This is a genomic window from Ruegeria sp. AL2 (genome assembly GCF_056540845.1).
In genome coordinates this window covers 343,396-395,467 of sequence record NZ_JBQFXM010000002.1, presented here as the reverse complement: position 1 = coordinate 395,467, position 52,072 = coordinate 343,396, and the positions used below count along the sequence as shown (strand labels likewise).

At 57.0% G+C, this 52,072-nt stretch carries 46 protein-coding genes; 29 read left to right on the top strand and 17 right to left on the bottom strand.

The window, feature by feature from the left end; all coding sequences use genetic code 11:
- Nucleotides 1-272: 272 nt before the first annotated feature.
- Genes ACR0ID_RS05815 through ACR0ID_RS05790 form a run of 6 tightly spaced genes read right to left on the bottom strand, consistent with a single transcriptional unit; the run spans nucleotide 273 to nucleotide 6,970 of the window.
- Nucleotides 273-1,286 carry a proline racemase family protein gene (locus ACR0ID_RS05815; RefSeq protein ID WP_480604324.1) on the bottom strand — a complete coding sequence of 338 codons (1,014 nt, stop codon included), beginning with the start codon at nucleotides 1,284-1,286 and terminating at the stop codon, nucleotides 273-275.
- Between the two features lie 5 nt (nucleotides 1,287-1,291).
- Entirely contained in the window at nucleotides 1,292-2,767 is a 1,476-nt protein-coding gene (locus ACR0ID_RS05810) for an aldehyde dehydrogenase family protein (RefSeq protein WP_480604322.1), read from the bottom strand.
- Nucleotides 2,768-2,780: 13 nt separating this feature from the next.
- The gene (locus tag ACR0ID_RS05805) at nucleotides 2,781-4,028 is read right to left on the bottom strand and encodes an NAD(P)/FAD-dependent oxidoreductase (RefSeq protein WP_480604321.1); all 1,248 of its coding nucleotides are present in this window, start codon (nucleotides 4,026-4,028) and stop codon (nucleotides 2,781-2,783) included.
- A gap of 54 nt (nucleotides 4,029-4,082) precedes the next feature.
- Entirely contained in the window at nucleotides 4,083-4,973 is an 891-nt protein-coding gene (dapA, locus tag ACR0ID_RS05800) for a 4-hydroxy-tetrahydrodipicolinate synthase (RefSeq protein WP_480476250.1), read from the bottom strand.
- A gap of 10 nt (nucleotides 4,974-4,983) precedes the next feature.
- Complete coding sequence (locus ACR0ID_RS05795; protein WP_480476252.1) at nucleotides 4,984-6,234, bottom strand: NAD(P)/FAD-dependent oxidoreductase; 1,251 nt, start codon at nucleotides 6,232-6,234, stop codon at nucleotides 4,984-4,986.
- A 28-nt stretch (nucleotides 6,235-6,262) separates the two neighbouring features.
- Nucleotides 6,263-6,970 (bottom strand): SDR family oxidoreductase, encoded by a 708-nt coding sequence (locus ACR0ID_RS05790; RefSeq protein ID WP_480476254.1) that lies wholly within the window; start codon nucleotides 6,968-6,970, stop codon nucleotides 6,263-6,265.
- 122 nt (nucleotides 6,971-7,092) lie between these two features.
- Between ACR0ID_RS05790 and gcvA the strand changes: the two genes are divergently transcribed.
- Nucleotides 7,093-7,965 carry a transcriptional regulator GcvA gene (gcvA, locus tag ACR0ID_RS05785; RefSeq protein ID WP_480604320.1) on the top strand — a complete coding sequence of 291 codons (873 nt, stop codon included), beginning with the start codon at nucleotides 7,093-7,095 and terminating at the stop codon, nucleotides 7,963-7,965.
- 803 nt (nucleotides 7,966-8,768) lie between these two features.
- Entirely contained in the window at nucleotides 8,769-9,839 is a 1,071-nt protein-coding gene (locus ACR0ID_RS05780; RefSeq protein WP_480604318.1) for a site-2 protease family protein, read from the top strand.
- An 8-nt stretch (nucleotides 9,840-9,847) separates the two neighbouring features.
- Here ACR0ID_RS05780 and aroB read toward each other — a convergent pair whose 3' ends face one another.
- A complete protein-coding gene (aroB, locus tag ACR0ID_RS05775) occupies nucleotides 9,848-10,960 on the bottom strand; it encodes a 3-dehydroquinate synthase (protein ID WP_480604317.1) in 1,113 nt (370 codons plus the stop codon).
- Nucleotides 10,960-11,547: a shikimate kinase gene (locus tag ACR0ID_RS05770; protein WP_480604316.1), complete on the bottom strand. Its 588-nt coding sequence runs from the start codon at nucleotides 11,545-11,547 to the stop codon at nucleotides 10,960-10,962. Before ACR0ID_RS05770 ends, aroB begins: the two co-directional genes overlap by 1 nt.
- A 79-nt stretch (nucleotides 11,548-11,626) precedes the next feature.
- Here ACR0ID_RS05770 and ACR0ID_RS05765 point away from each other — a divergent pair, with 79 nt between their 5' ends.
- The 9 genes from ACR0ID_RS05765 to ACR0ID_RS05725 all read left to right on the top strand — a co-directional run bounded on the left by ACR0ID_RS05765 (nucleotide 11,627) and on the right by ACR0ID_RS05725 (nucleotide 23,171).
- Nucleotides 11,627-11,776, top strand: coding sequence for a hypothetical protein (locus ACR0ID_RS05765; RefSeq protein ID WP_480472404.1), 150 nt, complete (start codon nucleotides 11,627-11,629; stop codon nucleotides 11,774-11,776).
- Nucleotides 11,766-13,286 (top strand): hypothetical protein, encoded by a 1,521-nt coding sequence (locus ACR0ID_RS05760; RefSeq protein ID WP_480604314.1) that lies wholly within the window; start codon nucleotides 11,766-11,768, stop codon nucleotides 13,284-13,286. Before ACR0ID_RS05765 ends, ACR0ID_RS05760 begins: the two co-directional genes overlap by 11 nt.
- A 2-nt stretch (nucleotides 13,287-13,288) precedes the next feature.
- Nucleotides 13,289-14,245 (top strand): site-specific tyrosine recombinase XerD, encoded by a 957-nt coding sequence (locus ACR0ID_RS05755; RefSeq protein WP_480604312.1) that lies wholly within the window; start codon nucleotides 13,289-13,291, stop codon nucleotides 14,243-14,245.
- 63 nt (nucleotides 14,246-14,308) lie between these two features.
- Nucleotides 14,309-15,616 (top strand): HlyC/CorC family transporter, encoded by a 1,308-nt coding sequence (locus tag ACR0ID_RS05750; protein ID WP_480604310.1) that lies wholly within the window; start codon nucleotides 14,309-14,311, stop codon nucleotides 15,614-15,616.
- A 96-nt stretch (nucleotides 15,617-15,712) separates the two neighbouring features.
- Nucleotides 15,713-18,130 carry a GcvT family protein gene (locus ACR0ID_RS05745; RefSeq protein WP_480604308.1) on the top strand — a complete coding sequence of 806 codons (2,418 nt, stop codon included), beginning with the start codon at nucleotides 15,713-15,715 and terminating at the stop codon, nucleotides 18,128-18,130.
- 31 nt (nucleotides 18,131-18,161) lie between these two features.
- Complete coding sequence (locus ACR0ID_RS05740) at nucleotides 18,162-18,761, top strand: nucleotidyltransferase family protein (protein ID WP_480472395.1); 600 nt, start codon at nucleotides 18,162-18,164, stop codon at nucleotides 18,759-18,761.
- 749 nt (nucleotides 18,762-19,510) lie between these two features.
- Entirely contained in the window at nucleotides 19,511-20,947 is a 1,437-nt protein-coding gene (locus ACR0ID_RS05735) for a DegQ family serine endoprotease (protein ID WP_480604306.1), read from the top strand.
- A gap of 180 nt (nucleotides 20,948-21,127) precedes the next feature.
- Nucleotides 21,128-21,808: a response regulator transcription factor gene (locus tag ACR0ID_RS05730; protein WP_209504130.1), complete on the top strand. Its 681-nt coding sequence runs from the start codon at nucleotides 21,128-21,130 to the stop codon at nucleotides 21,806-21,808.
- A gap of 49 nt (nucleotides 21,809-21,857) precedes the next feature.
- A complete protein-coding gene (locus tag ACR0ID_RS05725) occupies nucleotides 21,858-23,171 on the top strand; it encodes a sensor histidine kinase (protein WP_480604303.1) in 1,314 nt (437 codons plus the stop codon).
- On the opposite strand, the gene ACR0ID_RS05720 is transcribed toward ACR0ID_RS05725, so the two are convergent.
- Genes ACR0ID_RS05720 through ACR0ID_RS05705 form a run of 4 tightly spaced genes read right to left on the bottom strand, consistent with a single transcriptional unit; the run spans nucleotide 23,168 to nucleotide 25,910 of the window.
- On the bottom strand, nucleotides 23,168-23,635 hold the full coding sequence (locus ACR0ID_RS05720; RefSeq protein WP_480604301.1) for a CYTH domain-containing protein: 468 nt from the start codon (nucleotides 23,633-23,635) through the stop codon (nucleotides 23,168-23,170). The genes ACR0ID_RS05725 and ACR0ID_RS05720 overlap by 4 nt on opposite strands.
- Nucleotides 23,635-24,387, bottom strand: a complete 753-nt coding sequence (locus ACR0ID_RS05715) for a ParA family protein (protein WP_480472387.1) — start codon at nucleotides 24,385-24,387, stop codon at nucleotides 23,635-23,637. The genes ACR0ID_RS05720 and ACR0ID_RS05715 overlap by 1 nt, the downstream gene beginning before the upstream one ends.
- A gap of 3 nt (nucleotides 24,388-24,390) precedes the next feature.
- Nucleotides 24,391-24,624 carry a hypothetical protein gene (locus tag ACR0ID_RS05710; protein ID WP_480604299.1) on the bottom strand — a complete coding sequence of 78 codons (234 nt, stop codon included), beginning with the start codon at nucleotides 24,622-24,624 and terminating at the stop codon, nucleotides 24,391-24,393.
- A 44-nt stretch (nucleotides 24,625-24,668) separates the two neighbouring features.
- Entirely contained in the window at nucleotides 24,669-25,910 is a 1,242-nt protein-coding gene (locus ACR0ID_RS05705; protein WP_480604297.1) for a CHAD domain-containing protein, read from the bottom strand.
- A gap of 211 nt (nucleotides 25,911-26,121) precedes the next feature.
- Between ACR0ID_RS05705 and ACR0ID_RS05700 the strand changes: the two genes are divergently transcribed.
- Nucleotides 26,122-26,469: a TfoX/Sxy family protein gene (locus ACR0ID_RS05700; RefSeq protein WP_480604295.1), complete on the top strand. Its 348-nt coding sequence runs from the start codon at nucleotides 26,122-26,124 to the stop codon at nucleotides 26,467-26,469.
- A gap of 59 nt (nucleotides 26,470-26,528) precedes the next feature.
- Here the strand turns inward: ACR0ID_RS05700 and ndk are convergent, their stop codons facing one another.
- The gene (gene ndk, locus ACR0ID_RS05695; protein WP_008757405.1) at nucleotides 26,529-26,951 is read right to left on the bottom strand and encodes a nucleoside-diphosphate kinase; all 423 of its coding nucleotides are present in this window, start codon (nucleotides 26,949-26,951) and stop codon (nucleotides 26,529-26,531) included.
- Between the two features lie 115 nt (nucleotides 26,952-27,066).
- Nucleotides 27,067-28,269: a Bcr/CflA family efflux MFS transporter gene (locus tag ACR0ID_RS05690; protein WP_480604293.1), complete on the bottom strand. Its 1,203-nt coding sequence runs from the start codon at nucleotides 28,267-28,269 to the stop codon at nucleotides 27,067-27,069.
- A 107-nt stretch (nucleotides 28,270-28,376) separates the two neighbouring features.
- On the opposite strand from ACR0ID_RS05690, the gene ACR0ID_RS05685 reads away from it, so the two are divergent.
- From ACR0ID_RS05685 to ACR0ID_RS05635, 11 genes are all read left to right on the top strand, one after another.
- Nucleotides 28,377-30,227, top strand: a complete 1,851-nt coding sequence (locus tag ACR0ID_RS05685) for an ABC-F family ATP-binding cassette domain-containing protein (protein WP_480604291.1) — start codon at nucleotides 28,377-28,379, stop codon at nucleotides 30,225-30,227.
- On the top strand, nucleotides 30,224-30,616 hold the full coding sequence (locus ACR0ID_RS05680; protein ID WP_480604290.1) for an ACT domain-containing protein: 393 nt from the start codon (nucleotides 30,224-30,226) through the stop codon (nucleotides 30,614-30,616). The genes ACR0ID_RS05685 and ACR0ID_RS05680 overlap by 4 nt, the downstream gene beginning before the upstream one ends.
- Nucleotides 30,613-31,233 (top strand): MarC family protein, encoded by a 621-nt coding sequence (locus ACR0ID_RS05675; protein WP_480472375.1) that lies wholly within the window; start codon nucleotides 30,613-30,615, stop codon nucleotides 31,231-31,233. The genes ACR0ID_RS05680 and ACR0ID_RS05675 overlap by 4 nt, the downstream gene beginning before the upstream one ends.
- A 42-nt stretch (nucleotides 31,234-31,275) precedes the next feature.
- Entirely contained in the window at nucleotides 31,276-31,857 is a 582-nt protein-coding gene (locus ACR0ID_RS05670) for a retropepsin-like aspartic protease family protein (protein ID WP_480516764.1), read from the top strand.
- Between the two features lie 48 nt (nucleotides 31,858-31,905).
- Entirely contained in the window at nucleotides 31,906-32,526 is a 621-nt protein-coding gene (locus ACR0ID_RS05665; protein ID WP_480604288.1) for an ImuA family protein, read from the top strand.
- Between the two features lie 62 nt (nucleotides 32,527-32,588).
- Nucleotides 32,589-33,803 carry an MFS transporter gene (locus ACR0ID_RS05660; RefSeq protein WP_480604286.1) on the top strand — a complete coding sequence of 405 codons (1,215 nt, stop codon included), beginning with the start codon at nucleotides 32,589-32,591 and terminating at the stop codon, nucleotides 33,801-33,803.
- Nucleotides 33,800-34,396, top strand: coding sequence for a YceI family protein (locus ACR0ID_RS05655; RefSeq protein WP_480472367.1), 597 nt, complete (start codon nucleotides 33,800-33,802; stop codon nucleotides 34,394-34,396). The genes ACR0ID_RS05660 and ACR0ID_RS05655 overlap by 4 nt, the downstream gene beginning before the upstream one ends.
- An 80-nt stretch (nucleotides 34,397-34,476) precedes the next feature.
- A complete protein-coding gene (locus ACR0ID_RS05650; protein ID WP_480472365.1) occupies nucleotides 34,477-35,697 on the top strand; it encodes an MFS transporter in 1,221 nt (406 codons plus the stop codon).
- A gap of 206 nt (nucleotides 35,698-35,903) precedes the next feature.
- Nucleotides 35,904-37,622 carry a methionine--tRNA ligase gene (gene metG / locus ACR0ID_RS05645; RefSeq protein ID WP_480516754.1) on the top strand — a complete coding sequence of 573 codons (1,719 nt, stop codon included), beginning with the start codon at nucleotides 35,904-35,906 and terminating at the stop codon, nucleotides 37,620-37,622.
- Nucleotides 37,623-37,871: 249 nt separating this feature from the next.
- Nucleotides 37,872-39,029, top strand: a complete 1,158-nt coding sequence (locus ACR0ID_RS05640; protein ID WP_480516752.1) for an efflux RND transporter periplasmic adaptor subunit — start codon at nucleotides 37,872-37,874, stop codon at nucleotides 39,027-39,029.
- A 3-nt stretch (nucleotides 39,030-39,032) separates the two neighbouring features.
- Complete coding sequence (locus ACR0ID_RS05635) at nucleotides 39,033-42,170, top strand: efflux RND transporter permease subunit (RefSeq protein WP_480604283.1); 3,138 nt, start codon at nucleotides 39,033-39,035, stop codon at nucleotides 42,168-42,170.
- Between the two features lie 41 nt (nucleotides 42,171-42,211).
- Here ACR0ID_RS05635 and ACR0ID_RS05630 read toward each other — a convergent pair whose 3' ends face one another.
- Both ACR0ID_RS05630 and glpD read right to left on the bottom strand, forming a co-directional pair.
- Nucleotides 42,212-42,757 carry a DUF2087 domain-containing protein gene (locus tag ACR0ID_RS05630; RefSeq protein ID WP_480604281.1) on the bottom strand — a complete coding sequence of 182 codons (546 nt, stop codon included), beginning with the start codon at nucleotides 42,755-42,757 and terminating at the stop codon, nucleotides 42,212-42,214.
- 195 nt (nucleotides 42,758-42,952) lie between these two features.
- Nucleotides 42,953-44,539, bottom strand: a complete 1,587-nt coding sequence (gene glpD / locus ACR0ID_RS05625; protein ID WP_480604279.1) for a glycerol-3-phosphate dehydrogenase — start codon at nucleotides 44,537-44,539, stop codon at nucleotides 42,953-42,955.
- A 181-nt stretch (nucleotides 44,540-44,720) separates the two neighbouring features.
- Between glpD and ACR0ID_RS05620 the strand changes: the two genes are divergently transcribed.
- The 6 genes from ACR0ID_RS05620 (at nucleotide 44,721) to ACR0ID_RS05595 (ending at nucleotide 49,452) form a co-directional block, all read left to right on the top strand.
- The gene (locus ACR0ID_RS05620) at nucleotides 44,721-45,482 is read left to right on the top strand and encodes a DeoR/GlpR family DNA-binding transcription regulator (RefSeq protein ID WP_480493353.1); all 762 of its coding nucleotides are present in this window, start codon (nucleotides 44,721-44,723) and stop codon (nucleotides 45,480-45,482) included.
- A 107-nt stretch (nucleotides 45,483-45,589) separates the two neighbouring features.
- On the top strand, nucleotides 45,590-45,745 hold the full coding sequence (locus ACR0ID_RS05615; RefSeq protein ID WP_480493354.1) for a DUF5993 family protein: 156 nt from the start codon (nucleotides 45,590-45,592) through the stop codon (nucleotides 45,743-45,745).
- Nucleotides 45,746-45,755: 10 nt separating this feature from the next.
- Nucleotides 45,756-46,325, top strand: a complete 570-nt coding sequence (locus tag ACR0ID_RS05610; RefSeq protein WP_480516744.1) for a disulfide bond formation protein B — start codon at nucleotides 45,756-45,758, stop codon at nucleotides 46,323-46,325.
- Between the two features lie 35 nt (nucleotides 46,326-46,360).
- Entirely contained in the window at nucleotides 46,361-46,723 is a 363-nt protein-coding gene (locus tag ACR0ID_RS05605) for a DUF3302 domain-containing protein (protein WP_480493356.1), read from the top strand.
- Between the two features lie 21 nt (nucleotides 46,724-46,744).
- Entirely contained in the window at nucleotides 46,745-47,890 is a 1,146-nt protein-coding gene (locus tag ACR0ID_RS05600) for an HlyD family secretion protein (protein WP_480493357.1), read from the top strand.
- A gap of 11 nt (nucleotides 47,891-47,901) precedes the next feature.
- The gene (locus tag ACR0ID_RS05595) at nucleotides 47,902-49,452 is read left to right on the top strand and encodes an efflux transporter outer membrane subunit (protein ID WP_480472349.1); all 1,551 of its coding nucleotides are present in this window, start codon (nucleotides 47,902-47,904) and stop codon (nucleotides 49,450-49,452) included.
- A 3-nt stretch (nucleotides 49,453-49,455) separates the two neighbouring features.
- On the opposite strand, the gene mprF is transcribed toward ACR0ID_RS05595, so the two are convergent.
- On the bottom strand, nucleotides 49,456-52,065 hold the full coding sequence (gene mprF, locus ACR0ID_RS05590) for a bifunctional lysylphosphatidylglycerol flippase/synthetase MprF (protein WP_480604277.1): 2,610 nt from the start codon (nucleotides 52,063-52,065) through the stop codon (nucleotides 49,456-49,458).
- Between the last annotated feature and the right edge of the window lie 7 nt (nucleotides 52,066-52,072).

Below are 52,072 nucleotides of genomic sequence, written 5' to 3'. Positions count from 1 at the left end.
GTCTCGGTCCCATCATGGCTGATCCCTCCCTTTAGGAAGAATTGAATCAGCAACTTACCAACCGATCAAGCCCGAGTTTTTCAACAAAATAGGGGGCCGTACCGCAGAATGGGAGGGTCCAACGAGTGACCGTTTTGGGCCGTCCTCATCCCAGCAAGATTTAACTACGATCTGATCCTGTACCTGCGCCAACGACTGCAAGAAGCCCAATTCGCACAATGCTGCGCGCGGCGAAAGGCGGTATTCGAAAAGTCGCCCTCGGCTGATGTGCGTCAACCGCCCCAAGTGTCTGACAGGATAAATCCGCTTGGGAAGGGATCACAAGGGTCCAACCCGATCTGGGACACGCCATAGATCCAGCACTGCCCGGTCACCCGCACCCGGCTTCCCTGGTAAGGGCCGATTTGTGCCGTTCCAATCAGTTCGGCGCGAAATTCCCCGCCGATTATCGATCTGGTGGTGATCTGATCGCCTTTTGCGATCTCTCCCCTTGCGTGCAGCACCGCCATCGTGGAATTGGTGCCGGTCCCACAGGGCGACCGGTCGGCGCGCGCCGGTTTCAAAGTCGTGCAATGGCGCATCGCCCCGTCCTCTTCTCGCGAGCGGAACATGACATAGGCCAGCCCGTGCACCTCGGCGATCTCAGGATGTACGACATGCGCTACTTCGGCAATCTGGTCGCGCAGGACAACCCCTGCTTCGGCAAGGGCACGCGCGTTTTCCGGGGCAATCGTCATACCAACCAGATCCACATCAACCAAGGCGTAGAACACGCCGCCATAGCACAGGTCAAAAGCCACAGGACCCCAGCGTTCGGTTTCAACCACGTCAGAAGCGGCCACGAACGAGGCTGGCATGTCCAGGCTGACACCTGTGACCTTGCCGTCATGGCAGGTCGCTGTCGCCCGCACCAGCCCGGCGGCGGTATCCAATGTCACCACGGTTTCCGGCTCAACCATCTCCATCATTCCGGTTTCCAGGATGGCGGTCACTGCACACATGGAATTTGAGCCGGACATGGCATGGGCTTGATCTGTCTGAAGCACGATCATCCCGAAATCTGCCTCCGGGTGACAGGCCGGAGGGATCAATACAAAGGAATGATTTGCCGCCGCACGCGGTTCGGAGCAGAGCCAGCGGCGCAGGCTGTCATCGACTTCGTTGATATAGGCCAGCTTGGCCGCCATTGTGTCACCGGGAATGTTCAGAAAGCCCCCGGTGATGACCCGCCCGATTTCCCCTGCACAATGAACATCGACGGTCTGCAGCGTGCGTTTCCAGCGCATGTGCCTTACTCCTTGATGTACCAGCCCCAGGGGGCCGAGCGGTCATATGTGGTGATCTGTTTGGTCTCGAGGTAGTTGTTAAACCCCCATTCCCCCAGTTCCCGGCCTATCCCCGATTGTTTGTAGCCACCCCAGGGCGCCTCGGTGAACGTCGGCTGCGAGCAGTTTATCCAGACGATCCCGGCGCGAAAGGCGCGCGCAACGCGCTCTGCACGGTCCAGATCATTGGACAGAACCGCCGCGCCCAGACCAAAGCGCGAGCCATTGGCCAGGTCCACGGCCTCTTCTTCAGTTGAGAACCGGCGGATGCAGACCACCGGACCAAAGATTTCCTCGTTCCAGATCCAAGCGTCTGTTGGCACATCAGTGAAGATGGTGGGCTCGACATAGCAGCCATATTCCAACCCCTCCGGCACACCGCCTCCGGTGACGAGGGTGGCTTCGGTCTTGCCCTTCGCGATGGCCGCCAACACCTTGTCGTGCTGCGATGGGCTGACCAGAGGTCCAAGCAAAACACCGTCATCCAGCCCATGCCCGATCCTGATCTTGCAGGTCTCGGTGATCAGCCGCTCCATCAGTTCCGGGTAGATTTTTTCGTGGATCAGAACCCGGCTGGTGGCCGAGCAGACTTCGCCCTGATTCCAGAAAATCCCGAACAGGATCCATTCAACCGCCTCGGCGATATCGGCATCCTCGAACACCACCAATGGGGATTTACCGCCCAGCTCCAGCGAGATGGTTTTGATGTCCCGCGCGGCGGTGGCCATGATGCGGGAACCGGTCGGCACCGAGCCCGTAAACGCCAGTTTGTCGACGCCCGGATGTTCGGTGAGGGGTTGGCCTGCGTCAGGGCCAAAGCCGGTCACGATGTTCAACACACCCTCTGGCAGCCCCGCTTTTTGCGCGATCACACCCAGTTCCAGTGCCGTAAGCGGCGTCAATTCCGACGGCTTCAAAACCATCGAACATCCTGCTGCCAATGCCGGTGCCACTTTCCATGCGGCCATGAGCATCGGGAAGTTCCACGGGATTATTGCTCCAGCCACACCTATCGGCTCTCTGACAACTTTGGATTTGAACTCATCCATCGGCAGGATGATTTCTTCTTCGGAATTGTTGTCGAACCGCTCCGCCAAGTCTGCGTAGGAATTGAAGCACCCTGCGGTGTCTTCGATGTCCCAAACAGCCTCGGGTAAAGGTTTGCCGTTGTCACGCACTTCGATGCGCGCAAGTTCATCCGTGCGGACGGTGATCTCGTCGCCCATTTTGCGCAAGATGGCGGCACGTTCTGCGCCGCTCATCCGCGGCCACGGCCCCTTGTCGAAAGCTGTGCGAGCGGCTTTCACTGCAGCATCCACATCGACGGCACTGCCAGCCGCAACCCGATGAAACACAGTGCAGTCAGAGGGGTCGACCACGTCGAACATTTGGCCAGATGCGGGCGCAACCCACTCGCCATTTATGAACAGCTGATTTTGCATGGCTTGAGTTCCTTCAGAAACGGTCAATTCGGTATGGGGACATGTCAATGGCTGGCCGATCTCCGGTGATCAGATCGCCCATCAGATGAGCGCACGTCGCAGCATAGGTAAGCCCCAGATGCCCATGCCCTGTGGCATAGAACACGCCGGGGGTCTTGGCCGAGGCTGACATGACCGGAACAGTGTCGGGAAAGGCCGGTCGGTGGCCCATCCATTCGGTGAAGTCTTCGACTTGTAGGTTCGGCAAGGCCTCACGCGCCCGACGCACTGTGATCTTGGCACGGCGATAGTCCGGAGCGGCAGCCAACCCTGCCATTTCAACTGTACCACCCACTCGAATGCCGCCTGCCGTCGGGCTGACCATGAAGGCTTTTGCAGGCCAGATGATGGAATGCGCCATGTCGATCCCCGGCGCCAGCATCTGGGTGTGGTAGCCACGCTCAGTCTCCAGGGGCATTGGTTCACCCAACAGCTTAGAGAGCCGCGATGTGAAGGCGCCCGCGCAAAGAACCACTTCGTCGGCTTGCAGACGCGCGACGCCCAATTGAACACCGGTTATCCGGGCGCTGCGTTCAAATCCGGTCACATCAGCGCGGCGTACGATACCGCCCAAGCCTTCGAAACGCTCTACAAGCCGCTCCACGAACTTAAAGGGATCCGCCAAAGTTCGATTGTCTGGCAGTAGGATGGCTTTGGTTATCTGATGGGTAATTTCCGGCTCGAGAATACGGATGGCCGCGGCGTCCAACACCTCATAGTCGAAGCCAAACCGTTCCAACATATCGATGCGTTCGCGGTCAGCCTGGAACTCGGCCTCATTGGCGTAAAGGGATAGGCACCCTGTTTGCGACAGCTGCTCCTCCATGCCAATTTCGGCCATCAGGCTCTGCGTGTCCGCCAATGAATGCTGACAAAGCGCCGCGCCCGCCGCTTCCAATCGCCTAACAGTGGACGGGCGGCTTGCAGCCAAAAAGCGGATGAACCAAGGGATCAGACGCGGCATGTAGCGCGGACTGACCCGGATCGGTCCTTCCGGGTCCATCATCCAGCCGGGAATCTGCTTCCATGTCGAGGGGCGCGCCACGGGCATGAATTCACTCACCGCAATCGACGCCATGTTGCCGAAGGATGCACCTGAACCGGGAGCGTCCCGGTCGATCAGCGTCACGTTTCGCCCTCGCTTCTGCAGGTCATAGGCGATGGCGGCGCCGATCACTCCGGCCCCGATGACAATTGTGGTTGTTGCAGTTGATGTGCTCATGGCACGCTACCTAAAATGCTGGACTTGGGGCGGCGGCCACCCCAAGCACAAGAGTCACATGGCCTGGATCGGCTCCAACGCCTCTTTCAAAGCGGCCTTTTCTTCATTGGTCAGCGGACCCAGAGGTGCACGGCATTCGCCCACCGGCAAGCCCTGCAGTTCGCAACCATACTTAATCTTTTGCACAAACTTGCCGCTTTCGAGGATGTTCATCGCACGGTACAGCTTGGCCATGATTTCCTTTGCCTTGGTCAGCTCACCCGCCTTGTAGGCGCGATCCAGATCGCAGCAGGCTTTGGCCAGGAAATTCGACGGGCCGCAAATCCAGCTGTCCGCGCCCCAGAACATAAAGTCCAAAGCGATGTCGTCCGAGCCTGAGATCAGTTGGATCTTGCCTTCATACCGAGTGGCAATATCGATTGCGCGCTGCAACACACCCGAGCTCTCCTTGATTCCGATGACACGCGGGTTGTCTGCGAAGTGATCCATCAGCTCGAAACTGATATCGCTGCCGTCCTTGGCCGGGTAACTGTAAAGCACCAGATTCACATCAACCTCGGCCAGCACAGTTTCATAGTGCCTGATCAGTTCGTCCTGCGTCGGACGGGTGTAGAAAGGCGGCGCCAACAGCACGTTGTCATAGCCGATCTCCTTGGCCATGGCGGTCTGTTCGATCACTTGCCGTGTAGCGGGCGCGTTGGTGCCGGCGATCAGAATCTCGTCATCGTTGGCGAACTCCTTGACGAATTGCAGAACCTGCTGCCGTTCCTCGGTCGACTGGCTGAAATATTCGCCGGTCGAGCCATTTGGCACCCAGCCCGTCACGCCCGCATCCCGGAAATGGGTCAGGAGGGTTTCGAAGGCGTCAAAGTCGATCTTGTTCGCCGCATCAAACGGTGTGACCAAGGCGGGCATGACACCCGAGAGTTTCACATTGTAGCTCATATCAACTTCCTCAGATTACGGCGCGTTCGATGACGCGTTCGCCTTTGGCAAAGCGCTCATAGAGAAACGGTGACAGGTCCATCGAACGAAATTCGCCATAGATGATTTGCTCGGCGACACCCCGACCTACTGCGGGGCCTTGTTGCGATCCATGCCCTGATGATCCGTTGGTAAAATGGAAATTCGACACCTCGTCATGCGGACCTATCACCACGTTGAAATCGAACGTGTTGAAATCGTAGTGCCCAATCCAATAGTCGATGACTTCAACATCCTTGAACTGTGGAATACGGTTGCGGATGATCGGGTGAACCTTGTCTTCCCAGATGGTTTCCTCTGCCGAAAAGTCGTCTGGGTCGACGGTTGCATCCTCGCCCAGAGGCGGACAGCCAACCAGGTAATCATCGCCGAATTGTCGGAAATGCACGCCTGTCGGGTCGATGGTCAGGGGCAGGTCGCGATCCAGCGGTTTTTTGGCGCGGAAAATGAACGTATAGCGCCGCTTGGCTTGAATATCGAGTTTGACACCGGCCATACCGGCGATCGTTCCGGCACGGGTTCCTGCGGCATTGACGATGGCGCCCGCCGCAATGACTTCGCCTGTGGCGAGGGTCACGCCGGTTACCTTGTTGCGGTCGCGCGTGATCGCGGTGACTGTGTTCTGAACATAGTCGACACCGCCTTCGACCGACTTTTTGATAAGCCATTCGATCATCAGAGGGGCGTTGTAATAGCCTTCGTCGACGGTGTTCAGGCTGCCCGCTTCGATGTCATCGAGGTTGTAGAACGGATACGCTGCCGCAATCTCTTCGGGCGCCACCATTTTGGTGCCTGCACCACATTCCTCCTGAACGCTTTGGTCCCGTTGCAGAACCTTGGTCAAATCCGGGGAGTCAGAGAGATAGAGATAACCGAAGTTGCGGATGCTGAGTTCGGGCACCTTCGGGTCACCGCCCAGGTTTTTGCGAAAATCGCGCACGAACTCTGCCGCGTACTGCCCAATCTTCACGTTGATTGGGTTGGCAAACTGCTGGCGCATGCAGTTGTTCGAGGCCCCGGTCTGGGCCTTTGAGAAGGTCGGGTCGGGCTCAACCACAAGAACCTTGCCCTTGAAGTCAGGATTCGAGGCCAGAAACCACGCAGTGCAGGCCCCCATCGTGGCACCGCCGATAATCACGACGTCATAGGCATCATGCTTCGGGGTTGCTGAAAACACAGGGAGATCCATCTCCCAAGAGGAGTCTTTCGAAGTCGGTTTCATGATTTTGTCTTTCGCGCTGGAACTCGGATCAGACCGAGCGTGTAATGCCGCCATCCACGCGGATGTTCTGGCCAGTTATATAGGCGCCGCCTTCCGAGGCCAGGAAAGCCACGGTCGCGGCAACTTCGTCATACGATTTGCCGTACCGCTCCATTGGGATCTTCGCCAGGAAATCCGGGTTTTCCGGCAGGCTGTCGATGAAGCCCGGCAAGACGTTGTTCATACGAACGTTGTCGGCGGCGTATTTGTCCGCAAACAGCTTGGTATAGGCCGCAAGCCCCGCTCGCATCACGCCCGAGGTCGGGAAAACCGCATCGGGTTCAAACGCGGCAAAGGTCGAGATGTTGATGATCGTGCCCGACTTCTGTTCAAGCATAATCGGCGCTACAATCCGCGTGGCACGTACAGAGTTCAGGAAGTAAACCTCCATGCCCTCATGCCAGTCGCCGTCGCTGATTTCCAGCACCGGCGCCCGCGGACCGTGACCGGCCGAGTTGACCAGCACATCGACGCGACCCCATTTCTCCATGGCCGCATCGACGAGCTTCTGCATGTCCGCGCTGGATTTGTTGGTGCCGGTCACGCCGATACCGCCCAATTCCTGTGCCAGAGCCTCGCCCTTGCCCGACGAAGACAGAATGGCGACATTGAAGCCGTCAGCCGCAAGCCGACGGGCGCTGTCTGCTCCCATGCCGCTGCCGCCGCCCATAATGATCGCTACTTTCTTGTCAGCCATTTTCCGTCTCCGTGAACCTCGTTGTATCCGTCTGGGTCCAACATCGGGCCTATCACAGCATTTGACCAATCAGTAATTCTGTCTTAACGCTGTAGAAATTCTACTCCCTTGGAGCAAGTAACATGCGCAAGCTACCACCATTGAACTCTTTGAAGGCTTTCGAGGCTTCGGGGCGTCATCTAAATTTCCGGCTTGCGGCGGAAGAGCTTGGTGTCACCCAGGGTGCCGTTGCGCAACAGGTGCGCGCGCTTGAAGAGTTGTTGAAAATCAAACTGTTTGAACGACAAGCCCGCGGATTGTCATTGACGGATGAAGGCCGGAAATACCTTCCCCCGATCCGCCGCGCCTTCGAGATGATGGCCGAAGCAACAGCCAATCTGTCGCCTCAGGACACCGTGGTGACAATCAGCTCAACCCCCTCTTTTGCAACAAAGTGGCTGGTGCCAAAACTGGGGACACTTGCCCTGGATCACCCCGAGATTCGCGTTCGCATGGACGCATCGAACGCGCTTGCGAATTTCCAGACAGATGGAGTCGACATTGCGATCCGTCAGGGCAAGCCCCCCTTCGGGCCGGGCCTTCTGGCGGAGCTGCTGTTCAATGCAGAGCTGATTGCGGTCTGCCATCCGGACCTTGCCGATGGCTCGAACTCGATCCGTTCCCCACAAGACCTGTTGACCCAGGTACTGCTGGAAGACACTCATGGCCAATGGCCCCTGTTTCTCGAAGCCGCACTTGGCGATCAGCCTGTTTCGGCTCTCAAGACAATGGCGTTCAGCCAAACGTCGCTCGCGATTGATGCTGCAATTGCCCGACAAGGCGTGGCGCTGACGAACCGGGAATTTGTCGAAGCTGATCTTCAATCTGGCCGGCTTTGCCAGCCGTTCGATTTCTCGGTGACGACGGAAGAGGGATATTACGTGGTGGCCCCTCGAGCCCCCAGGAAACCTGAAGTTGTGGCAACAGTCAGGAATTGGTTGAAGGAACAAGCGTAGGTCGCAGGGCGGAAGAGCACTCATGTCCGCCGTTTCGTTCTAAAGCAATTGTGGCGCGCGATGGTTCCCCGACTTTCTCACCTTCTTTGCAATCGACAGCATTGTTCGCTCTTCTGAACTCCGCCTGTCTTCGAGCTTTGCTCGCGCAGCGAATGTCTCCTCTGATGAGCCGCACGGCAGCGATGGTGATCAAGGTCGAACGACGGCTATGTGCGGGATCGCCTCTTTCGGAAGTTTCGATAGGAGGGGCGAACTTCGTCGATCACGAACGCTTGCTACATGCGAAAAACTTCTGAAAATTGAAGCGCTAAGTTATGGTCGAAACGAGTGCAAAGTTTTTGAAAATATAAACGAATTTTCCCCGCATTGTCATGCGCCGCAGTGCAAGGAGTTACTCAAACCTACAGTTGGCGGAGGAATCGACGAGTTCAAAGGGGGTACGCGATGGTCGTTATAGTGCCACCCCATACTTCTGTTGAGCAAAACCGAAGGTTGCTTGATTATGGTCGACTTTAGGGTACATCGAGAAGTCCCAAGACAGGTTGGGTGATTTGGATGCTGTGTGAACCGAAATTGACGCAAAGAGCTTTGGCGTACAAAGCTGAGCTTTTTCAGCTGGTGCCACAGTTGCTTCAAGATTGTAAACTTTCAGTGGCATTTTCGCAGAATTTCCGGTCAAAGTTTACATCGCTGCTCCGAGCGGAGAGAACTGGAGCCGCTATAACCTTTGAAATCATGACCACTGCCACAGTTTACACTTATCATGGTCAACACAACCGTTCTAACCAAAGCGGAGTAACAATATGACATGGTCCTTCTCTCTCGGCCGATTGCTCGGTTCCGAACTGAGGGTCCATGTCACCTTTTTTCTGCTGCTGGCTTGGGTCGGTTTTGCCGCATTCTCGACCGGTGGCCTGCCAGCCGCGATTGAGAACCTTCTCTTTGTTCTGGCCCTGTTTGCCTGCGTTGTCGCGCATGAGTTCGGTCACGCTCTTATGGCGCGGCGCTATGGTATCAAAACCCCCGACATCACCCTTCTGCCCATCGGTGGCCTGGCCCGACTTGAGAGAATGCCGGAAAAACCGATGCAAGAGGTTCTGGTGGCGCTTGCGGGTCCGGCAGTGAATATCGCTATCTTCATAGGCCTTGCCGTGCTTGGTGCAGGGATGCCGCTTGAGACCCTCGCGCAATTGGAATCACCAAATGTGAGGATTTTGGACAAGCTGGCCTATATCAATCTGCTTTTGGCCATCTTCAACTTGATCCCGGCCTTCCCAATGGATGGAGGCCGCGTTTTTCGCGCCCTTCTGTGTTTGCGCATGAATCGCGTCAAAGCCACCCGAATTGCAGCGGTTGGTGGCCAGATTGTCGCTGTCGGGTTTGGATTTCTAGGGCTGAGCTCCGGCAATCCAATTCTGGTATTGATCGCCGTATTCGTGTTCTTTGCAGCGAATGCAGAAAGCCAGGATGTCGCTTTGCGATCCGCGGTCCGCCGTGTTCTGGCTCGTGACGCGATGATCACTGAATTTCATGCCCTGTCCCCCAGCGATACGCTAAGCACAGCTGCGCAAGCCGTCATTCACACCACACAGCACGAGTTTCCGGTACTGGACCCAAATCACACTTTGCTGGGCTTTGTGACACGCGAACGCCTGTTCACCGCTCTGGCAAGCGACCAGCCCAGAACTGCGCCCGCGACCTCGATCATGGATGCTGACGTTCCCACAGTCTTGCTGACAACCGGCCTTGAGGACGTACTGGAACACCTGCACAATGGTGCGCCGGCGATTGCAGTTCTGAGCCATGGCGGTCGTATGATCGGTTACATAACCCGCGAAAACATCGGCGAGCTGATGGTCATTCAGGGTCGTTAACCCCTGCGTCACACCGGGGCGAGAGCGTCCGACAGAACCGATAAGACCGCATCCTTCGGCACATCCGAGGTCACAAAAGCCTGACCAATTCCGCGGGCCAGGATAAACCGCAGCTGGCCGTCCACGACCTTTTTGTCCTGCCCCATCAGATCCACCAGTGACTCGGCACTTGGCAATTCGCCCGGAATATCAGCCAGATCCGTTTTCATACCCATTGCCCGCAGATGCGCGCGTACCCGGCTTGGGTCTTCTTGTGAACACAGCCCAAGGCGGGACGAAAGCTCGAACGCAAGTGCACAGCCGATGGCCACGCCCTCGCCATGCAAAAGACGGTCCGAATAACCAGTGGCAGCCTCCAAGGCATGACAGAAGGTGTGTCCCAGATTCAGCAGGGCGCGGTCACCTTGTTCGGTTTCGTCCCGGGCCACGATATCGGCTTTCATCTGAACCGAGCGGGTTACCGCACGCACCCGCGCGGCCAAGTCACCCGAGGACACGCTTTGCCCGTTCGCCTCAAGCCATTCAAAGAAATCAGCATCCCCAAGCAAGCCGTATTTCACCACCTCGCCATACCCTGAAAGAAAGTCCCTCTGGGTCATGGTCTGCAACACAGATGTATCGGCCAGAACCAGCGATGGCTGATGAAAAGCGCCGATAAGGTTCTTCCCCTGAGGGGCGTTGATCCCTGTTTTCCCTCCGACGGAGCTGTCGACCTGCGCCAGCAAAGACGTGGGGATTTGCACGAACCGAACACCTCGGCGCAGGACGGCTGCGGCAAAGCCGGCAAGATCACCAATTACGCCGCCACCAAGGGCCACAACAACGTCGCTGCGTTCAACCTTTTCAGCCAACAGCCACTCAACCGCGCGTTCGAAATGAGGCCAGCTTTTGGTTGCCTCACCGGCGGGTAAGGCCAGCGCGGACATTTCGATTCCGGCGGCTTTCAGACCCTCACGTAGCGCGTCCAGATGCAGGTCAGCGACGTTCTCATCTGTCAGGACGGCCACCTTGGGGCGCGCCAATAGCGGTGTAATCCAATCGCCTGCGCGCGCCAGAAGATCCGGACCGATCTCAACGTCATACGACCGGTCTCCAAGTTCAACGTTTACTGTTTGATGCATTATCTGATTTCCAAAACATCAGGGCGCGCCAACAAGGCGTCGACAACCCGGTCCACCATATTCTCGATCGAAGTTTCGCCATCCGAATCCACGATCAAATCTGCCTCGGCGTAAACCGGAACACGCGCCTCGTAGAGGGCTTTCAATGTCGCATAAGGATCAGCAGTGCGCAGCAGCGGGCGCGTGTCCTTGTGGCGAACTCGGCTCCACAAAACTTTCAGGTCTGCCCGCAGCCAGACAGACGCCCCGCGCAAGGTGATCATACGCCGGTTGTCGGGCTGAAGAAACGCCCCGCCACCCGTTGAAAGGATGCCTTTTTTCTCGTCCAGCAGGCGGCTGATGATCTGTGTTTCCTTGGTGCGAAAAAACGACTCCCCGTCCCGCTCAAAGATTTCGGGGATGGTCATGTTGGCGGCTGATTCGATTTCGGCATCACTATCCAGAAAGGGAACACCCAGACGCGCGGCCAAAGCGCGGCCCACGGCAGTCTTACCAGCCCCCATCATCCCCACCAGAACCACGGTTTTGTGCAGAGCAAATCGGGTCTGCGCGTCCGCTGAGTGCGTGTTATGCTTAATTTCGCTCATTTCACCGTGAATGACGTGATCTTGGGAAAAATGCCAGTTATAACTTGGTCAAAACCAAAAATTGAGGCAGCGTGACGCCATGAGCCGTCTGATCAAATTCCTGATATATGTTCTGTGCCTGGTATTCATCGGGCTGGTTGCCTATGCCTATGTCGGTCCATTCTTTGGTGTGGATTTCTCTGCGCCTCAAAGTGAAATTCGCGAGCCGGTTGTACTGGATGTCAACTAAGCAACTGCTTTTGGCAATCACACTGGCCGGGTCGGCACATGCGCAGGAACCCTTATCCGCCATCGAATGGCTGACAGACCCGCCGGAAAACCTGCCGGGAACCGTTCTGCTGGAACCACCGGTCACGCAAGATGGCACTTTGCCAGGAATTGAGGTGACTTCGCTTGAAGCGCTGTCGCAGCCGCTGGGCCTTGTTTCGTCCTCTGTCACTGGCCTGCCCGTCGACCTTTGGCAAGGCAGCGATGCGGATCGCTTGGCCGAACTGATCGCCGACGTCCACGTGCGTGACAACCCGGCGATGCAGCGATTGTTGTTCACGTTACTCTTGTCTGAAACACGCGCGCCGTCAGGGCCTCTGGCCGAAGAAACCCTTTTACTGGCGCGGCTGGATCGGTTGATGCAACTGGGTGCCGCTGATCCGGCGCAATCGCTTGTTCAACTGGCCGGACCTACTGACACGCAAGACCGTTTCAAGCGCTGGTTCGATGCGACGCTTTTGACCGGGGATGAGGATCGCAGTTGTACCGCCCTTATTGCCGAACCGCATCTTTCGCGGGACTATGCGGCTCAGATTTTCTGCAAGGCCCGCCGCGGGGATTGGGCTTCAGCCGCGCTGACCCTTGAGGCAGCGCATGCGCTTGAAATCCTTCCACCCGAGGATCTGGCAGTTCTGGACCGTTTCCTTAGCCCGGAACTGTATGAAGGCGCAGCTTACCTGCCGCAGCCGGAGAACCCTGATCCCCTGACGTTCCGTTTGTTTGAGGCAATTGGCGAACGACTTCCCTCCGCTCCGCTGCCACGGGCGTTTGCCAATGCGGATCTGCGCGATGTCGCAGGTTGGAAGGCACAGATCGAAGCAGCGGAACGGCTTACCCGCATTGGCGCATTAACCCCCAATCAGCTGCTGGGCCTTTATACTGAGCGTGACCCGGCGGCCTCAGGTGCTGTCTGGGATCGAGTGGCCGCCGTTCAGCGTTTTGAAAGCGCGTTGGACACCGGGAACGCGGAAGCGATAGGAAAGACCTTGCAGCCGGTCTGGCAACAGATGCGTGGTGTCGGGCTTGAGGTTCCGTTTGCCGAACTGTTCGCCGAGCGCTTGTCGACTGTCACATTACCGGTTGCTGCCACCGAAAACCTGCGCTGGCGTATTCTGATGTTGTCCGGGCTTTACGAACAGGCCGCCTTGTCAACACCTGACACATCGAACGAAACCCGGTTTCTTGCCGCTTTGGCACAAGGCGATCCCGGGCGCGCGGTTTCCCCGTCCCCTTTGGCTGATGCCGTCGCTCAGGGGTTCGAATGGGCAGCGCCTGTGCCAGGCGACATTGATGCGTTGCTGACCAACGGTCAGTTGGGCGAAGCCATAATTGAAGCCATGCAATTGTTTGCACATGGCGCGCGGGGCAATCTGGTGGACCTGACAGCGGCAATTGCAACATTCCGGCGCGTTGGGCTGGAAGACACCGCGCGACGTGCGGCCCTGTCCCTTTTGATCCTGCAAAAGCGTTGATCATGGGCTCTCCAGCATCGGATGCACTGTGGATTTCAACGTTCTTGCAGGCGCAGGCGGCAGAGCTTGGCGCTGCGACCAATACGCTGCTGGCTTATGGGCGCGACCTGAAAGATTTTGCCGAATGGCTGGACCGCAAGAAATCCGGATTTGATCAGGCAGATCGCGACCTGATCGAAGCCTACCTGATCGACTGCGATGCACAGGGCTTGTCACTTTCGACCCGCGCACGGCGTTTGTCTGCTATAAAGCAGCTGTACCGGTTTGCCTTCGAGGAAGGCTGGCGCGCAGCCAATCCTGCCATTCAGATCAAAGGTCCCGGCCGGCAGAAACGGCTGCCCAAGACGCTGGATGTGCCCGAAGTTGATCGTTTATTGGAGGCCGCCCGAAAAACCGGGAGAAACGAAGCTGACAGGCTAAGAAACACCTGCCTGATGGAGGTTTTGTACGCCACCGGAATGCGGGTGACTGAACTTGTCTCCCTGCCAGTCTCCTCGGCCCGTGGCGATCCCCGGATGCTGCTGGTGCTGGGCAAAGGGGGGAAGGAGCGAATGGTCCCCCTGTCGCCCCCGGCCCGGGATGCGCTGGCCGCGTGGCTGACCGCGCGGGACGAGGCCGAGGATCTGGCCGTGGAAAAAGGCGCTCAACGCTCGCGCTTTCTGTTCCCATCACGCGGTAAGTCCGGTCATCTGACACGGCACAGGTTCTTTTTTCTGGTGAAAGAGCTGGCTGTACGCGGCGGTGTTTCTTCTGAAAAAGTCACACCACACACGCTGCGCCATGCATTCGCTACGCATCTGCTGGCCAATGGTGCTGATCTGAGATCGATCCAGACGTTATTGGGTCATGCAGACGTGGCGACGACCGAAATCTATACGCATGTTCTGGATGAACGTCTGGCGGAACTGGTGTTGCAACATCACCCGCTGAGCAAAGACCGCAATGAGGACAAAGGCTAAGACCTTGATCCAGCGGAGCGACGTCCCCATAACGGATGCAGTACACTAACCTATCAAGGACCAATGGAACCCTTACCTTCTATGATCGACGGCGCATTCTGGTTTACGACCGGCGCTATCCTGTTTCTGCTTATCCTGTCCGGATTTTTCTCGGGCTCGGAAACGGCGCTGACCGCCTCATCAAGGGGGAAACTGCGCGCTCAGGCCGACAAGGGATCGCGCGGGGCTAAAAAGGCGCTGGAAATCACCGACGACAACGAACGTCTGATCGGGTCGGTTCTGCTGGGCAACAACCTCGTCAACATTCTGGCTGCGTCACTGGCGACGGCGTTGTTCACACGTCTTTTTGGCGAAAGCGGCGTGGCATTGGCGACACTGGTCATGACCTTTTTGGTGCTGATCTTTGCCGAAGTTCTGCCCAAGACATACGCCATCACCAATTCCGAAAAGGCCGCTGCGGCCGTTGCGCCGATCATCAGCGTGGTCGTGACGGTGTTTTCGCCTGTCGTCGCAACCGTGCGGTTGCTGGTGCGTGGCGTATTGCGTTTGTTCGGAGTTCAGATCGATCCTGACAGCAACATTCTGGCCGTGCGCGAAGAAATCGCAGGCGCCCTGCAACTGGGCCATTCAGAAGGGGTTGTTGAAAAAGAAGATCGCGACCGCATCCTCGGCGCGCTGGATCTGGGCGACCGCACGGTGGAAGAGATCATGCTCCACCGTTCCAACATCGAGATGATCGATGCGAACGCCCCACCCGAAGCTATCCTGAGGCAATGTCTTGAAAGCCCTCACACTCGTCTGCCTGTTTTCAGGGACGAGCAGGAGAACATTGTTGGCGTTGTTCACGCCAAGGATTTGTTCCGCGCGATGTATGCACAGGCTGGCAGCAGCGACGGCGGCACCGACCGTCTGGCCAGCTTTGACATCGGCAAAGTCGCGAATGCCCCTTATTTCGTTCCAGAGACCACAACTCTGGATGACCAGATGCGCGAGTTTCTGCGAATGCACGCTCATTTTGCGCTGGTCGTAGACGAATATGGCTCATTGCGTGGCCTGATCACGCTTGAGGATATTCTCGAAGAAATTGTGGGCGAAATCGCCGATGAATTCGATATCGCCGAAGAGGTGCCGGTCATGCGGACGGATGATGGCCAATTCCTTGTCGAAGGCGCGATGACCATTCGTGACGCCAATCGTGCGCTGGACTGGTCGCTACCGGATGAAGAGGCCAACACTCTTGCTGGTCTGGTCATCCACGAAGCCCAGATGATCCCGGTTGTTGGGCAAGTATTTTCGTTCCATGGCTTCCGGTTCGAGGTCACAGCACGCGAAGGCAATCGTATCACAGCCCTGAAAGTGCGGCCCTTATAGGGTTTGGACGCAAGACAAAAACGACGCGCTCTGTCGCTCGTATGACAGAATGCTTAATCGTTGATCTGCACCGTCCTACCAGAAAAGGAGGAGCGGATGAAAAACACATGCCAGGTGGCCGTCATTGGTGGCGGCGTTGTCGGGTGTTCGGTTCTTTATCACCTGACCAAGCTTGGGTGGTCGGACGTCATGTTGCTGGAACGGTCCGAACTGACCAGCGGCTCGACCTGGCATGCAGCAGGCGGGTTTCACACCCTCAACGGCGACACCAACATGGCGGCGCTACAGGGCTACACGATCAGGCTGTATAAAGAACTGGAACAGATCACCGGCATGTCCTGTGGCCTGCACCACGTGGGCGGTGTGACACTGGCCGACAATCAGGACCGGTTTGATATGCTGCTGGCCGAACGCGCCAAGCATCGGTTCATGGGGCTTGAGACAGAAATCGTCGGCCCGGAAGAAATCAAAAAGATCGCGCCCATTACGAACATCGACGGAATTATCGGCGCTCTTTACGATCCGCTGGATGGTCATTTGGACCCGTCAGGCACCACCCATGCCTATGCCAAGGCCGCGCGAATGGGCGGCGCTACGATTGAAACCCATTGCATGGTGCGTGAAACCAACCAGCGCCCCGATGGAAGCTGGGATGTCGTCACCGACAAAGGCACAATCCATGCCGAACACATTGTTAATGCGGGCGGGCTTTGGGCACGCGAAGTTGGTGCCATGGCGGGTGTCTATTTCCCCCTGCACCCGATGGAGCATCAATACCTTGTCACAGACGCGATCCCCCAGATCGAAGCGATCATTGATGCGGGTGGCGAGCATCCGCATGTCATGGATCCGGCGGGTGAAAGCTATTTAAGGCAGGAAGGGCGTGGTCTGTGCATCGGGTTCTATGAACAACCCTGCAAGCCTTGGGCAGTAGACGGCACCCCGTGGGATTTCGGGCACGAGTTGCTGCCCGATGACTATGACAAGATCACCGACAGTATCGAATTCGCCTATCGCCGCTTTCCCGTGCTGGCTGAGGCCGGGATAAAATCGGTGATCCATGGGCCGTTTACCTTTGCCCCAGATGGAAACCCGCTGGTCGGCCCTGTACCCGGAATGCGCAACTACTGGTCGGCCTGCGGTGTCATGGCCGGGTTCAGTCAGGGTGGCGGCGTTGGCCTGACGCTGGCGCAGTGGATGATCGAAGGCGAGCCAGAGCGCGACGTGTTTGCCATGGATGTTGCCCGCTTCGGCGACTGGATCAGCCCAGGTTATACCCGCCCCAAAGTCATCGAGAATTATCAGAAACGCTTCAGCGTTGCCTATCCGAACGAAGAACTGCCCGCCGCACGCCCCAACCGCACAACACCAATGTATGACATCTTCAGCGATCTTGGCGCGGTTTGGGGGCAGCAATACGGCCTTGAAGTGCCAAACTATTTTGCGCAGGAAGACGAGCCGGGATTTGAAACGCCATCCTTCCGCCGCTCGAACGCGTTCGAGGCGACGGGGCGCGAAGTGCGGGCGGTGCGTGAAGCTGTAGGTATCAACGAGGTCCACAATTTCGGCAAATACCGCATCACCGGACCCAATGCTCGGAACTGGCTGGACCAGATCATGGCTGGTCGCATTCCGAAACCTGGTCGGCTGTCTTTGACCCCGATGCTGTCGCACAAGGGCAAGCTAATCGGCGATTTCACGGTTTCCTGCCTGAGTGACACTGAATTCCAGCTTACGGCGTCCTATGGCAGTCAGGCCTTCCACATGCGGTGGTTCCAGCAAAACGCTCAGGACGGTGTAACAATTAAAAACATCAGCGACCGGTTGAACGGTTTCCAGATTGCCGGCCCAAAGGCAACGCAGGTTCTGGCGACCTGCACACGAGACGACCTGACGGATTTCAACTTCCTGAACGTGCGACGGATGACTGTCGGCATGACCGACTGTATCGTTCAGCGTGTCAGCTATACGGGCGATCTTGGTTATGAAATCTATTGCGACCCCTTAGCGCAGCGTCAGCTTTGGTGGACGCTGTGGGAGGCCGGACAACCCCACGAAATTGTTCCGTTCGGAATGCGCGCAATGATGAGCCTGCGGCTGGACAAGTTTTTTGGCTCATGGATGCGAGAGTATTCGCCGGATTACACCGCCGCTGAAACGGGATTGGATCGGTTCATTGCATTCAGCAAAAACACCCGTTTCATCGGCCGCGATACAGCGGAATTAGAACGGGCCAACGGAACCATCCGCCAGTTGGCAGCCTTCGAGGTTGAAACAGACGATGCGGACGTCAACGCCTATGAACCGATCTGGCTGGATGGTTCGGTTGTTGGGTTCTGTACCTCCGGCGGCTACTCTCATTTTGCGCAGAAATCTGTCGCCATGGGCTTTCTGCCGTCCGGGCGCATAGAAGATGGTCTGGAGGTTGAAATCGAGATTCTGGGGCAGATGCGCAAAGCGAAGGTTATCTCGACACCTTTGTTTGACCCAGATGGCACACGCATGAGGGGATGACAGCACACATGACTGACAGCAGTGTGGCGCAATGACCGAAATCCCCATCATCCTGCTTGCTGCCGGTCATTCCAGCCGTATGGGCGGGCTGGACAAGCTTATGCAGCAAATTGATGGCATTCCACTGCTGACCCGTACGGCGACCCTAGCGCGTGGCGTGGCACCTGTCCTTGTCGCCCTGCCACCGCGCCCGCATCCAAGATACGATGCTCTTGCAGGAATGGACGTACAGACCGTTCCCGTACCGGACGCGGCCGAGGGAATGAATGCCAGTTTGCGCACCGCCATAAAACACCTTCCTGTTGATGCACCCGCGGTCATGGTTTTGCTGGCCGACTTACCCGACCTGACCCAGACCGATCTGAGAACGATCTTGAAAGCACGCCAGTTGCATCCCGACAATGTAATCTGGCGCGGAACAACCACAGATGGAAAGCCCGGGCACCCGGTGATCTTCGATCGGACGCTTTTCAGTAAGCTTTCGGCATTACACGGCGATCACGGCGCGCAGACGGTGGTCCGGTCACAACAAGGTGGCGTATTCCTGCAACCCCTGCCCGGTCAAAACGCGGTTTTGGATCTGGATACGCCGGAAGATTGGGCAGCTTGGTGCAAGAAACGCACCGTTTAAATAAACACGGCCCGGTCGATATCGACCGGGCCGGTGCCCAATACAGGACTACCACTTTCCACAATTCCAAAAGTTTGACCAATAGGTCTTAAAGACACTCTGGTTCCCTAGCCGCTAAACCTAAACAAGACCCCCTCGTTAACACGCCGCTAAAACTTCCGGTAACTGAGTTAGCCGCCAGCGCCCCCTAGCGCTTTTGGCTTCCCCTCACTTGGGCAATTTCATCCTCACTTATCCGATCCTTAGAAACAACGTAAAATTGGAAGAATAGGTTAATTTCGCGTGCCTCGATTTGGCTTTTAGGCAACATAGCACTAAGGCTTGCTCAACCTATAGGCGATCCAAGTCCGGTGCACGTATCATCGATTCGGGATTAAGCGCAAACTTATGCACCCATTCAGCTGCCTATCGGCAAAGTTACAGCGTCAAGCCCGAAGTTTCCCGGACTCGCCCACAACCATTGGAAGAGCAGCATTTTTCCCCACTGTTCTGTGAAAGCATTGTCAACAAAACAATGAAAATTCAACTTTTTTGAAAGTTTGACGTCTGTTTTGGCAACAATCCTCCGATTCGCCTTCGACCTCCTCGGTTAAATCGGCGAATCCTGATCAACGTCCTTCACCACAAAACACCCGCTTTGTGGCAAAATTAAGATTTATTAATTGATCAGTCAGGAAACCCCAATCCTGACAGTGCATCTCATGTCTCAACGCGCAACGGAAATTGCGTGATCAAACCAGGAGACAGAAATGAGCATCCGAAAATCTTCGCTTTTACTTCCCCGCACATCCAACTGGATGGGGGTCAGCGCATTGGGCGCAGCCATGCTGGCCACAACCGCTATACCTTCGATGGCGGATGAAGCGCTTGCCGATCTTGTCGAAACCGTTTCCCCTTCGGTTGTAACCATCATTGCCGAGCAAAAGACCGCCCCAAGCCCCAAACAGGGTCAGAATTTTGACTTTGACGGTCACCCGTTTGGGGAATTCTTCAAACGATTTGGTGGGCCTGAAGGGTTCAACATGCCTCAACGCGGTCCGGCACAAGGGCTCGGGTCAGGGTTTGTACTGGATGAAGCCGGTTATATCGTCACCAATCACCATGTGGTGGACAATGCCGCGACTGTAACCGTTCGCCTAAGTGATGACCGGACATTTGAGGCCGAGGTGGTTGGCACCGACCCGCTGACAGACATTGCAGTCTTGAAGATCGATGCAGTCCCGGGCCTGCAAGCCGTCGAACTGGGTGACAGCGATGCAATCCGTGTTGGCGAAGATGTCGTAGCGATCGGCAACCCGTTTGGTTTGAGCTCCACGGTCACTACCGGCATTGTATCGGCTAAAGGTCGCAATATCTCGGACGGGCCATATGCCGAGTTCATTCAAACGGACGCAGCTATCAACAAGGGCAACTCTGGTGGCCCGCTTTTCAACATGGACGGCGAAGTGATTGGCGTGAATTCGGCCATTTATTCCCCCAGTGGCGGATCTGTCGGGCTGGGATTTGCCGTAACCTCGAACATCGTTGAACATATTGCAGCCGATCTACAGGATGACGGGCAGGTCAGCCGTGGGTGGCTGGGTGTTTCGATCCAGAATATCAGCCCGCAGCTTGCGGCGGCGCTGGGAATTGATGCCTCCTCGGGTGCACTGGTGGCAGATGTTGTCGCCGACAGCCCTGCAGATGGCGTCCTGGAACAAGGCGATGTTATCCTGTCTTTCAATGGCGAAGCCGTAGACTCCAGTGGTGACCTGCCCATTCTGGTGGGAACAACCAAGGTCGGCACCGCCAGTGATTTGACCATTCTGCGCGATGGCAAACAGGAAACGGTCACGTTGACCGTTGGCCAGCATCAGGCAGCGGCGGCTCAGTCCGACACCCCTGTCGATTCTGATGCAGCAGGCACGTCGCTTGGTGTCACCGTGGCCCCGCTGACCGAAACGGTGCGGGCTGAAGCGGGTATTGCTAAAACCGTCGAAGGTGTGGTCGTCACAGACTTGCAACCGGACAGCCCTGCGGCCCGGGCGGGTCTGCAACGCGGTGACGTGATCGTCAAACTGGGCAACCAGGACACGTTCACACCCGAAGCGCTGAAGGCCGCACTGGACAGCGAAAAGACAGACCCGGCACTGGTATTGATCAATCGGGCCGGCAGCCAGATTTTCGTTGCTGTCGAACTGGTCTGACGAACACCATGCGCGCGCCGCTTGATGGGGAGATCCGGCGCGTGCCTCACCCGGCGGACCTGAGTTGTCCGCTGTCCGTCGGGCTTGCCGGGTGCGTGCCCAGCACCCGGCAAGATCGTCAGCAAACCATATGCTTTGTTTGAATTTTGTGTTTAAATCCTTAAGGAAAGGAACCACATCATGAGCCGCCGTCTGTTGATCGTCGAAGATGACGCTGACACCAGGGATTTCATTGCCAAAGGGTTTGGCGAAGAAGGCTATGTGGTCGAAACGGCTGCTGATGGCCGCGAGGGATTGTACCACGCTACGGACGGCGGTTTTGACGCCATTGTGTTGGACAGGATGCTTCCCGGTCTGGACGGTCTGTCCCTGATCAAATCCCTGCGTGCAGCAGGGCTGAAAACACCGGTGTTGATGTTGACGGCCATGAGCGCAGTGGACGAGCGCGTCAAAGGATTGCGATCAGGCGCCGACGATTATCTGGTCAAGCCCTTTTCGTTTCAGGAACTTCATGCGCGGATCGAAGCCTTGTTGCGGCGTCCGCAGGAATCCGAGGAAACGCCGACGCTGACCTGCAAGGATCTTGAAATGGATCTACTGACCCGCAAGGTTACGCGGGACGGCCATGAGATTACGCTGACACCTCGTGAATTCCAGATCCTTGAGTTCTTTCTACGCCGCAAGAACCGTGTCGTGTCGCGTACCATGCTGCTTGAAGGCGTCTGGGACTATCATTTCGACCCGAACACCAACGTTGTGGATGTTCATATTTCAAAGCTGCGCCGCCAGTTGGATGAAGGCGGAGACATACCTTTGATTGAAACAGTTCGCGGTGCGGGTTACATGATGTCCGATGGATAACCTTCGGCTTTCCCTTAATAATTCAAGAACAAGACTTGTCGCCACCAGCATGGTGCTAAGCACGTTCCTGACCGCGTCTGTGCTGGCATTGGTCTATGTGACAGCCAACCGGAGCATCGAATCCGAGACCCGATCGGTCGTGTCCGCCGAACTGACCGGGCTTGCCGATGAGTATGAACGGCGCGGGCTGATCGGGCTGATTACAGCGATCGAGCGTCGTCTTCCAAGCGCGTCCGATCGAGACGCGCTGTATCTGCTGGCGGATCGGCAGGGCGTCAAGCTTGTGGGTAACCTGAAAACCTGGCCGGTCAATGTGACCGCCGGAAGCGGTTGGGTCGACCTCGAGTTGCGCAGGGCTGACAATGACCAACTGGTGCCCATCTCGGCCGCTTCGATCCGATTGCCCGGTGGTGAACGCCTTTTGGTGGGACGGGATGCGGCGGTCCGTCAACAATTCGACCGTGTATTGTTCCGATCTCTGGCACTGGCGCTAGGAATAGCATTTGTTCTGAGCGTGATCACTGGCTGGCTGTTCACACGTCTGGTGTTTTCACGCCTGTCAGACATCGCAAGCACAGCCGAAAACATCGTTTCCGGCGATCTTTCCAAGAGGATGCCCCTGCGCGGAACCGGGGACGAGTTCGATCAGGTCTCTGGCACGTTGAACAACATGCTCGACAGGATCGAAGAGCTGGTGAGCAATCTGCGCACCACGTCGAACTCTATCGCACATGATTTGCGCTCTCCTTTGTCCCGCCTTCGCCAAAGGGTCGAATCCCTTTCCGAGCCCGGCAAAAGCGATCTGGACCGCGAAATCGACATTGCGCGGGCTACGGGAGAAATCGACCATGTTTTGCGGGTCTTGGGGCAGCTTACCGAGATATCGCGGGCCGAGGCCGGTCTGGGGCGCGAGCAATTCGAAGACATTGACTTGCAGCAACTGGTTGGAGATGTCGTGGAACTGTATGACCCAGTGGCCGCGGATCAGGACATCCGCCTTGAGGTTACAGGCTCTGCCCCCTCAATTCAGGGGCACCGGCCCCTACTCTCGCAGGCTCTTTCTAATTTGCTGGAAAACGCGATGCGTTATGCGCTGGCAGATACCGCAATCACGATCTCTATCGGTACCAAGGACGGATTTGCCCAATTGCGGGTTCGGGACCGTGGTCCTGGTGTTCCGCCCGGAGAGTTGGATCGCCTTCAACTTCCCTTCGTCACACTTGATCCGGCGCGGACGGAACGCAATGCGGGATTGGGGCTCGCGCTGGTTGCCGCGATTTCACATATGCATGGCGGGACATTCGCAGCCCGAAACTGCGACCCAGGTTTGGAAACTACGATCAATCTGGCAATTCAGAGTTAATCCGGCAGTCCGTTTATCGCCAATACCTTGTTTTTGTACCGTTTATCCCCTGTAACTTCCGCACAGAACCAACCCGGCGGGACATAGGCATTTGCGTCTTCACTGGTATGGAACTCAACCTCAACCAAACGCAGGGGTTCCAGACCGCCTGAAAAAACATCCAGCTCGAACTGGTGGCCGTCTGGCATTAGATCCGTGTAACGCACCTTCTCGACCCGGCGACCTTGGGTTTCCGGCCAGAAGGTTTCAAACTGGTCTCGGGTTATCTCTGCCTCACGCTCAACACGTACAAGATCACCGCCGCCTTTTAAGGTCAGGAAAAACACATTGTTCTTTTGCCGAAGGCGCAATTCGGTCGAGTCCTCCGGCGCGGTGAGGTACCCCTGACGCACCTCTGCTTTTTCTGCGCGGCTCAGGTTCGGCAACCTTGCCACCAGAAACTTGCGTTCAATTTCTTTGCTCATCAGGGTGCCCCCGCTCTTTCTTCCAGCTCATCAAACAGCGCCCGATATGCCGCACCAGCAGCGCTACGACCTGCGTAAGTACAGACAGGGCCCCGATATTGCCCCATCTTTTCGACATCCGCAGCGAAAGGCACAACCGCGTGTAAAATGCGCTTGGGATGCTGGGCGCGCATTGAAACCATCGTTTCCCGATGCAACAACTTCCGGTTCTGCACCATCGAAAAGAACGCCCGCAGCTTCTTCTTACGCAGCCCGTGTTTGTCGAAAAAGCCAACCAGCTGATCGAATGACCGCTCGGACAGGGTTGTGGGAATGATCGGAACAACGATTTCATCAGCGGCCCGAAAGATATTCTCGGACAAGGTGGAAAAATTGGGCGGGCAATCCAGAAGAACCAGATCATAATCACTGCCAGCCGCCGACAATGCCCTTTTCAGACGCGATCGTTTGTTCCGCATGCGCGACAGGAAGATATCAAAGTCGCGGAAAGTCAGGTTTGCGGGCAGAACGTCCAACCCGTCAAAATCACTTGCCCGGATGGCTTTGGTAAACCGCTCCACATCCTCAAAAAATCGGGCATCCGTCAGTTTTTTTGACGGTTTCACCCGAAAATAGAACCCGGACGCCCCCTGAGGATCGAGATCGCATAGCAAAACTTTTTGGCCAGCCTGCGCATAGGCATAGGCCAGGTTCACCGAAGTAGCGGTTTTTCCGACACCGCCCTTATTGCTGTAACAGGCAATGATCTTCATTCCCTACTCCTTTTTGTGGTGAAACAGACTGCGGAACATGTGCCGGATTTCTTGCCCGTCGAACTGAAGGAAGCTTGCGACAACGCGTTTTCTTTCGGTCTTCTGACGTTGATCAAGCACAGCGATTAGGCCGCCCACGGACAAACCGATCTGCGCGTTTACGTGGCCTTGCGTATCGGCGTGCGACGCTACAAAGGTCAGCAACGCGTCTTGCTGCACAGAATAGTCGTTGAACAAACCAAGATTATCCTGAAGTTTTTTCAACGGTTTAAGGATCGTTCTCAATCCGTTCGCATCGAAGAGCGGGCAAACAATTCCATCAGATATCTTAGTTTTTTGCATTCGATACGAAGCTCATGCACCGTCTTGTCTGGCGTATCATCGCTTATGCCGCGCGCCAGTTTGCACATCTTGCGATAATGCTTCCAGATCAGCGCGCAGGCATAGTCATACGTGCCGCGATGCGCGTTTGGTCCGAGGTCCAAGTGATCAGTACTGGTGAACATTGCGGTCAGGTCGGTCATGGACGTCGTGTAGTCGGCGCTGCGCAACCAGCGAGATAGGCGCAGTTGCTCTTGTGTACGTTCCGTTTGAAACTGATCAAACATCTCGGACAGTCCTGCGTGAAGGCTCGGCGGGATAAGATTGAAATACTTGTCTTTTTTCAGAAGGTAGACATCCAAATCACGCAGAGGTCCCGTGGGGGCCATAAGATCGGAAAAGAGCCGCTTCAGTTCGGCCGTCTGGGCCTCGGACAACACACCCTTGAACAGGCTGATCACTGACCTGATCTTGCGCAACGATACCCGGTAATCGTGCAAAAACTCGGTGTCGATATCAGCGATCATGCCCTCCTCGTTTTGCCGTGCAACCATCAGATATATTTGAACGATTTTCGCAGCGACTTCGCTGCAAGGATCTGCTTGACCGAACTTTATTTCAGGCTTGGCCTGATAGGGAACCATGTCTGGAAACAGACTGGGATAGACCGTTTCAACGTCACGAACACCGCCCGAAACGCGATCGAGAGCGGAACGGACCAACTGATAGGCCTTCTTATACCCGCGCAACTGCTGAATTCGTACAATGGTTGCCTGCCCTGATGGCGTCGACATGTACGTTAAAGTTCCCCTGACTTTTGTCTTTTGCAGATCATCAAGCACGGCGAAGGTCTTTGCCTCGATCTCTCCAACACCAATCTGCGTCAGCGCCCGTAGTTCAGGAAAGTCGCTCAGCGCCTTCTGAACCGGCCCTTCTGGCAAGTCCCGTGCAAACCGCAGATGCCCCGAGTGCTGCTGAGACAAAGGGCCGTGGTCCTTCCGCAGCAGGTGCAACACCCCGCCAGTATCGATCAAAGCACGACCCGAGGCGCGCAGTGACTGATCGTGACAATCCAGCAATGCGAAAGCTGCGACGGGGCTATCGGGTGAAACTTTTTGGGAAAACCCGGCAATGGCATTTGCCAGAGCCGTTTCGTCAATCCTCGCTGGGAAAATGAACTGATCGCTTGACGATCTGGTCATGATACGCCTTTCCAGTTCAACTTCAGAAACCCCTTTACAGGTTTCTCAACGATCATATGCGCGCGCCCCTTGTTTGGTTTGGTTGCTCCAACGCCATCCAAGGTTCTCCTTTTCAGTCTCGGCTGAACCCGAAAGGACATCAAGGCATTATGCCTGCGACCGAGTGTAATCACGGGGTGACAGGCCTCGGGTGCCGAAGTAAGACACCGCTATGAACGAACCAGTATCTTCGATCCGAAACCTTGGCCCCGCCTTTGAACAGGCCTGCGCACGTGCTGGTATTCATTCGGCTGAGGCGCTGCGAGAACTGGGGCCGGACGAAGCCTATGCCCGCCTGTTGCGCGCCGGCACCAGGGCGCATTTCATCGGATATTATGTTCTGGTGATGGGATTGCAGGGCCGCCCGTGGAACGATTGCAAGGGCGACGAGAAGAAAGCCCTGCGCGAAAGGTTCGACGCAATCAAAGCTGGTAACGGTGCTGCTCCGGAAAACCAGATGATTGCAGATCTGGACGCCATCGGAGTTCGTGTTGCACCAAAGGACTTAAAGCAGCTCTGAACGAATAAGGCCGCACCCAACCAAGGATGCGGCCCCTGTTTGTCACCAATGGCTGTGGCTTAACCGACCAGTTCAATGCCCGAGAAGAAGTATGCGATTTCAACCGCTGCGGTTTCCGGTGCGTCCGAACCGTGGACCGAGTTTTCACCGACCGATTCCGCGAATTCAGCGCGGATGGTGCCGGGGGCTGCGTCCGCAGGGTTCGTTGCGCCCATGACTTCACGGTTCTTTGCAATGGCGCCTTCGCCTTCCAGAACCTGAACAACAACCGGAGCCGACGACATGAATTCGCACAGTTCGTCATAGAACGGACGTTCGGCATGAACGTCATAGAACTTGCCAGCCTGAGCTTTGGTCATGTGAATGCGCTTTTGCGCCACGATGCGCAGGCCTGCTTCTTCGAACTTGGCGTTGATCTTGCCGGTCAGGTTGCGGCGGGTTGCATCGGGTTTGATGATCGAGAATGTGCGTTCCAGTGCCATGTCGGCCTCTCCTTATAATGTGACGCGGGATCCGCGCCGAAATCCATCGCGCGCCGGGTATCACGGTCTTTGATCCATGAAAAGTGTAATGATGCCTTGCCGGTGGCTTTGCAGTTCAGATTGTTTCTGGCAAAGGGTCGACACGGTCCAGTCGACGAACGTAAAGCACCGCCATCAAGCCGGCAAAGCTACAGGCCCACATCATGCCCAGTACCAGATACGGCCCGTTTTCGGGGCTGACGAACGCGCCGGTCATTGAGGTCAGAACAGCTCCCAAAGCCACGATCATTGCCCCCGACAGCCCTGCCGCGCTACCTGCCAGCCCGGGGCGTACCGACATGACACCGGCCGCGGCATTGGCATTGGTCAAACCGTTGCCAAAGCCGACACAGATTGCCGAACCGAAGAAGACCCAGACCGATCCCAGATCAGCGAGAAACAGCATCAATCCGCAGAACGGGCCAGTTGAGGCCACGATCCGCCCCGACAATATCATTGTCGTCAGGCGCGTCCGGGCCGCAATCCGACCGGTGACAAAATTGCCAACCATGAACCCGCCGGTGATGATGCCAATCCCCAGCCCCAGCGTTGCTGGGCTCAGGTCGAACCACGCTGCGGCAACCAGCGGCGCACCGGTGATAAAGCTGTAGAACCCCCCAATCGAAAACGCCGCGCATAGGGCATAACCCCAGAACCTGCGGGCACTGAACAGGTGTGGGTATTCGCGCAGTTGGGCACCAAATGTGGACGAGCGGTTCGTGTTGGTTTCGCCCAGGTCGAACCAAAGCAGCACCAGCAACCCTGCTCCAAGCAACGAGTACAGGACAAACCCCGAACGCCAACCGAAAAGCATATCCAGCGCCCCACCCAACATCGGCCCAAGCATCGGGGCTAAGGCCATGGCCATCGCGACGTAACCGAGTTTGCTTGCCGCCTCATTCGGTGCGTAACGGTCTCTGATCGACGCGCTGGACAGGACCGAGCCGGCGACAACAGCAGCCTGAAGCAGGCGGAAGCCAAGAAAAACCCAGATCGATCCGGCCAGTGTGCATCCGATCGACGCAAGGAAAAATATTGATATACAAATTAAAAGGATAGGTCTGCGCCCAAAGCGATCCGATAACGGGCCCATGATCAGTTGCAACACTGCCGAAACCGCCAGATACCCCGCGACCGACAGGTTCATCAGGCCGTAATCCACCGTGAAGTCTTCACTCATATGCGCCAGCGACGGCAGGAACATGTTGAGCGTCAGCACAGACAGCGCCGTAGCAAAGATCAATGTGATCAGGGATGGAGGCGTCCGGGCCGCGCGCATGTGAAAAACCGCTTCAAAAAGCAAACGAGACAGCGCTAACACATTGCTTGATGCTTGAAAATGCCAAGCCGCTGGCGGCGGCATCACACCTCTGCTAAGAGCGCCTCATGTTACGGATCGAAGACATCACCTATGCCGTTGAAGGCCGCCCATTGTTTGATGGCGCCAGCGCAACCATACCAGACGGTCACAAGGTTGGCCTTGTGGGCCGGAATGGCACGGGAAAGACCACGCTTTTTCGCCTGATCCGCGGGGAACTGGCGCTGGAATCGGGGAATATTGCGGTCCCCAAGCGCGCCCGCATTGGCGGGGTCGCGCAGGAGGTCCCATCATCCAACGTTTCGCTGATCGACACTGTTCTGGCCGCTGATACCGAACGCAGCGCCCTGATGACCGAGGCTGGCGACGCAACGGATCCCACGCGAATTGCCGAAATCCAGACCCGGCTGGCCGATATCGACGCCTGGTCGGCCGAGGCCCGCGCGGCCTCGATCCTCAAGGGGTTGGGGTTCGACGACGCAGACCAATTGCGCCCCTGTTCGGATTTCTCGGGCGGTTGGCGGATGCGCGTGGCCTTGGCGGCGGTTCTGTTCTCACAACCGGATTTGTTGCTGTTGGACGAACCGACCAACTATCTGGACCTTGAAGGCGCGTTGTGGCTCGAAAGCTATCTGGCCAGGTATCCACATACGGTCATAATCATCAGCCATGACCGGGGCCTGCTGAACCGTGCCGTGGGGTCGATCCTGCATCTGGAGGATCGCAAACTCACCTATTACGCCGTGCCTTATGACAAGTTCGCTCAACGGCGGGCGGAATGTCTGGCACAGGCAGAATCCGAAAACGCCAAAGCCAAAGCGCGCATCGCTCATTTGCAGAGCTTCGTGGATCGGTTTCGCTATAAGGCATCCAAGGCCGTTCAGGCCCAATCCCGCCTGAAAATGATCGAACGCATCCAGTTGGTCTCAACCCCGCAAGAAGCCGCTCTGCGTGCGTTTTCCTTCCCCGAGCCCGAGGAACTATCGCCACCGATCATCCAGATCGAAGGCGGAGTGACCGGTTATGGCGAAACCGAAGTACTGCGCCGCCTGAACCTGCGCGTCGATCAGGATGACCGCATCGCGCTGCTGGGCAAGAACGGTCAGGGCAAATCAACCCTGTCCAAACTGCTGTCAGACCGCCTGCCCCTGATGGCTGGCAAGATGACCCGCAGCAACAAGCTGCGCATCGGGTATTTCGCTCAGCATCAGGTGGACGAGCTTTATGTGAACGAAACGCCACTGGACCACCTGCGCCGCCTGCGCCCGGACGAGGCGCCGGGCAAGTGGCGCTCGCGTCTGGCGGGGTTCGGCCTGAACGCGGCTCAGGCGGAAACCGAGGTTGGCCGCCTGTCGGGTGGGCAGAAGGCGCGCCTGTCGCTGCTGCTGGCAACCATCGACGCACCACATATGCTGATCCTCGATGAACCGACGAACCATCTGGATATCGAAAGCCGTGAGGCGCTGGTCGAAGCGCTGACCGCCTATTCGGGCGCTGTCGTGCTGGTCAGCCACGACATGCACCTGCTGTCGCTTGTTGCCGATCGGTTGTGGCTGGTCTCGGACGGTACGGTCAAATCCTATGACAGTGACCTTGAATCCTATCGTGCCCTATTGCTGGCGCGTGACAAGCCGGTGAAAGAAAAGCCACAAACAGAGAAGCCTAAACGCGCCTCGCGCGATACCATGCTGGCATTGCGGGCGGACCTGCGCAAATGCGAGGACCGGGTCGAGAAACTGACAGAGATGCACGACAAGCTCGCGGCAAAACTGGCCGACCCGACGCTTTACGAAGACGACAAGATCAACGATCTGGAAATCTGGAATCGCAAATTCGCCGAGGTGGTCGAGGCTATGCAAAAAGCAGAAGCGCTTTGGATCGCTGCTGCTGAGCGACTGGAACAGGCAGAAACGGTATGAGCGATCCTGTCGTTGAAACCAAAGCAATGATCGCGGGAATGCATCCCGAAATTCAACCCGGAGAATTCGCATTTGTGGTCTGGCCCGAAGATATGGACTGGCCCGACGGGACACGCGCCAGTTACGTCGAGGCCGAAGGGCTGTCTTTAGTCGTTCCGATCAATTGCGCACCAACAGAGGCGGTTGCTATGCGCTGTATCACACTTCAGGTGCACTCCTCGCTGGAAGGCGTGGGTCTGACCGCTGCGGTCTCGGGGGCGTTGGCACAGGCCGGAATTCCGGCAAACATGGTTGCGGGCTATCACCACGATCATGTTTATGTTCCGTCCGGACTGGCCGAAGACGCCCTGAGAATTTTGAAACATCTGCAACAGAGTAGCAAAGAGTGATTGACACCGCATTTCTGATCACCGCGTTCACAACGCTTTTCGTGGTTCTTGATCCACCGGCGCAAACGCCGATTTTTGTGGCCCTGACCCAGAACATGGATTGGCACACGCGCCGCTCTGTCGCTGTTCGCGCGTGCCTGACTGCTGGCGGCATTCTGGCGATGTTCGCGGCCTTCGGCGAAGCGCTGCTGGGATTTGTCGGCATCTCGATGGAGGCGTTTCGTGTTGCGGGGGGTGTTTTGCTGTTTCTGACCGCGCTCGACATGCTGTTTGAACGCCGGACCAAACGTCGTGAAAACAGCGCCGAAGAGGAAGAACATCCGGACCCGTCTGTGTTTCCACTGGGTATCCCACTGATTGCAGGGCCCGGTGCGATTGCCACTATGATCCTGCTGGCCGGTCAACATCCCGGCATTCAGGGCCTGGCCGTGGTCATCGGCGTTATGCTGGTCGTTCTGGCAATGGTTTTTGTGATGTATCTTTCATCAGGGGCCGTGGCACGGCTTTTGGGGAAAACCGGATTGAACGTGTTGACCCGGCTTCTTGGGATGCTGCTGGCTGCATTGTCTGTTCAGTTTATTCTCGATGGCCTCAAGGCCTTTGGATTTGCATCTTAAATCCCCATATTCACAAGGTTAGAGGGATTTCCGGGTAACCGCATGGACAGTTTCGACATTGGACGCCTGATCTATCTGGCCCTGCTGGGGGCGGCGCTGCTGATGTGGTTTGTCACGCATAATCGGCAGTCGCTTAGCAAGACATTGCAGCAGGTCATGGCATGGGTGTTCATATTCGTCGGGGTCATCGCACTGGTCGGCCTGTGGGAGGATATTCGCTCCTCGGTCGGTCCCGCACCGCAGATGAGTGTCACCGGAAACTCGGTTGAGGTTCCCCGCGCCTATGACGGCCATTATTACCTTCCGGTTCTGGTGAATGGTGAGCTGATTACCTTTCTTGTCGACACCGGTGCCAGCCAGATCGTGTTGAACGCGCAGGATGCCAAACGGGCAGGCATTGATCCCGATCAGCTGAATTATTTCGGGCGCGCCTTGACTGCAAACGGTGAGGTGCGTACCGCGCCGGTGCGGCTTGAGACCCTGACGATAGGACCCATTACGGATCAGAACGTTTCGGCCTGGGTCAACGAGGGTGAGCTGGATAAATCGCTTTTGGGGATGGAATATCTGCACCGTTTTTCAAGCATTCAGTTTGCGGATGGCAAGCTGATCTTGTCCCGTTAATGCTCCTCACCTCTTGAGAACAAAAGTGGAACATGATAGCTTGCAGGCATGTCTGCTCAGCTTCTTGGCCACAAACCTGCGCGTCAGGTACCGGGGGTAAATCTCCATTCGCAGATCACCCTGCAACCGGGCCGCGTGCACGAGGCTTGCGGCCCCGCCCGGCGCAGCTTTGCCATCTGGCTGGCCGGTCAGACACAGGGGCCCGTGCTGTGGATTTCCCCCGCGTGGGAGCCCGCCCAACTGAATCCCGACGGAATGATGGCCTTTGCTAATCCGGCGCGTTTTCTGTTCGTCCATCCCACCCGCGCCGAAGATCTGCTATGGTGTATTGAAGAGGCGCTGCGCAGCGGAGCCATCCCGCTGATCATAGGCGACCTGCCCGGCGCACCGGGGCTGACACCAGTGCGGCGGATGCATCTGGCCGCAGAACAAGGCGGCACGATGGGCCATGCCCCGCTTGGCCTGCTGCTGACGCCCGGTGATGGCGGCGCACAAGGGGTTGAGACACGCTGGCACATGGCCTCCGCCCATCAGGGGGATGCCAGGCACTGGACCCTGACCCGCCGCCGCGCCCGCGCCCTGCCCCCGGTCAGCTGGCAAGCCACTCAGACCGCTGCCCGCACCGGTCTGCACCTGAAACGCATTGAAACAGAGGACATTCTGACGTGAAGCCGCAAGGATCACGCAAGATGTGACTGGCCAAACTCTGGATCGCACCCTAGCGTCGCCGCATGAGCCATCCGATCCATGACAGCCGCTATTCCTGGATACGCCTTCTGATCACGCTCGCCATCGCAACTGTGGCGAATGTGGGAATGTGGGCTGTAATCGTGGTCATGCCCGCCGTCGAAGCAGAATTCAGCGCCGGTCGCGCCGAAGCCTCGATGCCATATACACTTACGATGATTGGATTTGCGCTGGGCAATATGTGGCTGGGGCAACTGGTGGACCGGCTGGGTGTGACACGCGCCCTGATCGGCGCTGCTGTTTTAAGCGCCTTCAGTTATCTATTGGCAACGCTGGCCCCGAATATAACGCTACTATCCGCGGCGCATCTGCTGGTCGGGCTGGGAACATCGATCGGATTTGGGCCCTTGATCGCCGATATCTCGCACTGGTTCATGAAACGGCGTGGAATCGCCGTCGCTCTGGTGGCCAGCGGGAATTACCTGTCTGGGGCAATCTGGCCTACTCTGCTGTCCGGTATTCTGGCACGCGACGGCTGGCAACAGGTCTATCTGACACTGGCGGCTCTGACGTTGCTGGTTGTCATCCCGCTGTCCTTGTTGTTGCGCCGCAAGGTCCCAATCGAGGCGCACAGCACAGCCGCGGCCACAGCCCGGATCAACGCACGCAGTGTCGGTGTCTCACCACGCGTGTTACAGTACATTCTTGGTCTGGCCGGCATTGGATGTTGCGTAGCGATGTCCATGCCACAGGTCCATATCGTGTCGTATTGCGTCGGGCTGGGATACGGCCCCGCAGTGGGGGCTGAGATGCTATCGCTGATGCTACTGGGCGGCGTCGCCAGCCGTATCGTCTCGGGCCTGTTGGCCGACCGTCTCGGTGGCGTCATGACACTTCTGATCGGCTCTGTATTGCAGTGCATCGCGCTGTTCCTGTTCCTGCCGTATGACGGGATGGTCTCACTTTATGTGATCAGCTTGCTATTCGGTCTGGCGCAGGGTGGCATCGTGCCCAGCTACGCTTTGGTTGTCCGCGAATACATGCCGCCGCAAGAAGCCGGTGCGCGAGTCGGATTCGTCATGATGATGACAATTCTTGGCATGGCGCTTGGTGGCTGGATGTCAGGCTGGATTTACGATGTCACCGGAAGTTACCAACTGGCTTTCGTCAACGGCATTCTTTGGAACGGTTTGAACATTGCCATCGTTCTGATGTTGATCAAAAGATCTCGCCCCAGACGGGACACGGTCATGGCATGACACACCTGACCCGCCGCTTCGTACTTACGGGGATGGCGGCTCTGCCTTTGGCGAATACGGTGCAGGCCGCCTTGAAGCCATACAATTTGTCACCGAACGGCACCCGGGTCGGTTTTACCTTTGACCTCTCCGGCATTCCCCAGACCGGATCAATGCCGATCCGGGACGCGAACGTGGAAATTGACACGCAACGCCTGCAAAACAGCCGGGTCACGGTGGTGCTGGACGTTACCAAGGCCAGAACCCGCTTGCCCTTTGCCCGCATGCCGATGCTCGGCCCCAGTGTATTGGACGCCGAAACCTATCCGACAATTCAGTTCGTATCGACTGACATTCAATTGGGGGCGGATGGGCGCATTTCGAATGGCGCTCGTGTCAAGGGAGAACTGACTATCCGAGGTCTGACGCACCCCATAACCTTGGAAGCCAACCTGTACCGCCAGCCTGGTACAGCCGCGAATGACTTGAGCCGCCTGTCCATAGGTTTAACCGGGACTTTGAACCGGCACGATTTCGGTGCCTCGGGTTATCCCGATCTGGTAGGACAACACATTGGGCTGGACATTCGTGCCGAGATCATTCGAGCAACCTGACTGACAAAAAGCAAAAAACGACTGGATAAAGTCGAATAGTTGCGCGCATTGTCCGGTGACGCCGCCTATCTGAGAAAACCATGCGCACGATCATTTCATTTGCCGCCCTGTTTCTGTCGGTCATTCTGCTTCAGCTATCAACAGGCGGCGTCGGGCCACTGGATGCCATCTCCGGGATCACGTTAAGCTTTTCGACCGAACAGATCGGTATGCTGGGTTCGGCGCATTTTCTTGGCTTTTTCATAGGTTGCTGGTGGGCGCCGCGACTGATGGGCAGCGTCGGGCATTCCCGCGCATTTGCTGTATGCACAGCGCTGGGCGCGATGGGGTTGATCGGCCACACCCTGACAGACAATCCTTATGTATGGGCGGCGCTGCGCATCGCCTCGGGCACATGTGTGGCAGGCTGTTATACCGTCATCGAAGCCTGGCTGAATGCAAAAGTAACCAATGAGACACGTGGACGAGCCATGGGCACCTATCGCATCGTCGATATGGGTGCCTCGCTGAGTGCTCAGTTGATCATCGCCGTCCTGCCACCCGCCTCGTATGTATCCTACAACCTCTTGGCGATCCTGTGCTGCGCCTCGTTGCTGCCGCTGACACTGACACGCGCAAGTCAACCGAAAACGCCTGACGCCCCCCGCCTGCGCCCGAAACTGGCGTGGCACAGTTCGCCGTTGGCCGTTGCGGGCGTCATTGTTTCGGCACTCAGCTCGGCATCTTTCCGAATGGTCGGGCCCGTCTACGGTCAGGAAGTCGGGCTGGGAGTGGATCAAATCGCCTTCTTCCTAGCTTCTTTCGTTCTGGGCGGGGCACTGGCGCAGTATCCGATGGGGTGGCTCGCTGACAAGTACGACCGGCGCTGGGTCTTGATCTGGCTTTCGGTCGCGGCGGTACTAAGCTGCGGGGTCACAATGGCGGCAAGCGACACGGGAACTGTCGGTGTCATGCTGGCAGCAGGGCTTTTTGGGTTTACGACATTCCCGATCTTTTCGGTGTCATCCGCACATGCCAACGATTTTGCGACAACCGAGCAGAGGGTCGAGTTGTCTGCCGCCCTGATGTTCTGGTACGCGCTGGGGGCAATTGCGTCACCCTATATCACATCAACACTGATCCAGGATTTTGGACCCAGCGCGCTGTTTGCATTTGTCGCGGTCGGCCACGTATTCCTGATTGGCTTCGGCCTTGCCCGAATGCGGTCGCGTCCAACACCCGCGGAAAGAACCAATTACGTCTACGCACCGCGTACATCCTTTACGGTCGGAAGGTTGCTGAAACGCGCCCGCGAGGAATGAAAAGCGAGCCCGCAGCCCTGCATTGCGGAGAGTCTGCGAATTGGCTGACTACAATCTGACCGTATTGTAACGGCCATCGGCGGCTTGGTCGTCCCATCAGGGGCGCGTCACAAATCAGAGTTATTCCAGTCATCTACGAAACCGGGCTTTTGCTGAGCGGTGACATAGGTTAGACGAACGCGCAGTTAGATATGCGGAAACGGAATATGGCTCGGATTCTCATCACCTCGGCAATCCCATACATCAATGGGATCAAGCACCTCGGCAACCTGATCGGCTCGCAACTGCCTGCCGACTTGTATGCACGCTATCAGCGTGGCCGGGGAAACGAGGTCATGTTCCTGTGTGCCACCGACGAACACGGCACCCCGGCCGAACTGGCCGCTGCTAAAGCTGGAAAGCCTGTGGCCGAGTATTGCGCGGACATGTACGAAATTCAGGCCGACATCGCCAAGCGTTTTGGGATGAGCTTTGATCACTTTGGCCGTTCATCCAGCGAGCAGAACAAAAAGCTGACCCAACATTTCGCCGGGAAACTGGATGAGGCCGGGTTGATCCGTGAAGTCACGGAAAAGCAAATCTATTCCAACGCGGATGGTCGTTTTCTTCCCGACCGCTATATCGAGGGCACCTGCCCCAATTGCGGGTATGAGAACGCACGTGGCGACCAGTGTGAAAACTGCACCAAGCAGTTGGATCCAACCGACCTGATTGAACCGCGCTCGGCCATTTCGGGCTCGACCGATCTGGAAGTGCGTGAGACCAAGCACCTCTATCTGCGCCAATCGGCAATGAAGGATCAGTTGGATGCCTGGATTGACAGCAAAACCGACTGGCCGATCCTGACCACATCCATTGCCAAGAAGTGGCTGCATGATGGCGACGGGTTGCAAGACCGGGGGATCACCCGCGATCTGGACTGGGGTGTTCCGGTCAAGAAAGGCGATCAGGACTGGCCCGGTATGGAAGGCAAGGTCTTCTATGTCTGGTTCGACGCGCCGATTGAATACATCGCCTGTGCCAAGGAATGGGCGGATTCCACTGGGAAACCCGATTCCGAGTGGGAACGCTGGTGGCGCACCGACAAGGGCGCGAACGATGTGCGCTATGTCCAGTTCATGGGCAAGGACAACGTGCCGTTTCACACGCTTTCTTTCCCCGCCACCATTCTCGGGTCGGGCGAGCCGTGGAAAATGGTCGACCACCTGAAATCCTTCAACTATCTAAACTACGATGGCGGCCAGTTCTCGACCTCGCAGGGTCGTGGCGTTTTCATGGATCAGGCGCTCGAGATTCTTCCAGCTGACTACTGGCGGTGGTGGCTGCTGAGCCATGCACCGGAAAGCAGCGACAGCGAGTTCACGTGGGAGAACTTCCAACAATCCGTGAACAAGGATCTGGCCGATGTTCTGGGCAACTTCGTCAGCCGCATCACTAAGTTCTGCCGCTCGAAATTCGGTGAGGTGGTGCCCGAAGGCGGTGAGTTTGGCGAGCGTGAGAACGCTCTGATCGATGAACTTACCAAACGTGTCCGCGCCTATGAGGCGCATATGGAAGCAATGGACGTCCGCAAATCGGCTCAGGAGCTGCGGGCCATCTGGGTGGCTGGCAATGAATTCCTGCAAGCTGCGGCGCCGTGGTCAACCTTCAAGGAAGACCCCGAACAAGCCGCTGCACAGGTGCGTCTGGGTCTGAACCTGATCCGGTTCTATGCCGTGCTCAGCGCGCCGTTCATCCCTGATGCTGCGGCCAAGATGCTAAGCGCCATGAACACGCTTGATACCAGCTGGCCGGAAGACGTAGCCGCAGCGTTGAACGCGCTACCCGCGGGTCACGACCTTACCGTGCCAGACGTTCTGTTCGCCAAGATCACAGACGAACAGCGCGAAGAATGGCAGGCAAAATTCGCTGGTAAACGCGGCTGACCACCCTGATATTCGGATACTCAAACGGGGGCCGTTGGCGCCTGTTTTCGTTCGGCACCTCGGAACGGGCCGACACCTAAACCAGCTTACTTGCTCAAATTTTTGGCGTCATCGCGAACCACCTCGGGATTCATCGCGCTTGAGAAATCGTGGTAAACAAGCCATCCTGCAAACAAGTTTTGTCGACTCGCGCGATTGTGACCGCCGGGATGGACACCAATTGTTTCTGAAATGCACGAGGCTTTCGCCATGTCCCAAGTTTTCCCTTTTCCAACTCAGGCCCGCAATCCAATTGCCACCGCATTATTGCTGATATCCCTGGGACTGGCCCAACCTGCAACTGCACAGGACGAAGGAGCGGCACCGAAAGTTACGATTGCGGCCGCCTACACCGAAGAAATCACCGACGAGGCTTCCTTCATAGGGCGCGCTCAGGCGATCAATAAGGTCGACATCGTCGCCCGCGTGAACGGTTTTCTCAACAGCCGAAATGTCGAGGATGGGGCAACGGTCAAAGAAGGCGACCTGTTGTTCACCATCGAACCGGACCTTTACGAAGCGACATTGGAGGCCCGAAAAGCTGATCTGAACCGGGCCGAGGCAAATCTTGAGTTGGCCAAGGTTGACCTGGCACGTAAGGAAGAGCTTTACAAGCGCGACGCGACACCTGAATCCGAACGTGACATCGCGCGGGCAAACGAACTGGTCGCCGAGGCTCAGGTCAAGGCCGCAAATGCAGCGATCCAGCAGGCCGAACTGGACCTCAGCTATACACAGATCCACGCGCCTTTTGATGGGCGTATCGGCAGCATCACCACCAGTGTCGGCGATGTGGTAGGCCCGACCAACCCCCCGCTGGTGAACATTGTCAGCGAGACGCCGATCTATGTGAATTTCTCGCTCAACGAAAAAATCTTCACTTCGGTTCTTCAGACCGTTGGCGCAAATTCCGCTTCTCTTGCTGACAGCCCGCAAAGCCCCAATGTGCATATCACGCTGCCAAATGGAACCAAGTTGGATGAAACGGGCAGGATCGTATTCGTTGACAATCGTATCGACCCGTTGACCGGCGCGATCACAATGCGCGCCCAGTTCGAAAATGCCGACCGTTTGATCCTGGATGGTGCATTCGTGAATGTGCAGATTGAAGCGCTGCAACCAACCCTGCAAGTTCTGGTGCCGCAAGCTGCACTGCAACGCGACCAGCGTGGTGACTTTGTTCTTGTAGTAAACGACAAACAGATGGTGGAGCAGCGATACATCACCACAGGCAATACGGAAGGTACTGCCATCATCGTTACGGAAGGCTTGCGTGAGGGCGAAAGCGTGATTGTCGAGGGCCTGCAACGGGTCCGCCCCGGCGTGGCCGTTGACGCGGTCGTCGCTTCTGAACAGCCGGGAGAATAAACGATGTTCTCAGCCCTGTTCATTAGCCGGCCAAAGCTGGCGTTTGTCATCTCGCTGGTACTGACCATCATGGGTGGCATCGGCTATCTGGTGCTGCCGGTCGCGCAGTTCCCTGACATTACCCCGCCCGTCGTCAACGTATCCACCAAATATACCGGCGCAAATGCGGAAACAGTGGAAAACACTGTTGCCGCACCGATCGAGGCGCAGGTCAACGGTGTGGACGACATGATCTACATGACGTCCAGATCGTCTGACAACGGCTCGTATTCATTGGACGTAACCTTCGAAGTTGGCACCGACCCCGATATCGCCTCGGTCAACGTGCAGAACCGGGTGGCACAGGCAATGTCGTCGTTGCCCGCCGAAGTGACATCTTCGGGCGTTGTTACACAAAAATCGTCGACCAACATGCTGATGCTGGTCACGCTGACCTCGCCCAACGGCACCTATGACAGCGTGTTTCTTTCCAACTATGCCTCGATCAACCTGCGCGATGCGCTGGCGCGTGTGCAGGGCGTGGGTAAGGCTGATGTTCTGACCAACCTGGAATACGCCATGCGGGTCTGGATGGACCCGGACAAGATGGCAGCCCTGTCGATCACACCAGGCGATGTGATCAACGCGATCCGCGAACAGAATATCGAAGTGTCCGCAGGCTCGATTGGTGCACCGCCTGTTCCCGAAGGCCAGACCTTTCAATACACGATCAAGTCCAAAGGGCGACTGACGTCAGCCGAAGAATTTGGCAACATCGTAATCCGTACCGGAGACGCCGGCGCAATTGTCCGCGTAAGGGATATCGCCCGGGTTGAGCTTGGTGCACAGTTTTACTCGGCGTCCGGTTATTTTCAGTCCGTGCCCGCCACCGTGATCGGTATCTATCAGGCCCCCGGCGCAAACGCCCTGGCCGTTTCAGAGCGCGTGCAGGCGGAACTGGAGCGGCTGTCCCGCGCATTCCCGACGGATGTGGAGTATGATGTCCCCTTTAACACGACAGACTTTGTCGAAGCTTCTTTGAATGACGTCGTATCGACACTGATCCTGACCTTTACCCTCGTGATCTCGGTCGTTTTTGTGTTCCTGGGAAGTTGGCGCGCGACGATCATTCCGGCGGTTGCCATCCCGGTCTCACTGATCGGCACGTTTGCTTTCTTGCTGGCCTTCGGCATGTCGTTGAACACGATCTCGCTGTTTGCGCTGGTTTTGGCCATCGGCATCGTGGTCGATGACGCCATTGTCGTGGTCGAAAACGTCGAGCGCATCATCGCTGATGAGGGGCTGCCCCCAGCCGAAGCCACCCGTAAGGCTATGGGGCAGATCACCGGCCCCGTCATCGCGACCACACTGGTTCTGTTGGCGGTGTTCGTACCGGTGACCTTCATGCCGGGTATCTCAGGGCGGCTGTACTCTCAGTTCGCTGTTACGATCTCGACCGCTGTTGTAATTTCATCCATCAACGCGCTGACACTGTCGCCCGCTCTGTGTGGGCTGGTCCTTAAGGCCCGCTCGGGGCCACCCAAGGGGCTGCTTGCGCTGTTCGAAAATCTCATTGGTGGCGTTCGCAATGGCTATGTCGCCATTGTTCGCAAACTGCTTGTCTTTCCGGCTATCGCGCTGGCCATCGTGGTTGGGCTCGGCATGGGAACAGGGGCAATCATGTCGAACACGTCAGCTGGGTTTATCCCGCTGGAAGACAATGGTTATCTCTTTGTTGACGTGCAACTGCCTGATGCTGCGACGCTGGAACGAACCGAGGCCGTGACAAAGCGCCTTGATAACCAGATACGCGAGATCCCGGGTGTGTCCAGCACCGTTCTGATCAATGGCTTCTCATTGCTGAACGGCACAATCACCAACGGCGCTGCGATCTTCGTGAACCTCGACAACTGGAGCGAACGGCAGGAGGAAGACCTGAGCGCCGAAGCCATTTTGGCTAAGGTGCTGGCCATCGCGAATAATGAGACCGCGGCCTCGACCGTTGCCTTCAACCCGCCACCAATTCAGGGTCTCGGCATGTCGGCCGGGGTCGAGATGGAGGTGCAGCAAACCGGCGGCGGTTCACCGCAGGATCTGGCATCGGCTGTGGGATCGTTTGTCTATTCGGCCAACCAGCGACCCGAGATCGGACAGGCCTATACGACATTCCGTGCCAATGTTCCGCAGCTGTTCGTGGATCTGGACCGTGAGAAAGCCAAGACGCTGGACGTCTCGGTGGCTGAGATTTTCCAGACCATGCAGGCCCAGCTGGGGTCATATTATGTCAACGACTTCAACCTGTTTGGTCGCGTCTATCGCGTAATGATCCAGGCGGAAGGCAGCTATCGCGATAATGTCGATGACATTGCCAGCCTCTATGTGCGTTCACAGAAAGGCGACATGGTGCCACTGGGTACCCTGATTGACGTGGAAAACGTATTGGGGCCGGTTCTGCTGAAGCGGCATAACCTGTTCCGATCGGCAACGGTAACAGCGGTACCGGCACCGAGCCTGTCCAGCGGCGATGCGATCACCGCGATGACAGAGGTATCTGCTTCGGCCCTGCCGCCGGGATACTCGTTCGAATGGACGGGGACGGCACAACAACAGTTGGCGTCCGGCAGCCTGGTGATCATCATTCTGGGGCTGGCCATCCTATTCGGTTACCTGTTTCTTGTGGGGCAGTATGAAAGCTGGACTATGCCGGTCTCGATCCTGCTGTCAGTGGTCGTAGCCCTGTTCGGGGCGGTGGCCGCGGTTGCCATCGTTGGCAGTGACATAAACCTCTATACGCAGATCGGTATGATCATGCTGGTGGGTCTGGCTTCGAAGAACGGCATTCTGATCGTTGAGTTCGCAATGGAACAACGCGCCAAGGGTCTATCGATCAAGGAAGCAGCCGTCGAGGCCGCTCATCAGCGGTTCCGCGCTGTCATGATGACCGCCCTGTCTTTCCTGCTGGGGGTCGTACCGCTGCTGGCCGCCAATGGTGCGGGCGCGGCCAGCCAGAAAGCCATCGGTGTCGCCGTGTTCGGTGGCATGTTGGCCGCGACGCTGGTTGGCGTAATCGTGGTGCCTGTCCTCTACGCCCTGATGCAAAGCATGCGCGAGTGGCTGAAAGGCAGCAAAAACGATCCCGGCCCGTCAAAAGAAGCGGCCTGATCCAATCAAAGCCCCGCCCATCAGCGGGGCTTTTTCTGGCGTTAGTCTGATCTTCCCCGCCGCCGTTCAGAGATTTCGCGGATCACCACCTTTGCCTCTGGTGTCGGTGCCTGCTCGACCCGGCGATAATCCGATCCATCCCGGTTCCGTGTCAGCAGCCCACAGGAGATCATGGTCCGGCGCAGGGTTGCAGGGTCATCAAAACAATGTTCGGCATTGAGGCACGCGTTGACGTTACCCTCTTGCAGCACCGCAGCAGCCGGTACCGCAGACCAGAGCCCCCACAAGGACAAAGTCTGCACAGATCTTTTTGACGGCCATTGCCGAAGCCTGCCCTGCTCATCGAACAGGTGCAATGTACGCTCAACCGTACGCATGTCAGCAGCCGGTTGTTTCGGGCGGGCCTCAATCCGCCTGGCAGCGGCACTGGTGGCGCGCATATGTTGCACGTTCTGAAACCCGGCGGAACGGGCGACCATATTCATCAGGGTCAGGTGCGACGGGCTGGAGTCGCCAAGTTGTTGGGACAAGGTGCGCACGAATCCGGTCAGATCATCGGCGTGCAACGGTACAGGAGTTTTGCTCATCACAAATCCATATCGGGCGTTTTTCGCGATCGTTGGTCGCTGACTTGACGAAACAACGCCCGGATGGTTGCGATAGTTTCAAATTCACTGGCAGGTTTAGCACTCTGGGTAAGAGCAGCGACGCCTCGGTGTCTGCCGACCGTAACCAACGGCTAGCACAACACGGATCACCCGCCAAGAGGATAGAAAGATGGATCAGGCCGTGCTGCTGATCCGCCGTTCAGCCATCCAACCGTCGATCCGCGCGATCTGCTCGGCACTCATTCGCAGGCCCAGCTTGTTGCGCCGCCAGACGACATCTTCGGCGGTTCTGGCATATTCCTTGTCGATCAGCCACGCGACTTCCTGCGCGGTCAGTGTTGCGCCAAAATCCTCGCCCAGATCAGACAACTGCTGCGCATCCCCAAGGACATCTGCTGCTTCAGTTCCATAGGCCCTGATTAGGCGTGTAGCCCAGGCGGCACCCAGAAACGGATACGCGGCCAAAAGCTGATCAGTCAGGGCTTCAACAGCGTCAACCGGAAAGTCACCGCCCGGCAGCGCAACACCGGCGGTCCAGGGGCCCGGCATATTCGGAAAGAACTCACCAATCTTCTCAAGAGCACTTTCCGCGAGCCGTCGATAGGTGGTGATCTTGCCGCCAAACACGTTCAATACAGGCGCCCCACCCTGCGCATCGACTTTCAGCGTGTAATCCCGCGTTGCAGCGGTGGCACTGCTGGCACCGTCGTCATAAAGCGGCCGCACACCAGAATAGGTCCACACAACATCTTCGCGGGTCACAGCGCGCTTGAAATACTTCGATGCGAAAGTGCACAGATACTCCTGCTCGGCCTCAGTACAGACGGGTTTCGTGTCAGGGTCCGGGTGATCCTGATCCGTTGTGCCGATCAAGGTAAAGTCCTGCTCATACGGAATGGCGAAAATGATGCGGCCGTCTTCGCCCTGAAAAAAATAGCACTTGTCGTGGTCATACAGCCGGGGTGTCACAATATGGCTGCCCCGAACAAGCCGAACACCCTCGCGTGAGTTCACACGGATCTTGGACTGGATGATGTCCCCGACCCAAGGGCCACCTGCATTGATCAGCATTCTGGCCCGGACAAGACGGGTTTCGCCGCCGTCGCGATCGCGAATGGATACCTGCCAAAGGTCGTCCACCCGCTCGGCGGAAATCACTTCGGTTCGCACCATGATCTGCGCACCGCGCGCCTCGGCGTCGCGGGCATTCAGGACCACCAACCGCGAGTCTTCGACCCAGCAGTCGGAATATTCATAAGCCGTTTCGAATTTGTCCTGTAGTGGGGCCCCTTCCGGAGCCGATCGCAGGTTCAGCGACGTGGTGCCCGGCAGAATTTTGCGACCACCCAGATTGTCATACATGAGCAAACCCAACCGGATCAGCCAGGCCGGACGCCGCCCGCGCATCCACGGCATGACCGTGCTGAGCAGCCGTGAGGTCGGCGTTTCCGAGTCAAACCGCATGTCCTTATGGTATGGCAGCACGAAGCGCATCGGCCAGCTGATATGCGGCATCGCGCGCAACAGGGTTTCACGCTCGATCAGGGCCTCACGGACCAGACGGATTTCGAAATATTCCAGATAGCGCAACCCGCCATGAAACAATTTGGTCGAGGCTGATGACGTCGCTGAAGCCAGATCATTCATCTCTGCCAAAGCAACTGACAGCCCGCGGCCAGCAGCATCCCGTGCGATGCCGCAACCATTGATCCCGCCACCGATGATAAAAAGGTCCGTTATCTGAACGTCCGCTGACTGCATGCCAATGATTCCTTGTCAGGATGGATGATAGGCATTTGCCAGAACATCCTTCGTATGGTCAATGTTTATGTTCGAATTTTTTCGTTTTACAACACTGATCTGAAATTTTCGCATGCCGTTCTTGCAAAACCGGCCAGAAAGAACAAAAACGAAAAGAAACACTTCAAGTCTGGAAACACCCATGTCCCTGTCTTTCCGCCAATCTGACATTCTGGACATTGCCGGGGCCGAAGGCCGCGTCACCGTTGACGGGTTGGCCGAAAGATTTGGTGTCACGGTCCAGACGATCCGGCGCGACCTGACCGAGCTGGCCGAGGCAGGTAAACTGGATCGGGTGCATGGCGGCGCGGTTCTGCGCTCGGGCGTTTCCAACATCGGATATGAAGACCGCCGCGCCCTGAATTCCGACGCCAAAACCCGTATTGCACAGGCTTGCGCCACCGATATCCCCGACGGTGCGTCGATCTTCATGAACATCGGGACCTCAACCGAGGCCGTGGCGCGGCAATTGCTGCACCACAAGAACCTGATGGTTGTGACGAACAACATGAATGTCGCAAACATTCTGATTGAGAACCCGGATTGTGAGGTCGTCATGGCTGGAGGCGTCCTGCGGCGCACAGACGGCGGGTTGATCGGGACCCTGACTGTTTCGACCATTCGGCAATTCAAATTTGATCTTGCCGTGATCGGCTGTTCAGCTTTGGACACTGACGGAGATCTTCTGGACTTCGACTTTCAGGAGGTACAAGTCAGCCAGACCATCATTGCGCAGGCACGCCGAACTTTTCTGGTTGCCGACCATTCAAAGTTTCACCGCTCGGCCCCGGCGCGCATCACTTCCTTGGCTGAAATAGACGCGATCTACACTGATGCGCCGTTACCTGGCGATCTGCACCTGCGCAGTCAGGAATGGCAAACGGACATCGTACTGTGTAACTAGCGGACATTAAGAATAGTCTCAAAATTACCACGTCGCTTGCCAGATGCCACCCGGCCTGACACTATCGTCTGCATAAAGATATGTGCACGGGAGGGGAGCACCGGGCCATGATTGCGCTTTTATTTGCATTACTTACCGCCACGATGGGGCTCAACTATTTCAACATGACGAAGGCAGGCAATGCGCTGTTCTTTGTTACAATTGCCCTGAGTGTCTACTGGTTGAAATTCCACGCCACCAGTCAGCTGACAATTCAGCTTTGAGGGCCTCGTCATGACACCTGAACTGTCACGAACATTTAACGCGATCGGAATGTTGGCCGTCTGTCTCGTTCTGGCGCTGGCGTTTTTTTATCAACTTTTCCTTTACGAACTGCCTTGCCCGCTTTGCCTGTTGCAGCGTGTCGGCTTTGTTGCTGTCGGCGTCGGGCTGGGCTTGAACCTGCTGTATGGCGCGCGACCGCAGCACTATGCCATCATGCTGATTGCAGCTTTGTATGGCGGCAGTGTTTCGATCCGGCAAATCCTGTTGCACATTGTGCCGGGAACCGGCCACTATGGATCGCCCGTTCTTGGGCTGCATTATTACACTTGGGCGGGCATCGCCTTTTTCCTAGTCCTGCTGGGTACGTCGTTCATGCTGCTGTTTGATCGCCAATATGTCTCGGGCGCGACCAGCGAGGTACGATTTGGGGGAAACAAGCTGGCAAAAACCGCCTTCTTTGTCATGCTGGCACTGGCCGTGCTGAACGCCGGTTCAACTCTGCTGGAATGCGGACCGGGCATTTGTGATGACCCGCCCACCGACTACAAGTTGATTGACGAACTGAAAGCGAATGACTGAGGATACCCTAACCTTCCCCTGATGGAGGCACACGCATGGGACTATTGGGCCAGCCGCTGGGCTATTATGACTATCTGACATTGGCCGCGCTGATCCTGCTGCTTGCAGCAGTTATGGCGCTGTTCCTTTTCATTATGGGCCTTCCGGGGCGGATCGCGATCAAACGCAATCATCCCCACGCCGAAGCTGTAAAGATCATGGGATGGATGGGGTTCTTGGCTGTCGTGCCCTGGGTACACGCCTTCATGTGGGCTTTTCACGATGGCGTCACGGTCGATATTCGCCGCGGCCCGGACGAGGAAAAAGATGCCATTCGCGATGAAATCAAACGCCTGGGCGGCAAGGTCAAACCCGAATACCAGAATCGTCTGGACACAGACGACACACAACCCAGTTAAGACCGAAGGACCCTAATACCTATGTTCGTCGCCCTCGGCATCACTCTGTTCTACATCATTTTCGTCTGGCTCATTTTCTTCAAGCTGGAATGGCTGAAGTTTAACATTGCCTGGGGCATTGTTTCGTTCTGGGTGGGCGCACATCTGCTGCTGATCTTCCTTGTGGCGTTGCGCTTCTTTCAGCCGTTTTCGGCAGACAGCCACGTGGTGCGTTCGACCATACAGATCATCCCAAAGCTGACACAGCCGACGATCCTGTCCGAGGTTCTTGTTGAACCGAACACACCGGTCACAAAGGGCGATCCGCTTTATCGGTTCGACGATACGGTGTTTTCGCTGGCGGTCGATAATGCACAGGCCCAGTTGGTGGCGGCAGCGCAGAATGCCAAAATCCTTGAACAGGATGTTATCGCGTCGACCGAAGCTGTCGAACGGGCCAATGCACAACTGGCTTATGCGCAAACCCAACAGGCGCGGTATGAGAACCTTGTTCCCGCCGGAGGTGCCCGTCAGGACGACCTCGACCGTTGGAACGAACAGGTGACGGAAGATCAGGCCGCCGTTAAACAGGCCGAGGCGAACCTGGCCAAGGCTCAGCTGGCGCTGGAATCGCAGATTGACGGCGTGAACACCGGCATCCTTCAGGCGCAGGCGCAATTGGCCGAAGCCGAATATTTTCTGGAAAACACAACAATCTATGCGCCTGAAAATGGCATGATCGTCTCACAGCAGGCTCGCCCCGGATTGGTAGTCGGTGACGTCCGATTGGGTGCGATTGCCAGCTTTGTGACTGATGAAAGCCCTTATATCCTTGCCACGTTCCGCCAGCAGAACCTGAAATTTGTCGAGCCGGGGCAAGAGGTCGAAGTTGCACTTGATCTTTATCCCGGTGAAATCCTGACGGGCAAGGTCGAAGCGATCTGGTGGGCCACCCGGCAGGGGCAACTCATCCCGTCGGGCCGCCTGCCCGGTTTCGAGCTGCCCAAACTGCCCGGTCGGATTGCGGTCCAGATCACCGTCGATGTTCCGGAAGACCACATTTTCCCAGCAGGTGGTCATGCCGCAGTGGCGATCTATACAGGCCAAGGCAAAAGTTTTGAGTTTCTGAGGCGTATCAACATCCGTCTCTATTCCTTCGCCAACTTCATCCGACCTCTGGATATCTGAGGATGCGCGCCATGACACTCCGCAGGTTGTTGGGAACCGCCATTTGTGCCGCCACTCTCGCGGCCTGCACACCCGTTGGGCCGGATTTCGTGCGCCCCAACTCACCGGTCGTGAAACAGTGGATTGAGGTCAACAACCCCAGCGCCGGTCAAAGCGGGCTGACGTCGCGCAGTGCGCCTGTCGTGAAATGGTGGCAAACATTCAATGATCCTACCCTCAACAAACTGATTGCCGAGGCCTACGCCCAGAACCTGACACTTCAGGTCGCTGGCGCGCGGGTTTTGCAGGCCCGTGCACAACTGGGTATCGCCTTTGGCGAGCTTTACCCGCAGTCGCAGGCCATTGGCGGCTCGCTTGAACGGCGCCAGATCAGCGACAATCTGGGGCCGATTTCGGATGTCAATCGCGTCATCCCGCTGGATACCGAATTCTCGACCTCGCAAGTCGGCTTCGATGCCCAGTGGGAGTTGGACGTCTGGGGCGCGCAGCGGCGCGGCGTTCAGGCCGCGCGATCCAATCTGGCCCTGCAAGTGGCGAATTACGACGACGCGTTGGTGACGCTGACCGGGGATGTCGCCGCGCTTTACGTCAATATCCGGGCGTTGCAAGAGACGCTGGCAATTGCGCGTGAGAACATCAAATTGCAGCAGGATTCGGCAGACCTGACTCAGCTGCGGTTTAACAATGGCGTCACCACGGAACTGGACGTGCAGGAATCCACCGCCCTGCTGAACAACACTAAGGCGCTGGTACCCGAACTGGAAAGCGACTTGCAACAGACCAAGAACGCGCTTGCGGTGTTGTTGGGCACGACACCTTCACGCATGACCGGTCTGTTGGGCAATTCCGGCCACATTCCATCGGCCCGAGCAAATGTGGCAGTGGGCGTTCCCGCTGAATTGCTACGCCGCCGCCCGGATGTGCGCGCGGCTGAACTGGCGGCAGCCACGCAATCGGCACAAGTGGGCATCGCGATGGCGGACCTGTATCCCCAATTCATCCTGTCTGGCGCGATCGGGCTGCAGGCATCCGGCGGGCGCGATCTGTTCAGCGGTGGCAGCACAACCGGTCTGGCCAGTGCCGGTGTGGTCTGGAATGTGCTGAACTATGGCCGCATCAAGAACAATGTTCGCGCGCAGGACGCCGCTTATCAGGCGCTGATTGCGAATTATCAGAACACTGTGCTGACCGCTTATTCCGAAGTTGAAAGTGCCATGGTCGCTTATGCGCAGGCACGTAAGCAGGTCGGGTTCTATCAACAAAGTGTCGAGGCCTCACGCAAAGCTGCCGAAATCGCCGTCAGCCAGTATACAGACGGCATTGCCGATTATTCGCGCGTGCTGAACACCCAGACCGCGCTATTGCGGTCGCAAGCCAATCTGATCGAGGCACGGCAGCAGGTATCCAGCAATCTGGTGGCGGTTTACAAGGGCCTGGGCGGCGGATGGCAGATCCGGCAAAACCAGGAATTCCTGCCCGAAACCGTTCTGGCCGAGATGGCCTATCGCACGGACTGGGGCGATCTGCTGCAGAAAACCCCAACCCGCGCAAGCCTGAATTAAGTGCTACTTGGTTAACCCGCGCAATCCGCCCGAGATCAGGATATTGACCTCATACAGAATGCGGGGCGCGGCCAGCCCGCCGGGGCTGGCCAGATAATTCGGGCTCCATTCCGGATCGAACTTCTGCTTGAACGCGCGCAGGCCTTCAAAATGGTAGAATTGCTCGCCATGTTCGTAAACGAACCCACCGATGCGGTTCCAAAGCGAAGCAAGCTGACGGTTTTCGATCCCTGAAAACGGTGCGGCACCCAGTGAAAACCAGTGAAACCCCTGCTGCGCGCCCCAATCCATCATGTCGGCGAAAAGAGCGTCCATAACGAAACTTGGGCTATCGGGTTCATAGCGCATAAGATCCAGCGACAGCTCCGACTTGTTCCCCCCTTGGAACAGATTGGCAAAGGCCATGATCTTGCCGGTGTTGCCATCACGCAGGATAGCATGATCGAAATAGGACAGGTATTCATCATCAAATCCCCCCAGCGCAAAGCCCTTTTCTGCACCGGCCTTTTGCGCAAGCCAGCGGTCTGACATCCCACGCAAGTCTGACAACAGAGGCGCCAGTTCTTCCTTCGGAACGATCTCGAACACATATCCTTCGCGTTCAGCACGGTTCTTGGCTTGCCGGAACCGCTTGCGCGACTTTCCGTCCAGCGAGAAATCGTGCAAAGAAACCCGCGCAACCTCGCCAATTTTCAGGATCGACAGTCCAAGATCCAGAAAAGTTGGCAGATATTTGGTCGAGACACTGTAGAACGCGCAAAGTTTACCTTCGCGATCCGCCATTTCCCGAAGCTGCCAAATCAGTTGCTGCCCGGCACCCTCGTCACCAACCGGTTCTCCTTTCGAAATCAGCGCATTGCCTGTGTCGGCGTAGGCAATAAACGCGGTCTCATCCGGTGAGATCAGGAATTGCTTGTCACCGGTAAGCGAGATTTGGGATTCCGTATCCTCACTCTCCATCACTAGCCGCTCGACAACCTCTGGGATTTCAACCCGCTGTGGTGTCGGAATCTCACGCCCGAACAGAGAGTTCATGGCAACAATGCCCACGATCACGGCCACGACAAGGCTGGACCGCAAAAAGCGCGAGGCGTCACCGTTCCAAGCAAACTGCCACCACAGATCATTTTGGTATTCGACATGCGAATATGCAAACAGCCCGATCCAGAAAATCACCGCCAGCAGAACTACGACACTGATCAGCCATGGGATGTTCAACCGAAATATCGACGCGCCACTGACCCGGTAGAACGCACCGCGAAACATGGCCAGCAGACCAATCGTTCCCAGCATCGAAAGCGCTTCGTGGATGTCGAGCCCCTTTGCAAGCGAAGCAAAGAATCCCGCCCCCATCAACACCATCGCAACGACCCATGCCCTGTAGAGCTTGCGGAACAACCCGCGCGAGACCAGCAACAGCAATACGCCTACGACGCTGCCTGCAAGATGCGAAGCCTCGACAAATGACAGGGGCAGCAGATCTTTCAGCGTGCCGAGCTTTTGCGCCCCCGCTGGCAGCGCGCCCGACACCAGCAAGATCACCCCGGCCACTGCGGCAACCCCGGCCGCGACCATTGGAACCATGGGGCGGATCACACGATAGACCCAAACCGCGGCACCGCCGATCATGTGTCTTTGGGTCAAGACCGATGCAACGGCAATGGAAAGGCTGGCGACTGCAAATGGCAAAAAAGTGTAAACCACCCGGTAAAGCAGCAACGCAGCAATCACATCCGAACGACCCGACGCCCCCAGACCGGCAATCAATGTCGCCTCAAACACGCCGATCCCGCCCGGCGCATGGCTCAGGATCCCAACGGCAATGGCAGCGATATAGATGGTGAAGAAATACGGGTACCCGACCCCCAAATCATCCGGCATCAGTACGTAAAGCGCCATGGATGCGCCAAACAGGTCGCCGATGGCAGCCAACGTCAGCAGGCCCGCCAGTTTGCCTCCGGGCAAATCGAAACCGACACCTGCAACAGCCAACCGTCGGCCACCGCTGGACAGCCAAATGAACATCGCGACAAATGCAACCAGCAAGCACAATCCTATGGTGGTTTCGACCGTTTCGCTGACGGGCATCACCTTGGATATTCCATCCGGGTGCAGGGTCAGCAACAGGCCCAAAATCAGGATCAGACCCATCCAGAACGCCACCCATGAGGTTGCGATTACACCAGCCACCCGGCCAAGATCCAAGCCAAGCGACGCGTATATCCGATACCGGATTGCGGTTCCTGTGATGTAGGAAAATCCAAGGCAGTTCGACACTGCGTATCCACTGGCTCCGGCCATCCCCGCCACAGGTAACGGCACCTTGCCATCCGCCACGCTTTGTACCGCGAACACATCATAGAGCGACAGCGACAAAAAGCTGAACGCTGTCCAGCACATCGCAAAAAACATCAACTTCCATGATGTCGCCGAAATATCTGTCTGGACATCCGACCATTTCACATGGGCCGACAGATCGTGCAAAACCGAAAGGGCAATCCCGGTAATAACGACCGGTATCGCGATGCGCAGCCAGGGTTTCTCCAGTAGACCAGCAAGACGTTCGGCCCACTTTTCGGCCAAAGGTTCGTCACCATTATCAGATGTGGTCATGCCGCAA

What these genes read in the sequence shown, in the direction of transcription:
- ACR0ID_RS05790 (WP_480476254.1), bottom strand. Translation starts at nt 6,970, where the DNA reads ATGGCTGACAAGAAAGTAGCGATCATTATGGGCGGCGGCAGCGGCATG.
- ACR0ID_RS05635 (WP_480604283.1), top strand. Translation starts at nt 39,033, where the DNA reads ATGTTCTCAGCCCTGTTCATTAGCCGGCCAAAGCTGGCGTTTGTCATC.
- ACR0ID_RS05615 (WP_480493354.1), top strand. Translation starts at nt 45,590, where the DNA reads ATGATTGCGCTTTTATTTGCATTACTTACCGCCACGATGGGGCTCAAC.
- ACR0ID_RS05735 (WP_480604306.1), top strand. Translation starts at nt 19,511, where the DNA reads ATGAGCATCCGAAAATCTTCGCTTTTACTTCCCCGCACATCCAACTGG.
- ACR0ID_RS05805 (WP_480604321.1), bottom strand. Translation starts at nt 4,028, where the DNA reads ATGAGCACATCAACTGCAACAACCACAATTGTCATCGGGGCCGGAGTG.
- ACR0ID_RS05755 (WP_480604312.1), top strand. Translation starts at nt 13,289, where the DNA reads ATGGGCTCTCCAGCATCGGATGCACTGTGGATTTCAACGTTCTTGCAG.
- ACR0ID_RS05760 (WP_480604314.1), top strand. Translation starts at nt 11,766, where the DNA reads ATGTCAACTAAGCAACTGCTTTTGGCAATCACACTGGCCGGGTCGGCA.
- ACR0ID_RS05620 (WP_480493353.1), top strand. Translation starts at nt 44,721, where the DNA reads ATGTCCCTGTCTTTCCGCCAATCTGACATTCTGGACATTGCCGGGGCC.
- ACR0ID_RS05665 (WP_480604288.1), top strand. Translation starts at nt 31,906, where the DNA reads ATGTCTGCTCAGCTTCTTGGCCACAAACCTGCGCGTCAGGTACCGGGG.
- ACR0ID_RS05600 (WP_480493357.1), top strand. Translation starts at nt 46,745, where the DNA reads ATGTTCGTCGCCCTCGGCATCACTCTGTTCTACATCATTTTCGTCTGG.
- ACR0ID_RS05810 (WP_480604322.1), bottom strand. Translation starts at nt 2,767, where the DNA reads ATGCAAAATCAGCTGTTCATAAATGGCGAGTGGGTTGCGCCCGCATCT.
- ACR0ID_RS05765 (WP_480472404.1), top strand. Translation starts at nt 11,627, where the DNA reads ATGAGCCGTCTGATCAAATTCCTGATATATGTTCTGTGCCTGGTATTC.
- ACR0ID_RS05685 (WP_480604291.1), top strand. Translation starts at nt 28,377, where the DNA reads ATGTTACGGATCGAAGACATCACCTATGCCGTTGAAGGCCGCCCATTG.
- ACR0ID_RS05730 (WP_209504130.1), top strand. Translation starts at nt 21,128, where the DNA reads ATGAGCCGCCGTCTGTTGATCGTCGAAGATGACGCTGACACCAGGGAT.
- ACR0ID_RS05795 (WP_480476252.1), bottom strand. Translation starts at nt 6,234, where the DNA reads ATGAAACCGACTTCGAAAGACTCCTCTTGGGAGATGGATCTCCCTGTG.
- gcvA (WP_480604320.1), top strand. Translation starts at nt 7,093, where the DNA reads ATGCGCAAGCTACCACCATTGAACTCTTTGAAGGCTTTCGAGGCTTCG.
- ACR0ID_RS05630 (WP_480604281.1), bottom strand. Translation starts at nt 42,757, where the DNA reads ATGAGCAAAACTCCTGTACCGTTGCACGCCGATGATCTGACCGGATTC.
- mprF (WP_480604277.1), bottom strand. Translation starts at nt 52,065, where the DNA reads ATGACCACATCTGATAATGGTGACGAACCTTTGGCCGAAAAGTGGGCC.
- ACR0ID_RS05610 (WP_480516744.1), top strand. Translation starts at nt 45,756, where the DNA reads ATGACACCTGAACTGTCACGAACATTTAACGCGATCGGAATGTTGGCC.
- ACR0ID_RS05700 (WP_480604295.1), top strand. Translation starts at nt 26,122, where the DNA reads ATGAACGAACCAGTATCTTCGATCCGAAACCTTGGCCCCGCCTTTGAA.
- ACR0ID_RS05740 (WP_480472395.1), top strand. Translation starts at nt 18,162, where the DNA reads ATGACCGAAATCCCCATCATCCTGCTTGCTGCCGGTCATTCCAGCCGT.
- ACR0ID_RS05670 (WP_480516764.1), top strand. Translation starts at nt 31,276, where the DNA reads ATGGACAGTTTCGACATTGGACGCCTGATCTATCTGGCCCTGCTGGGG.
- ACR0ID_RS05725 (WP_480604303.1), top strand. Translation starts at nt 21,858, where the DNA reads ATGGTGCTAAGCACGTTCCTGACCGCGTCTGTGCTGGCATTGGTCTAT.
- ACR0ID_RS05660 (WP_480604286.1), top strand. Translation starts at nt 32,589, where the DNA reads ATGAGCCATCCGATCCATGACAGCCGCTATTCCTGGATACGCCTTCTG.
- ndk (WP_008757405.1), bottom strand. Translation starts at nt 26,951, where the DNA reads ATGGCACTGGAACGCACATTCTCGATCATCAAACCCGATGCAACCCGC.
- ACR0ID_RS05680 (WP_480604290.1), top strand. Translation starts at nt 30,224, where the DNA reads ATGAGCGATCCTGTCGTTGAAACCAAAGCAATGATCGCGGGAATGCAT.
- ACR0ID_RS05655 (WP_480472367.1), top strand. Translation starts at nt 33,800, where the DNA reads ATGACACACCTGACCCGCCGCTTCGTACTTACGGGGATGGCGGCTCTG.
- ACR0ID_RS05605 (WP_480493356.1), top strand. Translation starts at nt 46,361, where the DNA reads ATGGGACTATTGGGCCAGCCGCTGGGCTATTATGACTATCTGACATTG.
- ACR0ID_RS05595 (WP_480472349.1), top strand. Translation starts at nt 47,902, where the DNA reads ATGACACTCCGCAGGTTGTTGGGAACCGCCATTTGTGCCGCCACTCTC.
- ACR0ID_RS05720 (WP_480604301.1), bottom strand. Translation starts at nt 23,635, where the DNA reads ATGAGCAAAGAAATTGAACGCAAGTTTCTGGTGGCAAGGTTGCCGAAC.
- glpD (WP_480604279.1), bottom strand. Translation starts at nt 44,539, where the DNA reads ATGCAGTCAGCGGACGTTCAGATAACGGACCTTTTTATCATCGGTGGC.
- ACR0ID_RS05715 (WP_480472387.1), bottom strand. Translation starts at nt 24,387, where the DNA reads ATGAAGATCATTGCCTGTTACAGCAATAAGGGCGGTGTCGGAAAAACC.
- metG (WP_480516754.1), top strand. Translation starts at nt 35,904, where the DNA reads ATGGCTCGGATTCTCATCACCTCGGCAATCCCATACATCAATGGGATC.
- ACR0ID_RS05650 (WP_480472365.1), top strand. Translation starts at nt 34,477, where the DNA reads ATGCGCACGATCATTTCATTTGCCGCCCTGTTTCTGTCGGTCATTCTG.
- ACR0ID_RS05745 (WP_480604308.1), top strand. Translation starts at nt 15,713, where the DNA reads ATGAAAAACACATGCCAGGTGGCCGTCATTGGTGGCGGCGTTGTCGGG.
- ACR0ID_RS05690 (WP_480604293.1), bottom strand. Translation starts at nt 28,269, where the DNA reads ATGCGCGCGGCCCGGACGCCTCCATCCCTGATCACATTGATCTTTGCT.
- ACR0ID_RS05815 (WP_480604324.1), bottom strand. Translation starts at nt 1,286, where the DNA reads ATGCGCTGGAAACGCACGCTGCAGACCGTCGATGTTCATTGTGCAGGG.
- ACR0ID_RS05640 (WP_480516752.1), top strand. Translation starts at nt 37,872, where the DNA reads ATGTCCCAAGTTTTCCCTTTTCCAACTCAGGCCCGCAATCCAATTGCC.
- ACR0ID_RS05780 (WP_480604318.1), top strand. Translation starts at nt 8,769, where the DNA reads ATGACATGGTCCTTCTCTCTCGGCCGATTGCTCGGTTCCGAACTGAGG.
- ACR0ID_RS05705 (WP_480604297.1), bottom strand. Translation starts at nt 25,910, where the DNA reads ATGACCAGATCGTCAAGCGATCAGTTCATTTTCCCAGCGAGGATTGAC.
- aroB (WP_480604317.1), bottom strand. Translation starts at nt 10,960, where the DNA reads ATGCATCAAACAGTAAACGTTGAACTTGGAGACCGGTCGTATGACGTT.
- ACR0ID_RS05770 (WP_480604316.1), bottom strand. Translation starts at nt 11,547, where the DNA reads ATGAGCGAAATTAAGCATAACACGCACTCAGCGGACGCGCAGACCCGA.
- dapA (WP_480476250.1), bottom strand. Translation starts at nt 4,973, where the DNA reads ATGAGCTACAATGTGAAACTCTCGGGTGTCATGCCCGCCTTGGTCACA.
- ACR0ID_RS05750 (WP_480604310.1), top strand. Translation starts at nt 14,309, where the DNA reads ATGGAACCCTTACCTTCTATGATCGACGGCGCATTCTGGTTTACGACC.